Source organism: Butyricicoccus sp. (genome assembly GCF_977037065.1).
In genome coordinates this window covers 1-57,671 of sequence record NZ_CDRQNY010000014.1, presented here as the reverse complement: position 1 = coordinate 57,671, position 57,671 = coordinate 1, and the positions used below count along the sequence as shown (strand labels likewise).

45 protein-coding genes, 1 rRNA gene and 1 pseudogene (1 of these 47 running past the window's edge) are annotated in these 57,671 nt (G+C 55.2%); 23 read left to right on the top strand and 24 right to left on the bottom strand.

Annotated elements, in window-relative coordinates; translation table 11 throughout:
• Window positions 1–747, top strand: part of the annotated coding region (locus ACWVX6_RS06640; RefSeq protein WP_455152696.1) for a heavy metal translocating P-type ATPase (this coding region is incomplete at its 5' end). The annotated region extends 1,958 nt beyond the left edge of the window; 747 of its 2,705 annotated nt are in view.
• Between the two features lie 145 nt (window positions 748–892).
• Here ACWVX6_RS06640 and ACWVX6_RS06635 read toward each other — a convergent pair.
• The 4 genes from ACWVX6_RS06635 to ACWVX6_RS06620 form a co-directional block, all read right to left on the bottom strand.
• On the bottom strand, window positions 893–1,744 hold the full coding sequence (locus ACWVX6_RS06635) for a helix-turn-helix transcriptional regulator (RefSeq protein WP_118284584.1): 852 nt from the start codon (window positions 1,742–1,744) through the stop codon (window positions 893–895).
• A gap of 311 nt (window positions 1,745–2,055) precedes the next feature.
• On the bottom strand, window positions 2,056–3,075 hold the full coding sequence (locus ACWVX6_RS06630; RefSeq protein ID WP_118284582.1) for a Gfo/Idh/MocA family oxidoreductase: 1,020 nt from the start codon (window positions 3,073–3,075) through the stop codon (window positions 2,056–2,058).
• 227 nt (window positions 3,076–3,302) lie between these two features.
• Window positions 3,303–3,491: a ferredoxin gene (locus ACWVX6_RS06625; RefSeq protein WP_118284581.1), complete on the bottom strand. Its 189-nt coding sequence runs from the start codon at window positions 3,489–3,491 to the stop codon at window positions 3,303–3,305.
• A 47-nt stretch (window positions 3,492–3,538) separates the two neighbouring features.
• On the bottom strand, window positions 3,539–3,697 hold the full coding sequence (locus tag ACWVX6_RS06620; protein ID WP_455152695.1) for a hypothetical protein: 159 nt from the start codon (window positions 3,695–3,697) through the stop codon (window positions 3,539–3,541).
• Window positions 3,698–3,868: 171 nt separating this feature from the next.
• Between ACWVX6_RS06620 and ACWVX6_RS06615 the strand changes: the two genes are divergently transcribed.
• Window positions 3,869–5,701: an NAD(P)-binding protein gene (locus ACWVX6_RS06615; RefSeq protein WP_118728740.1), complete on the top strand. Its 1,833-nt coding sequence runs from the start codon at window positions 3,869–3,871 to the stop codon at window positions 5,699–5,701.
• Window positions 5,695–7,458, top strand: coding sequence for a [FeFe] hydrogenase, group A (locus ACWVX6_RS06610; protein WP_455152694.1), 1,764 nt, complete (start codon window positions 5,695–5,697; stop codon window positions 7,456–7,458). The genes ACWVX6_RS06615 and ACWVX6_RS06610 overlap by 7 nt, the downstream gene beginning before the upstream one ends.
• A 137-nt stretch (window positions 7,459–7,595) precedes the next feature.
• Here the strand turns inward: ACWVX6_RS06610 and ACWVX6_RS06605 are convergent, their stop codons facing one another.
• Window positions 7,596–8,642 carry a LacI family DNA-binding transcriptional regulator gene (locus ACWVX6_RS06605; protein WP_118477941.1) on the bottom strand — a complete coding sequence of 349 codons (1,047 nt, stop codon included), beginning with the start codon at window positions 8,640–8,642 and terminating at the stop codon, window positions 7,596–7,598.
• Window positions 8,643–9,166: 524 nt separating this feature from the next.
• On the opposite strand from ACWVX6_RS06605, the gene ACWVX6_RS06600 reads away from it, so the two are divergent.
• The 5 genes from ACWVX6_RS06600 (at window position 9,167) to ACWVX6_RS06580 (ending at window position 14,798) form a co-directional block, all read left to right on the top strand.
• Window positions 9,167–10,177 carry a sugar ABC transporter substrate-binding protein gene (locus ACWVX6_RS06600; protein ID WP_455152693.1) on the top strand — a complete coding sequence of 337 codons (1,011 nt, stop codon included), beginning with the start codon at window positions 9,167–9,169 and terminating at the stop codon, window positions 10,175–10,177.
• A gap of 268 nt (window positions 10,178–10,445) precedes the next feature.
• Window positions 10,446–11,456 (top strand): inositol 2-dehydrogenase, encoded by a 1,011-nt coding sequence (iolG, locus tag ACWVX6_RS06595; protein WP_337534258.1) that lies wholly within the window; start codon window positions 10,446–10,448, stop codon window positions 11,454–11,456.
• 112 nt (window positions 11,457–11,568) lie between these two features.
• Window positions 11,569–13,230, top strand: a complete 1,662-nt coding sequence (locus ACWVX6_RS06590) for a solute:sodium symporter family transporter (protein WP_455152692.1) — start codon at window positions 11,569–11,571, stop codon at window positions 13,228–13,230.
• A 97-nt stretch (window positions 13,231–13,327) separates the two neighbouring features.
• Window positions 13,328–14,116, top strand: coding sequence for a TIM barrel protein (locus ACWVX6_RS06585; RefSeq protein WP_110435502.1), 789 nt, complete (start codon window positions 13,328–13,330; stop codon window positions 14,114–14,116).
• Window positions 14,117–14,381: 265 nt separating this feature from the next.
• Window positions 14,382–14,798: a YjdF family protein gene (locus ACWVX6_RS06580; RefSeq protein WP_455152691.1), complete on the top strand. Its 417-nt coding sequence runs from the start codon at window positions 14,382–14,384 to the stop codon at window positions 14,796–14,798.
• A 22-nt stretch (window positions 14,799–14,820) separates the two neighbouring features.
• Here ACWVX6_RS06580 and ACWVX6_RS06575 read toward each other — a convergent pair whose 3' ends face one another.
• Both ACWVX6_RS06575 and ACWVX6_RS06570 read right to left on the bottom strand, forming a co-directional pair.
• On the bottom strand, window positions 14,821–15,846 hold the full coding sequence (locus tag ACWVX6_RS06575) for a YeiH family protein (protein ID WP_455152690.1): 1,026 nt from the start codon (window positions 15,844–15,846) through the stop codon (window positions 14,821–14,823).
• Between the two features lie 125 nt (window positions 15,847–15,971).
• Window positions 15,972–16,367 (bottom strand): pyridoxamine 5'-phosphate oxidase family protein, encoded by a 396-nt coding sequence (locus ACWVX6_RS06570; protein WP_455152689.1) that lies wholly within the window; start codon window positions 16,365–16,367, stop codon window positions 15,972–15,974.
• Window positions 16,368–16,541: 174 nt separating this feature from the next.
• Between ACWVX6_RS06570 and ACWVX6_RS06565 the strand changes: the two genes are divergently transcribed.
• The gene (locus ACWVX6_RS06565) at window positions 16,542–16,883 is read left to right on the top strand and encodes a winged helix-turn-helix transcriptional regulator (protein WP_110435506.1); all 342 of its coding nucleotides are present in this window, start codon (window positions 16,542–16,544) and stop codon (window positions 16,881–16,883) included.
• 42 nt (window positions 16,884–16,925) lie between these two features.
• Complete coding sequence (locus tag ACWVX6_RS06560) at window positions 16,926–17,834, top strand: asparaginase (protein WP_455152688.1); 909 nt, start codon at window positions 16,926–16,928, stop codon at window positions 17,832–17,834.
• A gap of 94 nt (window positions 17,835–17,928) precedes the next feature.
• Here the strand turns inward: ACWVX6_RS06560 and ACWVX6_RS06555 are convergent, their stop codons facing one another.
• From ACWVX6_RS06555 to ACWVX6_RS06545, 3 genes are read right to left on the bottom strand one after another with little or no spacing between them, the layout of a single operon-like run.
• A complete protein-coding gene (locus ACWVX6_RS06555) occupies window positions 17,929–21,276 on the bottom strand; it encodes an ATP-binding protein (RefSeq protein ID WP_455152687.1) in 3,348 nt (1,115 codons plus the stop codon).
• Entirely contained in the window at window positions 21,245–21,877 is a 633-nt protein-coding gene (locus ACWVX6_RS06550) for a DUF4194 domain-containing protein (protein ID WP_118728731.1), read from the bottom strand. The genes ACWVX6_RS06555 and ACWVX6_RS06550 overlap by 32 nt, the downstream gene beginning before the upstream one ends.
• Window positions 21,874–23,271: a Wadjet anti-phage system protein JetA family protein gene (locus ACWVX6_RS06545; protein WP_455152686.1), complete on the bottom strand. Its 1,398-nt coding sequence runs from the start codon at window positions 23,269–23,271 to the stop codon at window positions 21,874–21,876. The genes ACWVX6_RS06550 and ACWVX6_RS06545 overlap by 4 nt, the downstream gene beginning before the upstream one ends.
• A gap of 186 nt (window positions 23,272–23,457) precedes the next feature.
• Here ACWVX6_RS06545 and ACWVX6_RS06540 point away from each other — a divergent pair, with 186 nt between their 5' ends.
• Window positions 23,458–23,673 carry a hypothetical protein gene (locus tag ACWVX6_RS06540; protein WP_270579524.1) on the top strand — a complete coding sequence of 72 codons (216 nt, stop codon included), beginning with the start codon at window positions 23,458–23,460 and terminating at the stop codon, window positions 23,671–23,673.
• A gap of 299 nt (window positions 23,674–23,972) precedes the next feature.
• On the opposite strand, the gene ACWVX6_RS06535 is transcribed toward ACWVX6_RS06540, so the two are convergent.
• Window positions 23,973–24,923 (bottom strand): calcium/sodium antiporter, encoded by a 951-nt coding sequence (locus ACWVX6_RS06535; RefSeq protein WP_270579523.1) that lies wholly within the window; start codon window positions 24,921–24,923, stop codon window positions 23,973–23,975.
• Window positions 24,924–25,506: 583 nt separating this feature from the next.
• On the opposite strand from ACWVX6_RS06535, the gene prfB reads away from it, so the two are divergent.
• The 4 genes and pseudogenes from prfB to ACWVX6_RS06515 all read left to right on the top strand — a co-directional run.
• Window positions 25,507–26,646, top strand: coding sequence for a peptide chain release factor 2 (gene prfB, locus ACWVX6_RS06530; RefSeq protein ID WP_455152685.1), 1,140 nt, complete (start codon window positions 25,507–25,509; stop codon window positions 26,644–26,646).
• A 1,042-nt stretch (window positions 26,647–27,688) separates the two neighbouring features.
• Complete coding sequence (locus ACWVX6_RS06525; protein ID WP_133241561.1) at window positions 27,689–28,099, top strand: hypothetical protein; 411 nt, start codon at window positions 27,689–27,691, stop codon at window positions 28,097–28,099.
• Between the two features lie 120 nt (window positions 28,100–28,219).
• Window positions 28,220–31,036 carry a preprotein translocase subunit SecA gene (gene secA, locus ACWVX6_RS06520; protein WP_455152684.1) on the top strand — a complete coding sequence of 939 codons (2,817 nt, stop codon included), beginning with the start codon at window positions 28,220–28,222 and terminating at the stop codon, window positions 31,034–31,036.
• A gap of 160 nt (window positions 31,037–31,196) precedes the next feature.
• A pseudogene (locus ACWVX6_RS06515) lies at window positions 31,197–31,445 on the top strand (IS3 family transposase); the annotation flags it as partial.
• 202 nt (window positions 31,446–31,647) lie between these two features.
• Here ACWVX6_RS06515 and ACWVX6_RS06510 read toward each other — a convergent pair.
• The 5 genes from ACWVX6_RS06510 to ACWVX6_RS06490 all read right to left on the bottom strand — a co-directional run bounded on the left by ACWVX6_RS06510 (window position 31,648) and on the right by ACWVX6_RS06490 (window position 38,371).
• On the bottom strand, window positions 31,648–32,682 hold the full coding sequence (locus ACWVX6_RS06510; protein ID WP_455152683.1) for a substrate-binding domain-containing protein: 1,035 nt from the start codon (window positions 32,680–32,682) through the stop codon (window positions 31,648–31,650).
• Window positions 32,683–32,739: 57 nt separating this feature from the next.
• A complete protein-coding gene (locus tag ACWVX6_RS06505) occupies window positions 32,740–33,726 on the bottom strand; it encodes an ABC transporter permease (RefSeq protein ID WP_455152682.1) in 987 nt (328 codons plus the stop codon).
• On the bottom strand, window positions 33,723–35,198 hold the full coding sequence (locus ACWVX6_RS06500; RefSeq protein ID WP_116705233.1) for a sugar ABC transporter ATP-binding protein: 1,476 nt from the start codon (window positions 35,196–35,198) through the stop codon (window positions 33,723–33,725). The genes ACWVX6_RS06505 and ACWVX6_RS06500 overlap by 4 nt, the downstream gene beginning before the upstream one ends.
• A gap of 52 nt (window positions 35,199–35,250) precedes the next feature.
• Window positions 35,251–36,996: a hypothetical protein gene (locus ACWVX6_RS06495; RefSeq protein ID WP_455152681.1), complete on the bottom strand. Its 1,746-nt coding sequence runs from the start codon at window positions 36,994–36,996 to the stop codon at window positions 35,251–35,253.
• 217 nt (window positions 36,997–37,213) lie between these two features.
• On the bottom strand, window positions 37,214–38,371 hold the full coding sequence (locus ACWVX6_RS06490) for an MBL fold metallo-hydrolase (RefSeq protein WP_455152680.1): 1,158 nt from the start codon (window positions 38,369–38,371) through the stop codon (window positions 37,214–37,216).
• A 223-nt stretch (window positions 38,372–38,594) separates the two neighbouring features.
• Here ACWVX6_RS06490 and ACWVX6_RS06485 point away from each other — a divergent pair, with 223 nt between their 5' ends.
• From ACWVX6_RS06485 to ACWVX6_RS06465, 5 genes are all read left to right on the top strand, one after another.
• Window positions 38,595–40,208, top strand: a complete 1,614-nt coding sequence (locus tag ACWVX6_RS06485) for a response regulator (RefSeq protein WP_455152679.1) — start codon at window positions 38,595–38,597, stop codon at window positions 40,206–40,208.
• Window positions 40,209–40,221: 13 nt separating this feature from the next.
• Window positions 40,222–41,226 carry a sensor histidine kinase gene (locus tag ACWVX6_RS06480; RefSeq protein ID WP_455152678.1) on the top strand — a complete coding sequence of 335 codons (1,005 nt, stop codon included), beginning with the start codon at window positions 40,222–40,224 and terminating at the stop codon, window positions 41,224–41,226.
• 3 nt (window positions 41,227–41,229) lie between these two features.
• Window positions 41,230–42,639: an ATP-binding cassette domain-containing protein gene (locus tag ACWVX6_RS06475; protein WP_118760725.1), complete on the top strand. Its 1,410-nt coding sequence runs from the start codon at window positions 41,230–41,232 to the stop codon at window positions 42,637–42,639.
• A 389-nt stretch (window positions 42,640–43,028) separates the two neighbouring features.
• Entirely contained in the window at window positions 43,029–43,370 is a 342-nt protein-coding gene (locus ACWVX6_RS06470; RefSeq protein ID WP_118760724.1) for a DDE-type integrase/transposase/recombinase, read from the top strand.
• Window positions 43,371–43,388: 18 nt separating this feature from the next.
• Entirely contained in the window at window positions 43,389–43,757 is a 369-nt protein-coding gene (locus tag ACWVX6_RS06465) for an IS3 family transposase (RefSeq protein ID WP_118760723.1), read from the top strand.
• 748 nt (window positions 43,758–44,505) lie between these two features.
• Here ACWVX6_RS06465 and recG read toward each other — a convergent pair.
• Entirely contained in the window at window positions 44,506–46,563 is a 2,058-nt protein-coding gene (gene recG, locus ACWVX6_RS06460) for an ATP-dependent DNA helicase RecG (RefSeq protein WP_455152697.1), read from the bottom strand.
• An 818-nt stretch (window positions 46,564–47,381) separates the two neighbouring features.
• Window positions 47,382–47,972: a transcriptional repressor LexA gene (gene lexA / locus ACWVX6_RS06455; protein WP_110435517.1), complete on the bottom strand. Its 591-nt coding sequence runs from the start codon at window positions 47,970–47,972 to the stop codon at window positions 47,382–47,384.
• A gap of 298 nt (window positions 47,973–48,270) precedes the next feature.
• On the opposite strand from lexA, the gene ACWVX6_RS06450 reads away from it, so the two are divergent.
• On the top strand, window positions 48,271–48,621 hold the full coding sequence (locus ACWVX6_RS06450; RefSeq protein WP_118360094.1) for an Asp23/Gls24 family envelope stress response protein: 351 nt from the start codon (window positions 48,271–48,273) through the stop codon (window positions 48,619–48,621).
• A gap of 86 nt (window positions 48,622–48,707) precedes the next feature.
• On the top strand, window positions 48,708–50,357 hold the full coding sequence (locus ACWVX6_RS06445) for a DAK2 domain-containing protein (RefSeq protein ID WP_455152677.1): 1,650 nt from the start codon (window positions 48,708–48,710) through the stop codon (window positions 50,355–50,357).
• Window positions 50,358–50,434: 77 nt separating this feature from the next.
• Here ACWVX6_RS06445 and ACWVX6_RS06440 read toward each other — a convergent pair whose 3' ends face one another.
• Entirely contained in the window at window positions 50,435–51,199 is a 765-nt protein-coding gene (locus ACWVX6_RS06440; protein ID WP_455152676.1) for a hypothetical protein, read from the bottom strand.
• Window positions 51,192–51,749: an RNA polymerase sigma factor gene (locus ACWVX6_RS06435; RefSeq protein WP_455152675.1), complete on the bottom strand. Its 558-nt coding sequence runs from the start codon at window positions 51,747–51,749 to the stop codon at window positions 51,192–51,194. Before ACWVX6_RS06435 ends, ACWVX6_RS06440 begins: the two co-directional genes overlap by 8 nt.
• A gap of 958 nt (window positions 51,750–52,707) precedes the next feature.
• Here ACWVX6_RS06435 and glgB point away from each other — a divergent pair.
• Window positions 52,708–54,462 (top strand): 1,4-alpha-glucan branching protein GlgB, encoded by a 1,755-nt coding sequence (gene glgB, locus ACWVX6_RS06430; protein WP_455152674.1) that lies wholly within the window; start codon window positions 52,708–52,710, stop codon window positions 54,460–54,462.
• A gap of 114 nt (window positions 54,463–54,576) precedes the next feature.
• On the opposite strand, the gene ACWVX6_RS06425 is transcribed toward glgB, so the two are convergent.
• From ACWVX6_RS06425 to rrf, 4 genes are all read right to left on the bottom strand, one after another.
• Window positions 54,577–55,740, bottom strand: a complete 1,164-nt coding sequence (locus ACWVX6_RS06425; protein WP_455152673.1) for a GNAT family N-acetyltransferase — start codon at window positions 55,738–55,740, stop codon at window positions 54,577–54,579.
• Window positions 55,740–56,651: a dihydroorotate dehydrogenase gene (locus tag ACWVX6_RS06420; protein WP_116704764.1), complete on the bottom strand. Its 912-nt coding sequence runs from the start codon at window positions 56,649–56,651 to the stop codon at window positions 55,740–55,742. The genes ACWVX6_RS06425 and ACWVX6_RS06420 overlap by 1 nt, the downstream gene beginning before the upstream one ends.
• Window positions 56,651–57,418 (bottom strand): dihydroorotate dehydrogenase electron transfer subunit, encoded by a 768-nt coding sequence (locus tag ACWVX6_RS06415; RefSeq protein WP_455152672.1) that lies wholly within the window; start codon window positions 57,416–57,418, stop codon window positions 56,651–56,653. Before ACWVX6_RS06415 ends, ACWVX6_RS06420 begins: the two co-directional genes overlap by 1 nt.
• A 165-nt stretch (window positions 57,419–57,583) precedes the next feature.
• Window positions 57,584–57,671: ribosomal RNA gene (rrf, locus tag ACWVX6_RS06410) — 5S ribosomal RNA — on the bottom strand; the annotation flags it as partial.

Here is a 57,671-nt window from a genome sequence, read left to right as displayed (position 1 = left end):
CTTGTTGCCGTTGGTGCAACGGTTGAGAACATCCGCGAGCAGGCCGGCGAAGGCGTTTTCGCCGAGCTGGAAGGCAAAACTATACTCTGCGGCAACGTAAAGCTGATGGAGCGCAATAATATCGACCTTTCCGGCTACCACGGCACCCCGGGTAGCACGGAAGTGCTGCTGGCGATGGACGGTCACTTCCTCGGTCATGTTGACATTGCCGATACCATCAAGGCAGATGCCAAATCCGCAATCAGCCGCATGAAGGCGCAGGGACTCACCACCGCCATGCTGACCGGTGACGGTCAGGCCAGTGCGGACGCGGTTGCGCAGGAAGTCGGCATTGACGAAGTGCGTGCCCGCCTGCTCCCGCAGGATAAGCTGTCGGCGCTGACCGATATCCGCGAGAAGCGCGGTGCGGTTATGTTCGTCGGTGACGGCATCAACGATGCTCCCGTACTCGCCGGTGCAGATGTCGGCGCGGCAATGGGCAGCGGCGCAGACGCGGCAATCGAGGCTGCCGACGTGGTGTTCATGAACGCCGACCTGGCCTCCATCCCGATCTCGATCAAGATCGCCCGCAAGGCGAATATCGTCTCCAAGGAGAACATCGTGTTTGCACTCGCGATCAAGATTCTTATTATGCTCCTCGGCCTGTTCGGCATCGCATCCATGTGGCTGGCCGTATTCGCTGATACCGGCGTGGCTATGCTGTGCGTGCTCAATTCGATCCGCATGCTGTATATGAAGACCGAATAATGCATACTCTTTGCACATTTTATATAGAAAGACTCCCGTCCGATTGGAACGGGAGTCTTTTGTATACCATATCGTCTGTGCTGATACGCAGGGTTTTCGCCTGAGAGGCGAACGGCAAACCACCGTTTACACCCGGCAAGCAAACTCATTTGTGGAAAACATACTCTTTTCTAAAAGTCCTCGGCGCCATACCCACCGCCTTGGAAAACTGCGCATTGAAATGGCTCGGGTTGTCATACCCCACCTGCGATGCAATCCGTGTTACCGGCAAATCAGTTGTGATAAGCAGCGTCTGCGCTTCGCCAATCCTGCGGCGCAGAACATACTGCAGCGGCGAATATCCGGTCACTTCCTTGCAGATATGCGCCAGATAGTACGGACTGACGTGCAGCGCATCCGCCATCTGCTGCAAAGAAAATTCGTCCGCAAAATGCTTGTCAATGTAATCCTTGATCCGCTGTGCAAAGGCATTGCCGCTGTGCGTGCTGCCCTCGGCTGCGGTCGCGCGGAACTGCTGCACAAGCGTCAGGATCGCAAGCAGAAGATGATGTGCACCGTCGTCGTTGCCCTCGGTCAGCTCATTGTAAAGCACGTCGTACAGATGCTCCAGCCGCACGGTCTGCGGCTCGGTCAGGCGGCACACCGGACATGAATCCTCCGCGATCAGCGTATTTTCGCGTAGTCCGGGCACAGCCAGTCCGCCAAGCGCCAGACTTGAGGTTGCTACCGGACGATCCGGTCCGGACGGCTCATCGTGCACGACGCGGCTGTTGAAGATGAACAGATCGCCGCGGCGTGCCTCATACGGCGTGCCGCCGACAAAATAGCGGCTCTCGCCGCCTCGCACGAGTACAATTTCCACTAAATCATCATGCGCGTGCATAACACGCGGATGTGCCGACGCCTTCTCGTCCGTGCGGCTGACCGAAAACAGACGCGGCATCTGCGTCAGGCCGAATGGCGCTTCATATTCTTTTTTCACAAAGCATTGAATCATAAAAACGCTCCTTTTCCCTCAATTCTGCGGCAAAAGCGCCTTTCTGCGGCGGAGATAGTATCCGCGAAAAACCAGCCGGTCGGGATAGCAATCCGGATACCGCCCTCACCGACCGGCCCTGCCAGCGCAAACCAGATCAAACCTTTGGCAATACTGCCCTTTGTCAGATCGCGGTACATATCATCAGATAAACTTATTATAGCGCTCCTGCGATGAAAACTCAATGCAGCGCTTCGCCCGCTACGGTCCGGCAGGGCTGCGGATAACAGAAAGCCTGCCACCTATGGTGACAGGCTTTCTCTATGCTGATTTTATCGAATCGGCAGCATCTTGCCGGTCTCGAAGGACTCCTTGCAGCGGTAAGCAGCCTCGGAAACGGCGGTGCCGTCATAAACGGTGAGGTCAGTCGGCTTGGTGTTGTCGCGGACATGGCCGGTGAAGGCAACCATCTCGGCTACGAAAGCCTCGTGCCAACGGCTCATGAAGTCCGGATAATACTCCTCGCGGGAGCCGTGCTCATCCACGATATTCAGCAGGTTCTTTGCGCCGACGTTTGCAATGCGCAGCGTGCCGTGGGTGCCGATGATCTCGGTCTCGACATTGCAGCCTGCGGCATGGGTGCGGTTGGTGAACATAAAGCCCATTGCGCCGTTCTCCATCTGGATGGTAGCAGCTGCGTTGTCCGCATCGTTCAGCTCCTTGTACAGGTCGAACTCGAATACGCCGCCGATTGCCCATACATTCTTGACATCCGAGCCGGTGAACCAGCGGATGAGGTCGATATCATGCACGCACATATCGAGGTACTGACCACCGGAGTGCGGTGCAAACTTGAGGGTGGACTCGATAGTGGAGCGCGGGTCCTGCGTGTAGGAACGAACCAGAACAACCTTGCCGATATCGCCGTTATCGATCTTGCGCTTTGCCTCGGCGTAGGACTTGTCAAAGCGGCGCATGAATCCAAGCTGGAAGATCAGGTCGGGATGTGCTTCGATGACCTTCTCGGCAGCCTTGCACTGTGCAACATCCGTGCCGAGCGGCTTCTCGCAGAACACATGCTTGCCGTGGTTCATGGCAATTTCAATCTGCTGGCAGTGCAGAAAGGACGGGGAAACGATAACGATCGCGTCCAGCTCCGGATTCTTGCACATTTCCTCAAAATCGGTGTAAGTATTCGGCACGCCGAGCTCTGCCGCAACTTCCTTTACGCGGTTTGCATCTACGTCGCAGATGGCTGCCAGTTCGCAGCCCGGAACCTGCGTTGCAAGGTTCTTCGCGTGCTCATAGCCCAGACGACCCAGACCTACCGAACCAACCTTAACAGTTTTCATGGTATATTCTCTCCTTTTATATGTAACTCTCTCTCTTACGCGGCGGTTTTGCCGCTCTCTATTTGATGATTCTATTGTAGCGTTTCGGGGGCTGAAAAAACAGAGCATTCTTGCGAAAAGAACGCCCCTATTTGCGGGATATGAGCGGGGCTCTCGGGCAAACTTTCAAATTCTTGCGGTCGATACAAAAAGGCAGACCCGATGGTCTGCCTTTACGCTTACGTTGTTCAGTTGACATGAATGACGGCCACCGGACAGCCGCCTGCGGCCTCCTGCGCACCCGCCTGCTCCTCTGCGGTTTCCGGCTGATGATAGACTTCGGCAAGGCCGTCCTCCGCAATGCGGAACACGGAAGGACAGGTTCCTTCACACAGGCCGCAGGAAATACAGCCGTCTCGTTCGATTGTAATGTGCATACCGATACACTCCTTTCGGAGATTCAGTTTGCCCCGTTTCCGATGATTTATGCGTGCCTGCGCGCGAGACAGCGATGGCGGATGCCGCCGAAGCCGCCCGCAGCTACGGCGCAGTCCTTTGCGGTGATGGTCTGTCCCGGCCGGACAAACTGCTCCACCTGATATACCTTATCTATATTCAGCGAACCGAAATTGATGATACGCATAGCTTCGCTCTCCTTCTCTTTTCTGTCAGTATAGCATATCCGTCCTCCAGCTGCCATCGCAAGCAGCTTTTTATTGGTATTTTCTCCAAAATCACTGAGTTGCAATTGACTTATCCGCCCAAAAGTTCTATTATTTTTTATATGTTTTTACAAGAAAGGGAGGGGACTTTTTTGAGTCGTTTATCCATTGAAACGCCGGGCAAGGCTGAGACCGTCATTGCCGGCTTGTACCGCGATATCGAGCGGCGCATCAGCGCCAGTCCTCCGGGTCTGTGCCCGGTGGATATGTCGCTGTCGTTCCTGCGTCTGTGCCATGCACAGACCTGCGGCAAATGTGTTCCGTGCCGCATCGGTCTGGGGCAGCTGACCACTCTGCTCGAGCAGGTGCTGGATTCCACCGCAACACCGGAGACCATTGACCTGATCGAGAAAACCGCCCGTGTTATTCAGGATACGGCGGACTGCGCCATCGGCTATGAGGCTGCCCGCATGGTTCTGCAGGGCGTGCAGGGCTTCCGCGATGACTACCTCTCCCATGTGGAAAGCGGCCGCTGTCTGTTCGGCTGGGATCATCCGGTACCGTGTGTAGCACTGTGCCCTGCCGGTGTGGATATTCCGGGTTATATCGCACTCGTGCGTGCCGGCCGCTACAACGACGCCGTGCGCCTGATCCGCAAGGACAACCCCTTCCCGACCGTATGCGGCTATGTCTGCGAGCACCCGTGCGAGGCACACTGCCGCCGCAGCATGGTGGACGATGCGGTCAACATCTGCGGCATCAAGCGCTTCGCGTGCGACCACGCAGACAACACCACGCCGCCGGATTCCGCACCCTCGACCGGCAAGCGCATCGGCATCATCGGCGGCGGACCGGGTGGTCTGTCGGCGGCGTATTTCCTGTCGCTGATGGGGCACCAGGTCGTAGTCTATGACCAGCGTCCCAAGCTCGGCGGTATGCTGCGCTACGGCATTCCGGATTATCGTCTGCCGCAGGACAAGCTGGATGCGGATATCGACTTCATCCTGTCCACCGGCATTGAGGTGCACACCGGCGTTTCCATCGGCCGCGATATTTCGTTCGCTGAGATTGAGAACCAGTACGACGCGGTTTACATCTCCATCGGTGCGCATAACGACAAGAAGATCGGCATTCCCGGCGAGGACGCAGTCGGCGTGCACTCCGCGGTGCAGCTGCTCCGCGACATCGGCGAGGGCCGCGTGCCGGACTTCAAGGGCAAGCGCGTCTGCGTCATCGGCGGCGGCAACGTGTCGATGGATGCAACCCGAACCGCAATCCGTCTCGGTGCCTCCGCAGTAACGTGCGTCTACCGCCGACGCGTGACCGATATGACCGCGCTCGCTGAGGAGATCGAGGAAGCACAGAGCGAAGGCTGCCAGATTCTCTCGCTGCAGGCACCCGATCACATCGAAACCGATGAAACGGGCCGCGTTACCGCTCTGTGGACACGTCCGCAGGTCATCGGCTCCTACGGCAAGGACGGTCGTCCGCGTCCCTACGACGCTGATCAGCCGCTGCTCCGCACACCGTGCGATGTCGTTATCGTAGCCATCGGCCAGTCCATCGACGCAAAGCCGTTCGAGCAGATCGCTCCGGTCGTGCGCGGCAAGATTCAGGCCGAGTCCGACGCCTTCGTGCCGAACACCCCGCATGTATTCGCGGGCGGCGATGCCGTTACCGGTCCGGCGACCGTTATCCGCGCGGTAGCCGCCGGCAAGGTGGCTGCAGCCAACATTGACGCACACCTCGGCTTCCGTCACGTTATCAAGAGCGATGTTGAGATTCCGGCACCGCATCTGACCAACATGCCGGCCTGCGGCCGCATCGAGCTGCGCAGCAGACCCGCCGAAGAGTGCGTCGGCAACTTTGATCTGGTAAAGTGCGGCATGACCGAGCAGGAGGTTCATCAGGAGACCTCCCGCTGCCTGCGCTGCGACCACTTCGGCTACGGTATTTTCAAGGGAGGGCGTTCTTCTAAATGGTAAATCTGACGATCAATTCTATTCCGGTGACTGTACCGGAAGGCACCACCATTCTGGATGCCGCCGCCTCTGTCGATATCGAAATCCCCAGCCTGTGCTACTTAAAAGAGCTGAACGAAATCTCCGCCTGCCGCGTCTGCTGTGTCGAGGTAGAGGGCGAGGGCAAGCTGGTTCCCTCGTGCAACAACGTTGTGCGTGAAGGCATGGTCATCCGCACCAATTCTCCGCGTGCACTCGAGGCGCGCCGCGTCAATATGGAGCTTATCCTCTCGCAGCACGACAACAAGTGCGCGACCTGTATCCGCTCGGGCACCTGCCAGCTGCAGAAGATCGCAAACGATATGGGCATTCTGGGTGTTTCCTACCCCACCGACCTTGCACGCGGCAAAAAGGCAGACTGGACGACCACGTTCCCGCTCTACCGCGATGTAAATAAGTGCATCAAGTGCATGCGCTGCATTCAGGTATGCGACAAGGTGCAGTCGCTGTCCGTCTGGGATATCAGCGGCTCGGGTGCGCGCACCACCATTGATGTTTCGGAAAACCGCGTGATCAAGCAGGCAGACTGCTCGCTGTGCGGTCAGTGCATTACGCACTGCCCGACCGGCGCTCTGCGCGAGCGCGATGACACGCAGAAGGCATATGCTGCGCTCGGTGATCCGGACCGCGTGACCATTGTGCAGATTGCTCCGGCTGTGCGCGCTGCATGGGGCGAAGCCTTCGGCATGTCGACCGGCAAGGCAACCGTCGGTCAGCTGGTGTCCGTTCTGCGCAAATTAGGTGCGGATTATGTGTTCGACACCACGTTTTCCGCCGATCTGACCATCATGGAGGAGGGCACCGAACTGCTCCAGCGTCTTCAGGCGGGCGATCTGGACAATCAGCCCATGTTTACCTCGTGCTGCCCGGGCTGGGTGCGCTTTTTGAAGTCGCAGTTCCCGGAAATGACCGGCCGCCTGTCCACCGCCAAGTCGCCGCAGCAGATGTTCGGCGCGGTCGGCAAGACCTGGCTGGCGCACAATCTCGGCGTGGACGCGGACAAAATTTACAGCATCTCCATCATGCCGTGCATCGCAAAAAAGGCCGAGCGTGAGCTGCCGAGCATGGATTCAGCCGGTCACGGCAGCGATGTCGATCTGGTCATCACCACCCGAGAGCTGGCGCGCATGGCGCGTGCCGAGCACCTCGATGTGGAAAACATCGCGGAATCCGCGTTTGATTCTCCGCTGGGCGACGGCACCGGCGCAGGCGTTATTTTCGGCGCGACCGGCGGCGTTATGGAGGCTGCGCTGCGTTCGGCGTACTTCCTCACCACCGGCGAAAATCCGTCTCCGGATGCGTTCCGAGAGGTACGTGACGACGGCACGATCTCTCCGCTGCCGTGGCGCGAAGCGACGTTCGAGCTGGCAGGCCGGACTGTGCGCTGCGCGGTAGCGAGCGGACTGGGCAACGCGCGTCAGCTTCTGCGCTCGCTGCAGCGCCGTGAGGTACACTATGAGTTTGTGGAGATCATGGCCTGCCCGGGCGGCTGTGCCGGCGGCGGCGGTCAGCCGGTGGACGGCACCGACCGCGAAAAGGCCGCCGACCGCGGCAAGGTTCTGTTCCGACTCGATCAGAATGCACCGCTGCGTTTTTCGCATGAAAATCCGGCGGTTCAGGCGCTGTACCGCGAGTATCTGGATGAGCCGTGCTCGCACAGAGCGGAGGAGCTGCTGCATTGCGACCATTTCGCCTGGCAGATGCCGCAGAATCCGCGATAAAAGCCGGTTCTGCAATCCCGTAGGGCGGGCTGCCCTCAGCCCGCCTCATTTGGCGGAGTTCTTATCGCATAACGGCAAAAACACCCCGAACAAGCAAAAAAGACGCTGTATCAGCTTGATACAGCGTCTTTTTTGCGTTATTCGATATTCTGTGCGCAGATAATGGAAATTTCCGACCCCTTATTACTGTTTTCCGGCTGAATATTCTTCTGCAGCAGGTCTGCGAGCAGGCGCAGCGGCTGGCTGCCCTGCCGGAACATATCCTGAGTAATGGTCAGATCAAGCGAGCCGTCGAGCAGCATTTGCTTGCGGCGCAACGACATATCATGTGCGATTACACGCACCTGCTGATCCATGCCTGCAGCTTTGAGCGCGTCCACGCAGCCGGTAACGCTGCGGTTTGCCATATAGATGGCCGCCGGCGGATTGTCCGACTGCAGCGCCGCCGTGACGCGGTTATAGGTCAAACGGTAGTCGTTATAGGTCTCCTCAATCTCGATCTGCGAGGAAGAGAAGCCCTTTTTCTTTAGATGCTCGCAGAAGCCGTCTAAACGGGTGCGGTGGCCGTCGTACTCCAGATTCCCCGCCATCGCCAGCACACGCGCGTTTTTCGGCACGCACTTGCTGAGCAGCTCGGCGGCGATACGGCCGCTTTGTGCGTAATTTTGACCCACAAAGCACAAACGGCGGCTGTTCGGCAGATCCGAGTTGAACGTGATGCACGGAATGCCCTGTTCGGCCAATTCTCCGATGCGTGCTTCGATCGAAATATCATTTAATGCACACAGTGCGATGCCCTGCGCGCCCCAGCTTACCAGCTCGTCCAGCAGCTCGATGGTCTCGCGCGGAATATCTGTATCACAAGTGCACACACGCACCTCGACATCGCGCTTTTCCAGCTCAGAACGCGCAGCCTGAATGCCTCTCGGGACGTCCTCGTGGAACGGGCCGCTCCAGTTTGGCAAAAGCACACCCAAACGCACAGGTTTGAGCGGCAGCTTTGCCTCTGCGGCCTGCCGATGCGCCTCCTTCGGAGAAAGATAACCGGTCTCCTGAATGGCATTCAGCACGCGCGCACGCACATCCGCGCGCACATACGAACGATTATTTAATACACGGTCTACCGTGCCGCGGGAGACGCCCGCAAGCTCGGCAACCGTTTGAATGGTTGGTCTTTTGTTCATAATCCTTCACCTTTTCGTAATTGCTCTTTATACTATCCTGCATCTCTCTGCAATGTTTCTTTTCTCTGTGCTTATTATACCATATTTCTGTGCTTTGTGAAGACACAATCTGTGCCTTCCCTCTTTCCGTGCATTTACACACACAGTTTTCGGTATGAATTTCCCGATATATTCGGTGTTTTATGCTCTATTTTTCATTTTTCCAAAACCATGTGCGATATTCTGTGTTTTTCACAGAATGTGTGCTTTGTGCGACATATACAATTGCACACACCAAACCTTGTGACCACCCTCGCTTTCCACATATTTGTTTTGTATTTCTCAGTTTATACGCATTTACACGCATTTTATCCATTTATTTTGACGTTATTTCCATTTTAACGACTTTCACACAGGCAAATTGCCTGTTGACATTCCCGTACCCGCTCGCTATAATAAGCACATAAACAGCACAGAGCACATAAACGCACAGTGCTGAAAGAGAGACAAGAGAAGAAAAACGAGAAAAGAAAGGGAGATCCACTATGAAAAAGAGACTGTTAGCAGCCCTGCTCACCAGCGCCCTCGCACTCAGCCTGACCGCTTGCGGCGGCGGCACCGATTCTTCCGCAGCAGCCGACGGCGGCGATACCGCCTCCACCCACGACGGCCCGTACAAGATCAGCATGGTGCTCAAGACCAACGCTGCCGAGTTCTGGAACATCGTTCAGGCAGGCGCTGAGGCGTATGAGGATGAGCATCCGGATCAGGTCAGCCTGGACATCAAGGGTCCTCCGGCTGAGACCTACTACGAGGAGCAGCTCAACACCATCCAGACCGACCTTGCGGTTGAGTCCTACGACGGTTACCTGATCGCTCCGCTGCAGTCCGAGGCTGTTGCAACCGCTATCGCAAATACCGACAAGCCGGTTGTAGCATACGATACCCGCATTGATTCCGACAAGTGCCTCGCATTCGTCGGCACCGGCAACAAGGAAGCAGCCAAGGAGGGCGGCAAGGCCGCTGTTGAAGCTGCAAAGGCAGCCGGCTGGACCGATATCAAGTGCATCGAGATCGCAGGCGTTCAGGGTGACGCAACCAACACCGCCCGCATGGAAGGCTACCGCGAAGGCGTAAACGAAGCCGGCGGCGAGTTCCTTGATGCAGAGACCCAGTACGCTAACGCAACCGCTGACCTCGCTGTAACCGCGATGGAAGGCATCATGAGCAAGTATCCGGAAGGCGTTGCCATCATCTGCTCCAACAACGACGATATGGCGCTGGCAGCTGCCCGTACCGCAAAGGACAATCCGCACTATGCAAAAACCATCTTCCTCGGCTTTGACGGCCAGAAGTCCGCAGTAGAAGCCGTTCTGAACGGTGAGCTGACCATGACCGCTGCCCAGAACAACTTCGACATCGGCTACAAGGCAGTTGAGACCATCGTGAAGATCCTGAACGGCGAGGAGTACGGCGACGTAGACACCGGCACCGAGATCATCACCAAGGACAACGCACAGGCTCGTCTGGATAACTTCGCAAACTGGCTGAAATAATTCCTTGAAATGCACGCATTTCAAGGAGATGGGAAACACCGCGGCTTTGCCGCGGATGATTCCCGGACGAAAATCAGCGCGTCGCACAGCGGCACACCGATTTTCTTACTTGTAAAAAAACGCAGATACATGCTCCGCGTTTTTTTGTGAAGGCAACGCCTTCACGATTTAATACCGCCTGCGGCGGAAACGATGTATGGAAACGCGCTCCAACGCTTCATACAAACCTCTCTTTTTATTCCAAATGTTCATTTAAGGAGGAACACCCATGAAAGTAGGTATTATCGGTGCGGGTCGTATCGGTAAGGTACATGCGAAGAATATTTCCATGTTCGTACCGGAGATGGAGATCAAGACCATCGCTGACCCGTTTATGAATGAGCAGACCGAGGCTTTTGCCAAGTCCTGCGGCATTCCGAACACCACCAAGGACGCAAACGACATTCTGAACGATCCCGAGATCGATGCAGTTCTGATTTGCTCCTCTACCGACACCCATTCCAAGTACATCATCGAGGCTGCTCACGCAGGCAAGAACATCTTCTGCGAGAAGCCGATCGATTATGATCTGGAGAAGGTTCACGCTGCCATCAACGCAGCCAAGGAAGCCGGCGTTAAGCTGCAGATCGGTTTCTGCCGCCGCTTCGACCACAACCACCGCGCAGTTTACGACATGGTTCGTGACGGCAAGGTCGGCAAGGTAAATATCATCAAGATCTCCTCCCGCGATCCGGAGCCGCCTCCGGTATCCTATGTTAAGGTTTCTGGCGGTATCTTCTACGATATGATGATCCATGACTTCGATATGGCCCGCTTCCTCGCAGGCAGCGAAGTTACCGAGGTAAATGCAGTTGGTTCCGTTCTGGTCGATCCGGGCATCGGTGAGGCCGGCGACGTTGACACTGCGCTCGTTACCCTCAAGTTCGCAAACGGCGCGATCGGCGTGATCGACAACAGTCGCAAGGCAGTTTACGGTTACGACCAGCGCGTTGAGGTATTCGGCTCCGAAGGCTGTGCCGAGGACCAGAACGATACCCCAAACACCGCTGTTCTGTCCACCGCAGACGGCGCTGTACACGGCGTAGCCTACAAGGTAATGTGGGACCGCTACACCGGCGCATTCGTTGCCGAGATGCAGGCGTTCGCAGATGCCGTTATCAATAACAAGGAGACTCCGGTTACCGGCGAGGACGGTCTGTATCCGGTACTGATGGCAGCTGCTGCTACCAAGTCTCTGCATGAGGGCCGTCCAGTCAAGATCTCCGAGATCGAGGCTTAATCACAACTTAATTTTCACACCACGCACACAGTCTAAGCAATGTGCTAAAACCGTTGGTGCGCTATGCACCAACGGTTTTTTTATGCAAATCGAGGGAGTTAGAACAGAGAAAATGATATTCACTTGCGTAACCTTTGTATTTTTCACCATTTTAGTTGCGGTCATCTCCTACGTCAAGACCAAGGGCGATGACCAGACCACCGCCGACGGCTATTTTCTGGCAGGACGCGGTCTGCCGGGCATTGTCATTGCAGGCTCGCTGCTGCTGACCAACCTCTCCGCAGAGCAGCTTGTCGGTACGAACGGACAAACCTGGGCGATCGGCATGAGCCCGATGGCATTCGAGGTCATGGCAGCCACCGCGCTGATCGTGCTGGCGTTGTTTGCTGCGCCGCGCTACCTGAAAAGCGGCATCACCACCATCCCGCAGCTGCTCGGCGAGCGCTACGACCGACCCACCAAGCTGTGGTTCTCCATCGCGTACATTATTCTATACCTGTTCGTGCAGATCCCGGTCATTCTGTACTCCGGTTCGCTGGTATTTGAAAACATTTTCAACCTGTCCGGCACGCTCGGCATTACCAAGTTCCAGTCTATCATTATTCTCTGCATTCTGATCACCATCATCGGTTCGATCTACGCCATCTTCGGCGGTCTGAAAGCGGTTGCGGTATCGGATACCATCAACGGCGTCGGTCTGCTGATCGGCGGACTAATGATCCCGTTCCTCGCGCTCAACGTGCTCGGCCATGCCTCCGGCAGCGACAGCGGCGTTGCCATCATGGACGGCGTGCGCTACCTGATCCACAACCACGCCGATATGCTCAACTCCATCGCACCCGCGCAGAGCGAAGCACCGGCGGTTCCGTGGCCGACCGTATTCCTCGGTCTGGTATTCCTCGGCTTCCAGTCGTGGTGCACGCATCAGTCGTTCATCCAGCGCGTGCTGGCTGCCGAAAACCTCAAGGAAGCACAGAAGGGCGCACTCTACTGCGCATTCCTCAAGATCCTCGGCTTTATGTTCCTTGCGCTGCCGGGCGTTATCGCTTACGCGATCTTCAACATCGAGGGCACGCAGGTATCCATGATGGATGACGCATATCCGGCACTGATCACCCGCGTTGTACCGCAGCCGATCATGGGCTTTTTCGCAGCCGTTATGTTCGGCGCGATCCTATCCTCGTTCAACTCGGTGCTCAACTCGGTAAACACCATGTTCACGATGGACATCTACAAGGAATTCATCAACAAGAACGCCAGCGAGAGCAAGCTGGTTTCGGTCGGCAAGAACATCGGCATCGTGTTCGCCATCTTCTCCGTGATCGTCGGTCCGATGGTTTACTTCTTCCCTGCCGGTCTCAAGACCTTCCTCGACTCGTTCGTTATGCTGGTTGGCCTGCCGGTTCTGTCCGGCGTATTCGGCGGCTTCTTCTTCAACTGCCTGCCGAAGTACAGCGCACGCTTCATCATGGTGTTCCACATTATCTGCTACGGCGGCTTCATGCTGCTGTCCCCGAGCTACTCGCTGTTCGGCGGCAATGAGGGCAGCATCCACTACCTGTACGCCGTATCCGTTCTGTGGCCGCTCGAGATGCTGATCATGTACCTCATGCACCGCCGCAACAAGAGCAAGGGCGCTGAGGTTTGGGTGCAGCAGGATATCGGCGCGGTAGACCTGACCCCGTGGAAGTACAGCAAGCTGGTCAGCGTGATCGTTATCGTGTGCGTGCTGCTGGTTTATCTGGCATTCTCTCCGCTCGGCATCGGAGCATAATTTTTGGAAAGCAGCGTTGCATATCCGCTGCGCTTGATGTATCATCAATTTAAAAGAGTAAGACAACCGAAACAAGAAAATTTGGAGGTAATTTATTATGGCACTGAGAAAATGCGCTTGCATCGATACCCTTTACACCGAGCTGGACTGGCTCGACCGTTTCCAGGCTGCAAAGAACGACGGCTTTGAGGCCGTAGAGTTCTGGGACTGGCGCATCCGCGATCTGGATGCGACCCGCGAGGCTGCTGAAAAGGCCGGCATTGCAATTTCCGGCTTCAACGGCGATGCGGACTACTCGCTCGTAGACCCGACCCACAAGCAGAAGTATCTGGACTACCTGAAGGAGTCCATCGCGGCGGCTAAGAAGGTTGGCGCAGCCAGCGTTACCATCCACTCCAACGCACTGGGTGACGGCGGCATTGTAGTAAACCACTACGATAACCTGTCCCACACCGTAAAGCTGTGCTCGATGTACGACACGCTGCTCGCCTGCGCTGAGCTGGCCGAGAAGGAAGAGATCAACCTCAACCTCGAGGCGCTGAACATCACCACCGACCACGTCGGCAACTTCCTCGCTACCACCCAGATGGGCGCTGAAATCGTTCGTCTGATCGGCTCTCCGCGTCTCAAGCTGCTGTATGATGTATACCACATGCAGATCAATGAGGGCTGCATCTGCGATACCATCTCCAACTACGGCGACACCTTCGGCCACATTCACGTTGCCGATGCTCCGGGCCGCCATGAGCCGGGCACCGGTGAGATCAACTATAAAAAGGTTATCCGTCACCTCGAGGAGTGCGGCTACACCGGCCGCGTCGGCTATGAGCTGTTCCCGCTGACCGATACCGCAACCGCCGTTAAGGCCATCATGGAAAACGCCTAAATCTCTCTTTCTTTCAAGTCCCTGTGCTGTATGGTACAGGGACTTCTGTTATGCTATGAGGCAGGAATATCGAACCTGCAAATCAAAATCTTCAACCGCACCCTGCATTTCCATGCTATAATAAAACTGCAAAGATAAAAACGCAACGTGCACTCCGTGCACCAGAGCCGGTAGGTAGCCCGGCCGTCCTGCTTTTGCAGGGTAAGTAACCTGCCCCTCCGGGTTGTCCATTCTTTGTTCATTTATTTTTCAGGAGGGAAAAACAATGGACAAAGTAATTGGCAGACTGACCGTATTTTTTGAGGACCCGTTCTGGGTCGGTGTATTCGAGCGGATCGAAAACGGCAGGTTATCCGCGGCAAAGGTAACCTTCGGCGCAGAGCCGAAGGAGCCGGAGCTGCTGATTTACCTGCTGCGGCACTACTACCGATTGCAATTCAGTCCGGCTGTTGAGACTGCCGTAAAGCCTGCACACCGCAATCCCAAACGGGCACAGCGGGAAGCCGGACGGCAGACCGCGCAAGTCGGCATCAGCACCAAATCGCAGCAGGCGCTGCAGCTCCAGCAGGAGCAGAACAAGCAGGTGCGCAAGCGCCGGAGCCGTGCGCGCAAACAGGCCGATGCCAAACGGCTTTATGCACTCAAACAGCAGCAAAAACGCGAAAAGCACAAAGGACATTAGTCCTTTGTGCTTTTCTTTTCGCTTAGAGGAACCCGAGCAAGTGCTGCATCGCGATGCTGACGCACGCGATAGCGACCCAGCAGCAGAAACCCATGAAAATCGGCTTGCCGCCGGTCTTGACCAGCTTTACGATATTGGTATTCATGCCGATAGCCGCCATCGCCATAACGATAAAGAACTTGGACAGCGTCTTGAGCGGCGTAAACACGCCTGCCGGTACGCCGACCGTGGTGCACACCGTGGTGATGATGGACGCGAGCATGAAGTACAGGATAAACATCGGGAACGCACGCTTAAGCGAGAAGGCTTCGCCGCCCTGGCTCTGCTCGGTCTTGGCCTTGTGGGTGCGCCACAGCGCCAGTACGAGCGTGATCGGGATGATCGCCAGCGTGCGCGTCAGCTTGACGATGGTGGCGATTTCCAGCGTATTGCTGCCGTGGATGCCGTCCCACGCGGAAGCGGCTGCCGTTACGGACGAGGTATCGTTAACCGCCGTGCCCGCAAACAGGCCGAAGCCGTGGTCAGTCATGCCGAGCATGCCGCCGAGCGTCGGGAATGTCAGCGCCGCGATGACGTTGAACAGAAAAATAACCGAAATCGCCTGCGCGATCTCCTCATCGTCCGCGCCGATGACCGGAGCGGTTGCCGCGATTGCCGAGCCGCCGCAGATGGACGAGCCGACACCGACCAGCGTCGAGATGTTGGACGGTACCTTCATCGCCTTACACAGCACGAACGACACGATGAGCGAGGTGCCGATGGTCGAAACGATGATCGGCAGCGACTGTGCGCCGACCTTTGCAATCTCGGACAGGTTAAGACCGAAGCCGAGCAGGATAACCGCGTACTGCAGCACCTTTTTCGATGTAAAACCGATGCCCGGCTGCACCTTGATCTTGTTCTTCCAGAACAGCGTGAGCACCATGCCGATCAGGATGGAGAATACCGGTCCGCCGACAACCGGCACCGCCTGTCCCAGCAGCCACGCCGGAATCGCAATGCACAGGCACAGCAGCAGTCCGGCGCCGTTTTTCTTGATAAAATCCATTGTTTTACCCCCTTATTAAACCGAATATTAGTATACACTATTCCTGCCAGTCAGTTCAATACTCAGTTCGTGCAGAGGGCAAAAGAAATCAGCCTGCAGGCTCTTTGCAGGCTGATTGGGACTGTTTAGAACTGATACGGCGGATTTCCGGAGAAATCAGCGATACTGCCGTGTGCATCCTCAAGATAGAACACCTCAAAGATCGGGTTGGTCGCCTCGCCGTACTGGCTCTTGACGATCGGGTTCTGCATGCACATCTCCTTGGCGGCCATGTTGTTCTCGAAAACAGCCTTGCCGTGCAGGCGAATCCATGCGTACTCCGGGCTGGAAACCGAGATTTCGATCTCCGGGTTTACCTGCATGTCCTTGTAAACATCCTTCGTGTTGTTCGTGCAGAACCACAGCTTGCCGTCCATCTCGCCCGAGAACATGAACGGACGGCACTTTGCCTTGCCGTCACGGCCTGCGGTTGCCAGATACTGTACCGGATTCGCCTGCAGAAATTCTACGACCTTGCTCATGATAAATACCTCCGTGAAAATTTTATTTTCTTTTTCTATGTTGGGATTGCTTTTCCCTTTCGGTGATTCTATAATAAAGCCGTAGTGACAATCTGTAAAGTAAGCACAATATTGTGGTGTAGTTACCCAAAAGATACTATTGGTGCAAATCGCGTAAACAAGGAGGTTTTTCTCATGGAGCTGACCGAATCGACCGCAAAACAGGAACTGCCCGCCTGCCCTGTCGAGACCACACTGACGCTCATCAGCGATAAATGGAAGGTGCTCATCCTGCGTGACCTGATGAACGGCACCCTGCGTTTCGGCGAACTGAAAAAGTCCATCGGGCATGTCACGCAGAAGGTTCTGACCGCACAGCTGCGCCAGATGGAGGCCAGTGGTCTGCTGACGCGCAAGGTCTATGCCGAGGTGCCGCCGCGTGTGGAATACACGCTGACCGAACTCGGGTACAGCCTGAAACCCGTGATGGACGCCCTGTGGAAATGGGGAGAAAATTATCAGGCACAGTGCCGTTAAAGCGGCATCAAACCCGCAAATCGAACTTTCAGGAGGAAAATCATGCCTCATATTTTAATGATCGCCACCGGCGGCACGATTGCGTGCTGCGAGACCGCACACGGTCTTTCCCCCGCTCTGGACAGCGCCGCGCTGCTCGGCGCACTGCCTGAACTGTCTGCGCTGTGCACAGTCGAAACGCTCGATCTCATGCAGCTCGACTCGACCGACGTGACCGCCGCCGACCGTCAGCGCATGGCCCAGGCGGTCTGGCAAAACCGCGAGAAATTCGACGGCTTTGTGCTCACGCATGGCACGGATACGCTCGCATACACCGCCGCGCTGCTCACCCACCTGCTGCCGCATTTCGATAAGCCGCTCGTGCTGACCGGCTCCATGCTGCCAATGGGCGTGCCGGACTCAGACGCACCGCGCAATCTGTTGGATGCGTTCCGCACTGCGGCAGACGGACGCGCAGGCGTGTACGCCGTGATGAACGGTCAAATTCTGCACGGCAGCCACGTTTTCAAGCAGCATTCGACTGAGATTGACGCATTTCTCTCGGCAAATGCTGCACCGGCCGGTGAAATCTGCGGCGGCGAAGTGCGCTGGAGCAAACCCGCGTCCGCACCTTCCGGCGCGCCGCAGCTTATCGAGCAGATCGATACCCACATTCTGCCCGTGCGCCTGACACCTGATCTTGATCCGTCATTCTTCTCCGTGCTGCTCGGCTACCCCAAGGTCGTACTCGAAGCCTTCGGCGCAGGCGGCGTACCCGCCCGTTTGGAAGCCGCCGTGCGTGATCTGATCCAAAGCGGCACGCGCGTGTATATCACCACGCAGTGCCCGGAAGGCGGCGTACACCTGCACAAATACGAGGTTGGACGCCGTGCCGAAGCACTCGGTGCGATTTCTCTCGGCAGCCGTACCTTCGAGGATGCGCTCGGCGCACTCATGTGCGGTGAATTGTAAAATGTTCCGCCCGCAGCGTACAATTTAGAATACGCCAACCCGTCCGAAATAACACAAAATCCCGCCTTCTCACGCGAGAAAGCGGGATTTTTCTTTACTGTGCATTCTCCTTGCTGAACGGCAGAATGTGCATCCGATACTTATGCTTATCAACCAGCAGCGTTCTATCCGCGATCGGCATGATATCCGAAACCTTATCCGGCGGGGTGCAGATGATCGCCTGCAGACCCATTTTGCGCAGCAGACGCACGCTTTCGATGATGCGTTCGCTGTCCATCTTGTTGAATGCCTCGTCGAACACGACCAGACGCACCGTGTTGCCGAAGCTGGACGTATCGCTCACGCGGTACAGCTGCGCGAACGAGGCCAGAACCGCAATATAGAACGGCGTCTGCGTCTCCCCGCCCGACTTGGTGTTGAGTGTCTGCGACAGCAGCTGCTTGGACCCGTTCTGATCGGTGGTCTCCAGATCAAACTTCAGATAGGTGCGGAAGTCGGTGTACCGCTCGATGTTCTCCTGCAGCTCACTCTGCTTGCGGGCGTTGAGCTGGGTATCGTCTGCCATGGTGATCTGGCTGAACAGCTTATCGATCAGCGGACCGTATTTCTCCTGAAACTGTGCGGAAAACAGCGTAATATCGCCTTCCATCAGCTCCGGCGCCATAATCATGTCGTAATATTCGGCGTAATCCGGATTGCGGTCCACGCGGAACTGGTAGCTGTCTGTGCCGAACTGCGCCTGCCGCAGTGCCCGATTGAGGTTCTTGACCTGATCCTGCACCTGCTCGATGCTGCTTTTCAGCCTGGACAGGAAGTCGTTCTGGAACTGCTCCATCGCACTCTCGCGTGCGGCACGGATTTTGGTACGGTACTGCGGCAGCTCGCTTTCCTCGAGCACACGGCGTTCCGCATCGAACTCCGCATTGTCGTCTGCCTCCACGCGGAACGAGCACGGCCCCAACCGCTCGACATATTCTCGGCGCGCCCGCAGGAGTGCCGCGCGGGCGTTCTCCATCTCGTTGACAACCTGTGCATGGTGATTGCTGAAATTGCGGTACACGATGTCCGGCCGGTGCAGACGCTCCAGCTCCTGCCGGTAGCGCGGCAGACCGATATCATCGCGGTAGGTCTCCGAGAAGCTTTCCGCCAGCCTGCGCTCCATTTCGGTGCGGCTGCGGTACTGCTCGGGCAGGATTTCCTCGTCCAGCTGACGAATACGCTCCTCCAGTCTGGCCTTGTGTGCAATCTGCACCTCACGCTGATGACTCAGCGCCGCAATCTCGTCGCTGATTTCGGCGATCAGCTGCTTCTGCTGCTCCAGCCACAGCAGGTCGAGATGGGAAACCTGCTCGTCGATCGCGTTGATCTCCTCCTCCAGTTCCGCGCGGTACAGAAAATCCGCCTGCCGCTGCGGTACGATATTTCGCACATAATATGGCGTCAGCATGGGCGTTTTCTGCTGAGAAACTGCCTGCCAAATGGGTTTCCTGTGCGAAATATTCTCCTGCAGACCGGCGGCTTCCTCTTCCAGACGAGCGATACGCAGCGTGACCGCATGACGGCCGATGAACGCATCCTCCATACGGTCTCTGCGAAGCGCACGCGCCACATAGCCCTGATACAGCATACCCTCATCCGTGATGGCGGTCCGATACCCACGCAGCTGCTCAACCGTGTCACAGCACATCACGCGCCCGAGCAGATAATCCATGTAGGTTCGCGCAAGCGCGTTCCCGGTCTCCACCTTTTCCGCAAGACTGCCGCTCTGCGGGTCAATATGCTCACGCTCGCGCAGCGTACCGATATCGACCAGACCGTAGGCGTTCAGGCTCTTTTCCCACTTGAGTCTGTTGTAAATACGCAAAGCCTGCTCGTAATATGCCGGTTCAACCAGAAAATAAAACTTCTGGTTGTTGAGATAGCCTTCCACGGCTCCGCGCCAGCGCTCATCCTCAATTTCCAGCACATCCGCAAGAATATCTACCGCAACCGGCGCTCCCGTCTGCTGCTCCAGTTCCTCCGCCAGTTTGGCGCGGAACAGCAGCAGTCCGCGCGGATAATCCTTGATATTCCTGCGCAGATTGGCAAGCGCAGTCTGCTTTTCGGTCAGCTGCTGCTGCAGCTCTGCAACCTTATCGCCAAGCTGATGCGCCGCCTTCGCCAGCGCGTCCGACAGGGTCGCTGCCGCCTGCCGGGCGTCCTCGAATACGGTCTGCTCCTGATCGAAGATCGCGCATTCGCCGCTCGACAGCCGTGCGTAGGTGCGCTGCACCTGCTCTGCCGCCTGCTGCACCGGAACGAGCACATCCTCGGCGTCCCACGCAAGCGCGGTCTCGCACAGGTGCGTCAGCCGCAGCGCCTCCCGCTTGATCTCAAGTGCGTCACGCTCCATCTCCTGCACCAGCTTGCTCTGCTCGGTCAGCAGCGACTGCTTCTGATTTTCCAGCCGCTCGCGCTCCTGATAGGTGTCGCTCTGCGCATAATCGCGGTCCAGCTGACGGCGGCGTTCCTCCTTCGCCTGCACCTGCCCGGCCAAATCCTCAATCGCGGTGTCCGCCGTGGTCAGCTCGGACAGGCAGTTTCGCTTTTCCTGCTCGCGGCTGTCGATCTGCGCCTGCATATCCTCCTTCTGCGCCCACTGCACAAGGAAGGACTGTACGCGCCAGCGGTCCACCGAGCGCGTCATTTCGCGGTACAAAGTGCTGATCTCCTGCAGCGCGGTCAGCTTTTCCTCCTGCTGCTGCGCCAGCTGCTCGTGCCGCTTGTAGTTGCGGATGTTCTGCTGCATGGCTTCGATATCCGGCTTATCCGGAATATCGCAGATATTTTCGGTGATAAACTGCTGAATATCCACGATTGGGCGGAACGACACCGCCTTTTTCATCATGCGGAGCACCTGCTCGTTGTGCACGTTCCACCGCGAGAGCATGTTGCGGCGGTACTCCCACTGGGTATCGTACACCTCGGCGCGGGAGAAATTCTGCTTGAGAAATTTGCGCAGATCGTGAATATCCATCGCCTCGCCGTCCTCGACAAAGCAGTTTTCCGGCAGTTTTCCGACGTAGATAAAGAAATGGTCGTGGCGGCTGCCGTCACTGCGGCAATCGAACATCACGCCGCACACGAAACTATTGTGTTCCACATCGTCCTCAAACTCGCAGACAATATAGGTCGAAAAGTCCTTGCCTCGGCGGGAATACGGGTTATTCTCGTCCATATCGGCACGCAGATAGCCGTCCAGCGTGCGCTGTGAGCGCTCATTTGCCGCCAGATTGAAGTTACGCGCATTGGTCTCACCCAGGAGAACGATCTGCAGCGCGTCAATCACCGTGGACTTGCCTGCGCCGTTTTTGCCGGTCAGAAAGTTCACGTCGCCGACCTCGATGATCTCCTTGCTGAAATACAACCAGTTAATCAGCAGAATCTTCTTCAGTTTCTTCATCGGCGTTCTCCTCCTTTCGCAGCACGGCTGCGACCTCATTCAATCGTTCGCTCGAAACAGCGGTCTGAATGGTCGGCAGGATAGCAAATCTGCAGTCAGCCTGATTAAATTTTCCCTCGATGCGCTGCAGAATCGAGTGGTTTTCAAACACAGTCAGCGCCCGCTTGACCTCCTCCATATTCGGCTTAGCCGGCAGGATGGCGTAGTCGGTCACGATCTTTTCGAGCACCTCGCGCACGCTGCAGAGCGCGTCCTGCTCGAGTCCCAGGCGCTCCTGGCTTTCGTCGTACAGCATGCGCAGGGCGAGCAGAATCGCGGTCTCGCGCTTGGACAGGATGCACCGGTTGGCTTCATCTGTGTTCAGCACATAAAAGTAGCCGTTTATGTCGTCGCGCCGCAAATCCCAGTCGAGCAGGCTGAGATACTCGCGCACGGACTCATAATGAATGGACAAAAAGGTGTAGTCCGGGTTGCTCACCCGTCCCCTGCCCGGACGGTACAGCGTGCGCACCACATAGGTGCGGCTGAGCAGCTGATTGCACACCGCTTTGAACTGCTCCAGCTCCTTTGCGGTAGCGGTATTCAGAAATTCCAAATTCATTCGTTGTTCTCCTTCCGGCTGATCTGCAGTTTCGGAATAGCATAGCCGTTTTCCCGGCGTTCGCCGTCCAGCTCCTGCACCGTGAAATCCGCCGAGCGGTCGCCGCCGGTCAGCACCGCCAGCAGGCTCATCACATAGTCCTTATCATTCTTGAGCGGAATATCCTCCGAGCGGCACACATCGCTTTCACAGAGCCAGCCCTGCACATACGCCGCGATAGCGCCGCGGCCATACTCCGAGCGCAAAAGTGCAGCCGCCTTTGCGGCGGCTGCCGTATCCGCTTCGGTCTCCTGCACGAGCACAGGCGCGGCCTTTGTCCGCTTGCCCGGACGCTTGCGGTACCACAGGCTGCTCTCGGACAGGCAGGTCTGCTCATACAGCCGGAACACCGGCTGAATCGTGTCCACCAGATCGGCGGCACGCCGGTTGCGCGACAGCGCGGTCAGCACCGTGTGCAGGTTGCCGCGGATATTCTGATCTCGGTTGGTCAGGTTTTCGATCTTCTGCGTAGCCGCACGCGTGTAGCGGCGCACCTGTGCATCGATCTCATCCAGATAATCGCGTTCGAGATTGTCGTAGCACTCCTGTATCCAGTAAATTTTGCGAAGAAGATCGGCGCGGCAGTTCTCCGGCGTGTCGCCTCGGCGGTCAGCCAAAGCGGCATTCGCCATGGCGATGAGCAGTTCATCGTTCTCTGCCCAGTTGTTTAATACATTCTGGATGGAAATGCGGTATTTCGGCACGGAATCCTTGATCTTGAGCGGACGGATGTACGCCTCCATCACCTTCTGCCCGAAATCATCAAAGTGCGATGCGAGCACTTCCCCGATATTGTGCATGTCGATCTGCATCTGAAAATAATGCTTGACGTTGTGATATACCATCTGCAGCAGGTTGATGAGCGCGCGCGTGTTGTCATATGCGCCGTAAACAGCAGCCATTTTGTCATACACGCTGTCCGACTCATGCGCGACCTTGAGCGTGGAATAGGTGCCGAACACATATGAATAGCCGCGTGCAGGCGTGTCCTCGCGCAGCGCGTGGAACAGCTCGAGCAGACGACTGCTGCAGCCCGGAACCGTAATGTATTCCCGAAAATCTGTGCCGCGCTCCTTTTCAAACCAGCCCTTGCTGCCCAGCTTGCGGATGAGGAAACGGGCACGGCCGGAAATATCGCGCAGCTCATCCTCGTCGATGTCCTCGCCCTCGAAGGTAGCCTCGGCCAGCTGCTGCTCCAGTCTGCTCCGCAGCATGGAATACAACATATCCTCGGGCAGCTTCAGCTTTTCGCGGTACGCCGTGTACAGCACATCGAGCGCATCCGCGTACAGCGCACGGTTCGGTGACGCCAGCGGCGAAAACAGCTCGTCCGGCACGGCTTCAAAAAATTTCATGTCCTCTATCCTCCTCTGCGGCGCAAAACGATAGATTCGGCACGCAAATTGCTTTTCTATACAAAAATATTATACAATTTTCGAGGAAAAATTACAATGATGAAATCCGTTTCCCGCGTATTGCTCCGCTGCCCGCCGCATGATAAGATAATGCCGCAGCTCTCATGCAAGGAGAATCATCGTTTCATGGCACAGACCAAACACAAGGGCGGTCTGGCGGACAAGCTGATTTTATTCGCGCTGCAGCTTGGTGTGGCCGGTGTGCCGATTGCGACCGTTACCTCCAATGTGCTGAGCGCAGGCATGGTTCTCACTCACCTTGCCCGCCGGAATGACGATTTTGCGTTACAATTAAGGCAACACCCGACAGGAATATCCTATCGGGTGTTTTTCTATGTCTAAGAGAGATTTTATCGCAGGTTCGGTGTTGAACACGCGGATATCCATCCGTTCACCTTTCGGGTCAACGCGCCAAGTCTGAGACGCCCCCTTCTTCTCAACGGCAGCACTGCGAATCGGCTTGTCTACGTTCTTTTCTCCGAAAGTCATGGTAAATTTTCCTCTGCCGTTCCCTATATGGAAGCGGTCGCCGGTTTCTGACCTGCGCCAGACTAAGAAATAAAGGAACCGGGATTCACAAGGGCGGAAACCTTGGTGTCCACCCTTGTGCCCCTGCCGGGCAGGCAAGAGACCGCGATACCTTATCGCATAATAAGATACACCGTATAGACAGCATACATTGCCACCATGGCGATACCCGGCACACGTCCGAGCTTGCCCTTGCGCGCCGGCAGATAAAATACCGCGCTGATGGCAATCAGGAACAGGCAGTCAACGATAGAGGTCGCCTGCACCGGAATCGGCGTGATAACCGACGAAACGCCGAGAATCAGGAAAATATTAAACAGATTCGAGCCGATAACATTGCCCATTGCAATGTCGTTCTGTCCCTTGCGTGCAGCCACGATAGAAGTGACCAGTTCAGGCAGACTGGTGCCCATGGCCACAATGGTCAGACCGATGAGCGTTTCACTCAGGCCGAACATACGAGCAATGCCGGTCGCGCCGTTTACGGCCAGCTGACCGCCGATCACGATGCACGCCAGACCGAGCAGGATATTCACCCAGATCATCGCAGTGGACATGGGTGCTTCCGCTTCCTCGGCCTCAGCTTCTGCAGCTGCGGCAGCAAGCTGCTCGCGGTTCTGCAGTGCGGTGCGGATCTGGTGCGTCAGAATGAATGCGAATATAATCAGCAGTACAACGCCTTCCCAACGGGCGATGGTCAGGTCGGGTGCGATGGCGCCCAACAGCAGCACAGACGCGAGAATGGACAGCGGCCAGTCACGGCGGAGCAGCGTCTTATCCATCACAAGCGGACAGACAGCGGCGGACAGACCGGCCACCACCAGCAGATTAAAAATGTTCGAGCCGACAACATTGCCGACCGCAATCTCGTTTGCACCGCGCAGGGCTGCGGTGACACTGACCGCCAGCTCCGGCATGGATGTGCCGAACGCAACGATGGTCAGACCGATCAGCAGCGGTGATACGCCCAGCTTGCGCGCCAGTGCGGATGCACCCGCAACAAACTTATCCGCACCCCAGATCATAAGTGCAAAGCCAATCACCAGAAATACAAATGACAGCATACAGTTTCCTCCTTCGTTTCCGGAAAATCTCGGGCAGCACCGCTCCATCACGGCAATGCCCTTGTCCCCAACAGTGTACATGCTTACGCGGGAGTTTTCGCTCGATTTCCGGCTGCAGAGCACAAAAAAAGACTTTTACCGCATACTGCGGTAAAAGTCTTGCTGCTTACGGCTCGGTACGGATTGACTTTTCGTCAATCGGGCTTGTCGGCACCGACCACGCGCTCTTGCGTGAGCTACTCCCTTTTACAGTAACTATCATATGGGAAAAAAAGCGATTAGTCAAGCCGAACTTGTGGAACTGTACACAATCTTTACGGGACAACCCCTTATAGCAGTTCAGACAAATACTGCAACAAGTGCGCGCATACAGCACGCAAATAGCATCGTCAATTTCATTCGCCATGCGCCCAGCATGGCTTCATAAAATTTCCTTGCTCTTTGCGCGCTTTATACGCTACTTTTGCCGCATTATTTATCTAAACTGCTATAATTCACGAAAAAATCTTTACAAGTCCCTCGTGAACCTATATACTATAAGGTACTGAAATTTTGAACAATCTGAAAGTGAAGGAGCATTTTCATGCTGGAATTTGAGGAATACAAGGTCAAGCTGAACAACCTCAAGCCCGAGCTTGAGGAGCTGTACACCTCGCTCGGTCTGGAGCAGGCGAAGCGTGAGGTAGAGGAGCTGGAGATCAAGTCCTCTCAGCCGGGTTTCTGGGATAATCCGGAGGAGAGCCAGAAGATCGTCTCCCGCATGGGCTCGCTCAAGGGCAAGGTTGAAGCGTACAATAAGATGACCGAGCTGTGCGATGACCTGCTCACCATCTGCGAAATGGCGATTGAAGAAAACGACGAATCCATGCTTGAGGAGCTGGAAAGCGGCTACAAGGAGCTGGAAGACGGCATTGCCGAGCAGAAGCTGCGCACACTGCTGACCGGCGAGTACGACAGCCACAACGCGCTCGTATCCTTCCACGCCGGTGCCGGCGGCACCGAGGCGCAGGACTGGTGCGCGATGCTGTACCGTATGTACACCCGCTGGGCAGAGCGTCACGGCTTTACCTATAAGATCATGGACTACCAGGACGGCGATACCGCGGGTATCAAGTCTGCCGATATTCTCATCGAGGGTGAAAATGCCTACGGCTTCCTCAAGGGTGAAAACGGCGTACACCGTCTGGTCCGTATCTCTCCGTTTGATGCATCCGGCCGCCGTCAGACCTCGTTCTCGGCGGTAGAGGTCGTTCCGGATATTCCGGATACCTCCACGGACTTTGAGATCAAGCCGGATGATTACGAAATGCAGGTTTACCGTTCGTCCGGTGCAGGCGGCCAGCACATCAATAAGACCTCGTCTGCGGTTCGACTGATTCACAAGGCGACCGGTATTGTTGTAGCCTGCCAGACCGAGCGAAGCCAGCTGCAGAACAAGGAAAACTGTCTGCGCATGCTGCGTTCCAAGCTGGTTGAGATCAAGGAGCGCGAGCATCTTGAGAAAATCTCGGACATCAAGGGCGTTCAGCAGAAGATTGAATGGGGCAGCCAGATTCGCTCCTACGTTTTCATGCCGTATACGCTCGCCAAGGATACGCGTACCGGCTTTGAAAATGCCAATATCAACGCTATAATGGATGGCGATATTGACGGTTTTATCAACGCATACCTGTCTGCACTCGCTACCGGCGTGTGGGAAGGCAGCAAGGGCGGCAGCATGTAATTTACCGCACTTCGCGTTACCGCCGTACCCACGGCGGCGGGCACAAGGATGGACACCAAGGTTTCCACCCTTGTGAATCCCGTTTCCTTTATTTCTTAGTCTGGCGCAGACCAGAGACCGGCGACCGCTTCGAAAAAGAGGAACGACAGAGGATTTTTCCTCTCATAAGGACGGACCTACTTCGGGTCCGTCCTTTTCTTTTACCTATTCGCAGTTCGGTTACCCTACTGCTACACATATCGGCTACTCTGCGCAGGCGCGACACAAGGTGAATTGTCCGAAGGGCAAGAGAGGGTCCCCTGGGGGATGACAGTGTCGCGCAATTCGTTAGCGCGTTATGATAGACAGCACCTGCGAAGATAAATTATACTGAACGTCTAAATTCGCAGGTGCCGTCCGTTACAACGTGCAAAAGGGTTGCGCGGCATGGTCATGCCGCGCCTGCGTAGACTCAACCGTCTGTGTAGCAGTACGCTGTCTGTGAACTGCGAAAAGGCGGAGAAAGACACGCAGCGGTAACCCGACTGCCGTTCCCCTATTTCGGAGCGGTCCCGCCTCTCCGATTTTCGCCGTGCTATCCCCAAGGGAAAGGTAGGAGTTCAAAGAGGAAGGGAAACCGCAGGTGTCCCTTCCTCTTTGCCCCAGCCGCGGGCGCGGCAGTCTCCCGCGCTCCGCAGAGCGCAACTCCCCCGCTTGATATAAGCAAAAAACTCCCCGCCCGTTAGGAACGAACACGCTCACGCAGTTCGTGCTCCCCGCCCAGCCGGTGCTGAAAAAAAGGCTGTAGCCCGGACAGGGCGTATCGCTGACGCAATCCGTATGCCCCGAAAAATCCCGCTTGCTGAAATTACCATTTTGACAAATCCCGCGCATTCCGCGTGATACAATAACACTCCGCGGCACCGGCATGGAGTCATCTAATTGTCCACAAGTCTGTGGATAAATCCGTGCAAAATCACGCCGCAACGGAGGAGTTTTTACGCAGACAGCAGTTTTCACCGCAGCGGCTAAAATAAACGCGCTTCCGCTGCGATTTTACCCGTTGCGCAACAATATCGCGCTGTGCACGCTTGGTGCGGACGAACGGCCGCTGACCGGTCACGACGAAGTCACCTCGGTGGACCGCAGTCTGGTGCTGAGCAGCACCGCCGTCCATCTCGGTGAGCACGGCAGCATCCACGACCTCGCCGAAAGCGAAATCTACCGCTGGGCCAACGTGCGCGGCTACGTTGCACTGCACCGCACCCAGCCCATCTATCTGAGCGAGAACCGCTGCATGATGCACCTGCGGCTGACCGGCGTGCGGCTCGGCATGGAGCAGGTGGTAGTCTACACCCGGCTTTCCGGCGGCATGGCGCGTGTAGACCGCCTGTGGCATCCCCTGTCCGAACGGGAAAACGACCCATCCGCCGCCGTGTTTGCCGCCACAGCCGCCGCTTTAACGGCTTTATAATATCAGCAATTTGCTTATTCACAAAAAATTTATTTATATTCTGTCCACTTTATGCTATAATACTATCGTATATGTAACAAATGGGGCTATTGCGCCCTTTTGAAAGGCTGAAGAAAAGTAATGGCTAATTTTTTGACCAAAATTTTCGGCACGCACTCGTCGCACGAGCTGAAAAAGATCTACCCCATTGCGGATAAAGTGGTCGCACTCGAAGAGCAGTTCAAAAAGCTGACCGACGACGAGCTGCGCGCCAAGACAGACGAATTCAAGCAGCGCTACCAGAACGGCGAAACGCTCGACCAGCTTTTGCCGGAGGCATTTGCCACCTGCCGTGAAGCCGCATGGCGCGTACTCGGTATGCGTCATTACCGTGTACAGGTCATCGGCGGTATCGTCCTGCATCAGGGCCGTATCGCTGAGATGAAGACCGGTGAAGGCAAGACCCTTGTGGCTACCCTTCCCGCTTATCTGAACGCACTGACCGGCAAGGGCGTACACATTGTCACCGTCAACGACTACCTCGCCAAGCGAGACAGTGAGTGGATGGGCAAGGTATACCGCTTCCTCGGCCTCAAGGTTGGCCTTGTCATTCACGAGGTCCCGCCGCAGGCCCGCAAGGCGATGTACGCCGCTGACATTACCTACGGCACGAACAACGAGTTCGGTTTCGACTACCTGCGCGACAACATGGCGATCTACAAAAATGCAATGGTTCAGCGTGACCATGCGTTCGCCATCGTCGATGAGGTTGACTCCATCCTGATTGATGAGGCGCGTACCCCGCTGATCATCTCCGGTCAGGGCGAGAAGTCCTCTCAGCTGTACGAGATCGCGGACCGCTTTGCCGCTCAGCTTTCCTGCCTGCGCGTCAAGGAAGTGGATGCCAAGGAGGAGCAGGACGACATCGATGCCGATTACATCGTCGATGAAAAGGCAAAGACCGCGACGCTGACCCCCCACGGTCAGAAGCGCGCCGAGGCTTACTTTAAGGTAGAAAATCTGTCCGACCCCGCGAATACCACGCTGCAGCACCACATCAACCAGGCCATCAAGGCACGCGGCGTTATGCAGCGCGACGTAGATTACGTTGTCCGTGACGGTCAGGTCATCATTGTTGATGAGTTTACCGGTCGTCTGATGTTCGGCCGCCGCTACAACGAGGGTCTGCATCAGGCGATCGAGGCCAAGGAAGGCGTAAAGGTCGAGCACGAGAGCAAGACGTTGGCAACCATCACCTTCCAGAACTACTTCCGTCTGTACGGCAAGCTGTCCGGCATGACCGGTACCGCGCTGACCGAGGAGGAGGAGTTCCGCCACACCTATCAGTTGGACGTTATCGAAATCCCGACCAACAAGCCGATCGCCCGTAAGGACAATCCGGATGCGGTTTACAAGAACGAACGCGGCAAGATCATGGCGACCATTGCCCGCATTGAGCAGTGCCACGCAAAGGGTCAGCCGATTCTGGTCGGCACGGTTTCCATCGAAAAGTCTGAGGAACTGAGCAAGATCCTGAAGGCCAAGGGCATCAAGCACACCGTCCTGAACGCAAAGTATCACGAGCGCGAGGCAGAGATCGTTGCACAGGCCGGCAAGCCGGGCGCAGTTACCATCGCAACCAACATGGCAGGCCGTGGTACCGATATCATGCTCGGCGGCAACGCCGAGACCATGGCGCTGGATGAAATTAAGAAGTATCTCCGTCACGAGGTCGAGGACCGTGTGCAGAAGGGCGAGATGGACGAGCGCGTTGCACATGACTACATCGACCATATGATCTACGAGGCAAACGGTCATGCCGATACTGACGACCAGGAGGTTCTGGCTATCCGTGCCAAGTTTGAGGAACTGTACAGCAAGTTCAAGACCGAGACCGACGCGGCAGCCGAAAAGGTTCGTGCGGCAGGCGGTCTGTATATCCTCGGCACCGAGCGCCATGAATCCCGTCGAATCGACAACCAGCTGCGCGGTCGTGCCGGCCGTCAGGGCGACCCCGGCGAATCCAGCTTCTACATTTCACTGGAGGATGACCTCATGCGTCTGTTCGGCTCCGAGCGTATCCAGAACATGATGGACACCCTCGGCATTGCCGATGATGAGCCGATCGACCAGAAGATTCTGTCCGGCGCGATTGAAAATGCCCAGAAGAAGATCGAATCCCGCAACTTCGGCGTTCGTAAGCACGTCCTCGAGTACGATGATGTGCTGAACACCCAGCGTCAGACCATCTACGCACAGCGTCTGCAGGTGCTCGAGGGCAAGGACGTTAAGGACAACATTGTCAAAATGATCGACGATACCATCGCCCATGCGGTGCATGCTGCCATCGGCGAACACAGCCTGATTTCGACCGAAATGGTTGAACAGGCGCGCCGTCCGTTCATCGGCGTATTCCTCCGTCCGGAGGACTGCACCTTCACGCCCGAGGAGTGCGATGACCTGACCGCTGACCAGCTGACCAACATTCTGTCCGATCAGGCGCACAAGGTCTACGAGGCCAAGGAGCAGGCCCTCGGCTCGCCTATCATGCGTGAGCTGGAGCGCGTTGTACTGCTCAAGAACGTAGACAGCAAGTGGATGGACCACATCGACGCAATGACCGAACTGCGAAACGGCATCGGTCTGCGTGCATACGGTCAGTACGATCCGGTTGTCGAGTACAAGCGCGAGGGCTTTGATATGTTCGACGCGATGATCGATTCCATCCGTGAGGATACCGTCCGCATGATTTTCCTTGCACAGGTTCGCACCCGTGAGGAACCCAAGCGTGAGCAGGTAGCCAAGGAGACCGGCGCAGCAGGCGCAACCGACGGCTCTGTCAAGGCAGAGCCCAAGCGTGCCGGCAAGAAGCCGGGCCCGAATGATCCGTGCCCGTGCGGCAGCGGCAAGAAGTATAAGAAATGCTGCTACCTCAAGCCGGACGACCCGTATAAATAAAACAAAAAGGACGCAATTTTGAACAGCACCCCATTTGTTAGACAGTGTGATATACTATCTAATAGATGGGGTGATTTTAATGTCAAAAGGAGTACCGAACAAACGATACACACCAGAATTCAAGAAACTGGTGGTCGAAACGATGCTCAATGAGAAACGGATGCTCCGAGAGAAAAGCATCCGGCAGAGCATGAGCCGAAAGGGCAACTGTTTAGACAACGCTGTGATTGAGAATTTTTTCGGGCTGCTCAAGAGCAAACTGCTGTATTTGCAAAAATTTCAGTCCATGGAGCACTTCAAGCAGGAACTCATTGACTATCCGGACTACTACAACAACCGCAGAATCAAGGCAAAATCGAAGGGCTTGCTGCCTGCGGTTCACAGACAACAAGCCCTTTCGGCAGCTTGAATAATTTTTACTTTGAAAGATTGTCTAACTTTTTTGGGGCAGTTCATTTTCGTCTCTTGCTTTTTCATTTTTCTATTCTGAATACGTTAGAAACCCGGTTGCAGCTTAATGTGCAACCGGGTTTCTCGACAAACTAAGACGCGGCACAATATGCGCCGCGTCTTTTAGTAGGGAGTATTTTAAAAGTGCGAAGAAGAGGGGGTTATTTTGCTGCCAGTGCAGACGAAGTGTATTCATCCATATTGTCAGCGTTCAGAGTGGTCATAGGAACGTTTACGAAATTCTTAGTCGGTGCATTATCCATGAATTCCAGCTCGTCGGTGGTGCCGTCTACCATGTGACGCATCATATCGAGTGCAGTGGTTGCTTCCAGATCCGGATCCTGATACAGGTCGCAATACTCGGTGCCTTCCTTGATCCAGTCGCTGCTGGAAGCAGAGATACCGCCGAGAATGAAGTTAGTGTTGTTCAGACCGAGGGCCTTCATGCTCTCTACGATGCCCTGCGTCTGCATGGAGCTCTGAGTTGCTACGCCGTCAAAGCCGCCGACACCATACTTCTGGATCCAATCCTCGAAAATACTCTGTGCGAGAGTAGCCTCGTTGCGCTCTACATAGTTGACCTCGAGAATTTCAATGTCCGGGCGGTTTGCTGCGAACCAGTCCTGCAGGCCCTTCAGGCGGCCTGCGGCGTTGTCCTGACCATACGGCAGGCAGATAACACAGATTTTTGCGCCATCCTTCAAGCCGGGGGACATAGCTTCCGCCAGCTGAGCACCGATTGCTTCCTCCGAGCTGCCCGCGTAGCAGAAATCAAGATCCTTACTGGAATCCGAAATCTGCGGTACGATGTTGACAAAGCCAACCTTAACATCCTTCTGCTGGAACTGCATCAGCATATCCGGCACGGAGAACAGCGGCTGACAGAGAATAGCGTCAATGTTCTTCTGGGCCAGTGCTTCAGTGGCTTCAATATAGCCGGTAACGTCCGCCATGCCGTTCGGGCTGGCGTTCAGTGCCTCAACCTCAAAGCCATATTCCGGACCGTGTTCAACGATGGCATCGTTCAGACGCTTGCAGTAATCATCGCTCCATGCAGCGGAGATATAGCCGAGCTTGTTCAGCGCCTGCTCACCGTCTGCGGAGTCACCGCCGGAGGAGCTGCCACCTCGTCCGCATGCTGCCAGGGAGAGTGCTACGCTTGCTGCTAATAATGTCGCTAGTAATCTCTTTTTCATTCTTTTTCCTCCGTTCTCTTTCTCATGGTTCTATCATAAAATCCGTATACAAGCGGTTTAACGCTTTTTCGTGGATTTCATAATCGCATTGCGAGTGAAGATATCGAGCAGTACCGCGATCAGAATAACGATACCCTTTACAACCTGCTGCCAGAATGCGTTGACACTGCACAGGTTCATAACATTGTTGATAATACCTACAACATAAATACCGACGATGGACATAGCCACATTGCCGATGCCGCCTGCCATGCTGGTGCCGCCGAGTACGCTGCCGATGATGGCCTCAAACTCGAAGTTTACGCCGCCTGCCGGCAGACCACTGTTGGTACGGCCTGCATACAGGATGCCGGCAAAGGCACACATCAGACCCATGATAATGTAGTTAACAAACACTTGACGCTTTACGTTGATACCGGATGCGCTTGCCGCTTCCGGGTTACCGCCGATGGCGTACAGATAGCGGCCGTGCGAAGTGCGGATCATAACGAACAGCATGATTGCGGTTGCAACCAGTACAACGATCAGCAGCATTGGGAATCCGCCGACATTGCCCTGACCGAGGAAGACAATCGAACTGCTGACACCATAAACAGGAGCACCGCCTGCTATCAGATAGGCAAGACCGCGAACCGTCATCTGGGTGGCCAGTGTAACGATGAAGGGCATCAGGCCGATATAACTTGCAAAGTAACCGTTGATCGCGCCGATGATCATACCGCAGAGGATAGCAGCAATAACGGCCATCAGCGTGCTGCCGGTCTGTGCGTAGATAACCGCAACAATAACGCTGCAGAATGCTACGTTGGAGCCAGCGGAAAGGTCAACACCGCCGCCAATCAGCAGTCGGGTCATGCCGAGTGCAATGATTGCGTAAACGCCGACATTTCGCGCTACGCTCATCAGGTTGGAGCCGGTAAGGAATTCCGGCGAAAGGATGGTGCCGATGATCAGGCAGAGGATCAGAATCAGTACAACACCGAATTTACTGTATAGTTCCGCAACAGATGCGCCTTTGAACAATCCTTCTTTTTTCTTATTCATTTTTGAACCTCCGATGCCAGAGTCATGATCTTTTCCTGCGTAATACCGTCTTCTTTATGCAGACAGCCGTTGATCTGTCCCTCACACATGACCATCACGCGGTCGGACAGGTTGATGACTTCCTCCATTTCGGACGAAACAAGAATTACGCCTACCCCTTGCTTTGCCAGATCAATAATGATGTTGTAAATCTCCCATTTTGCACCGATATCGATACCTCGGGTCGGTTCATCGAGGATGAGCACTTTGGGATCCATCAGCAGCCACTTGCACAGGATCAGCTTCTGCTGATTGCCGCCGGACAGGAAGTTAGCCATCGTGGACAGTGAACTGGTCTTAACCGACAGACGCTTGGAAGCAGAATCTGCGATTTCGTGCTCTTTCTTTACATCCAGGATACCGCCCTTGGAACGACGGTACAGCGACGGCAGCATGATGTTCTCCTCTACCGAGCGGCAGAGCACCAGACCGTCGTCCTTACGGCTTTCGGTCGCCATTACAATATCGTGCTTAATGGCATCGCGTACACAGCGGATTTTGATTTGCTGACCTTCTAAGTATATCTCGCCGGACTCACATGGATCAAGTCCGAAAATCGAACGCATGGTCTCGGTACGGCCGGCGCCAACGATACCAGCGAAGCCGAGGATTTCGCCCTTGTGCAGCTGGAAGGAGATGTCCTTTACCTTGGCACCGTTATTGAGGTTTTTGACCTCCAGCAGAACATCGCCGTAGCCGATGTCCTTGGGCGGGAACAGGTTGGTCATTTCGCGGCCTACCATCATCTTGATCAGCTCGGGACGGCTGAGTTCACCAATCGGCTTGGCGCCGATATACTGACCATCACGGAGGACGGTAACTTCATCTGCGATGGTGTATACCTCATCCAGCTTGTGCGTGATGATAATAATGGTGATGTTTTCACGCTTGAGAGCACGGATGAAGTCGTACAGCATCTCGATCTCGTTCTGAGAGATGGAGGAAGTCGGTTCGTCCATGATAACAAGCTGTGCGTTAAACGAGATAGCCTTGATGATTTCGATCATCTGAATATCTGCAGTTTTGAGCATCTTGATCTTGGTGCGAGGATTGTAATTGAGTCCCCAGCGGTCAAAGATCTTCTGGCAAGAATCGTACATGGTTTTCCAGTCGATCGCACCCGCTCTGGTTTTCGGATAGCGGCCGACGAATACGTTTTCCGCAATGGAAAGTTCCTTGATCGGGCTGAGTTCCTGATAGATCATCGAGATGCCCGCGTTTACCGCTTCCTTTACTGATTTGAAGTGGACTTCCTGTCCGTTAAACAGGATCGTACCGCTGTCAGGAGGCTGTTGACCGAACAGGATTTTCATCAGTGTAGATTTGCCTGCGCCGTTTTCTCCCATTAGTGCGTGGACAGTACCCTTTTCCACTTTCAGGTTCACGCCGTCGAGGGCTTTCACACCCGGGAACGATTTCGTGATGTCCCGCATTTCCAGTATCGTGCTAATAGGAATCCCTCCAATCTTTTTTCTCTAAAAGCGCTTAGTCTGTATAAATGATCGTTCCGTCGGATTTTCGGCGGAAGTGGCAGAAAAACGTATCCCAATAAAGCTGGGCAAATTCCGGAGTATAGGTATGCGGCGTGTCTGTGATGCCGGTGAACTTTACCAGCGGAACACGTTCTGCGTTCACAAAGGTGCGGGTATGATACTTGCCGTTTTCACGGTCAATGCCACCTGTGCGATCGAGATCGTTCAGTTCACACATCATATCGAGAAAACGGTCGTTGATCGAGCCGCAGTCCAACTTGTCCTGATCGCCGATATCCTCGGCACCCATCATCAGCCATACCGGACGGATGATGCCATCCTTGCGGATAGTACGATCAGCAGCAGTACCGTCCAATCCCATATGATAAGGTGCGCCCTGTGGTCCGAAGGCTGCAAATGCAAGCGGTCGTTCCTCCATCAGTCGCTGCGTCAGCAGAGAGCCATTGGAGTGACCGGAAACGTAAACACGTTCAGAGTCAACCGGATAGGAGTTTTTAACACTGCTCAATACATAGTCAATGTATTTCACATCATCGGTTTGCGCATGGATATTCAGCGCATTCCACGAAGGAAGAGGCACGGTGTGTCCGCCGCTGATGCCGTTATCGGGAAAAGCGGAAACATAAACCAGAAGAAAACCACGCCGTTCGGCTAACTCGTGCCAACTGCTGTTTTCTGCAAACAATTCGCCGGTGCAGCTGTATCCATGAATGGCCAGTACCAACGGCAGCAGCTTTCCGGTACGGAGTGCCGTAGGTTCGTATACGAACCATTCGCGCTGTCTGTTGTCTATCTCGGCGGTGAAGCGGTGAAGTCTCATGTCCTGCCATGTTCGAGCGGGTCGGAAATCGCCGTTGCCGATGCTCAACCACCGTTTGAAGCGGAGCACAAATTCTGCCATGCGGCGGTATTTTTCATCTGCTTCGGGATTCCATCGACCGGGTTCGGTGTGCCAGATTTCCACCATCGGCAGACCGTTCGGCTGGTCAAAATACTGCTTGAGATTTTGACGATAGATATATGCCGCATCGTTGTAAAGCTGTTCGTCGCTGGCATCGGCTGCACGTTTCAGGCTGTCCAACAGAGGAGTAGCTTTGCCAATCAGCCAGGCCGGCATCGCCACATCCAGTTTGGACTTGTTTGCTTCTCGGTCAGAGCGGATGCTGCGGAGCTGTGCCATTAAATCCGGATGCAGGTCGTAGTCTCCATCCAGAGCGACAGCTGCAATCAATGCCGAGTTGAGCATGGCGTATGCTGCTGCAACGTAAGCGCCGTTTCCGAAACCCATGCAGTAGTAGGTGGCTTCGTTCATGCTGAAATACACGCGGGCAATGGATTTTTTGAAAACCGCTTCGCTATAACTGATTTCGCTTTGAACATCTTTTTTATCCCAGCCACCGGAACGGGATTCAAGTACGATCAATGCGGCATTGGTCTGCTCGGCAACCGGCTTCCAGCCGCTGTTTTCCAGATAGTCTTCGGCAGATACGTTGTCATCCGGATACAGGAAGATGCCTGCGCCCGAAATTGGATAATGCTGAGGAATATACAGAAGGAACGAACGTGCTATGCCATCTATCTCGACTTCTTGCCGGATGCTTCCGGTAAAGAAGGGCTTAGTCGGATTCTGTGAGTCAACTGCCGGATAGGAAATTGGCTCCTTATTGTCAAGAAACATATTCAGATCACCAAGGGTATATACGTTGCCGTCGATATCCAGACAATATTCACGTTTCATCGTCTTCCCTCCCGTATTTCTTTTTGATGATATAAGCATACCGGTTTCTTACCAATTTTCCAATGCGGGTATTTTTTGATTTATGGGGGTGTTTTTTCGGAGTTGGCGGAGAGACGTAAAAATCACCCCATATTTGTTCGCACAAAGAAGAACCGCCGACCGGAGGACCGATCGGCGGCAGAGAAGAGAGATGAGTCGAAAGATGCGGAGAATGATTTCAAAGTATGGTTTTGATCTTTGGATCAAAACCGGGTGCATAACGCGGCGGATCCTGTTGTGTGTCGATATCGTACAGGAATTGCAGATTAGCTGCGGCCCAAATCGGGTCATGCCGCCAGTCACCCTCTACGGCAATAGAGCCGGAGCCGAATGACTCGGCTGCGCTGCGCAGAGAGGGAGAAAGACAGGCTGCACCGTTATCCACAGCGTTGTGCATAGCTTTGCGCAAGGTGGACAAATATTGTTGGGCGTCCATCATTTCTGCGTTGTGGCCAGTGAAAATGCGTTTGCATTTATTGCCTGCGGCATTAAGAAAAGCCTCCAGAGAGCGCAGACAGCTTTCCAGTGAATATCCGCTCAGTTGGAGCCATGCACTGTCCGGAATTTCACGGCGGTTGCTGCCAAACGAATCGGATGCAAACAGATCACCTGTGTTTTCATCTAAAACAACAACGCTGCCGGGGGTATGTCCGGGCGTAGCATAGATTTGCAGTACGGTGCCGCCGAGATCAAAGCGCATGCCGCCTTTCAAATCCTCAATATGGGTAAAGTCCAATCCGCAGTCCAGTTGCTTCATAGATTTGTCAGCATAGGGAGCATAGACCTTACATCCGTATTCAATAAATTTTTCAGCTTGTGCAATATGGTCGGGATGACCATGTGCGATGAGCAGATCGACAGGAAGACCGCCGGTAAGTGCGTGACATAGCGCCGGAAGATCACCGTCATAGTCCCAGCCGGCGTCAATCAGTGCAGCGCGTTTTTGACCTATGATGAGATACATGCGGTCGAGATCGAAATCCTCAATACGGATGAGACCGGCAACCGTATCCGACGGTTCGCGCAGCAGAGAATGGCGGAATACGCCTTTGGGGCGGCAGGCAAAACGGTAGGTAAACGCAACAGTATCGCTCGGCTGCAGACCATCTGCCTGCGCAAAAGCGCGGATGGTGACGGATTCCACTCCGTCGGTATGTTTGACCGGAATCAGACCTGCTTCTCGGTGATAGACCGGACTGTTCGATGTCGGCTCGGTGCCGTCTGTTGTGTAGCGAATCACGGCATGCGGTGCCGCGCAGGAAAGATTAACATGAAGTGTGGACAGTTCGTAAGTACCTTCCGCCGGAAAAACGGACGGGATAGCAGTTTTTCCCATAACGCAAAACTCCTTTGCCGTGTTGTAGGAGAGAAAATATCGGTGCCGGTTCTCTCACTGTAACCAGTATAGCAGACTGGCAGGCAGACAGAACAGGTCGTTTTTTAGATTCACAGGGGGTATCTTTTGAACCTGCCGTAAAAATTTGAATCATGAGAAGTTTTATGGTACTTTATTATTAGAAGAAGAGAACACCCGAGCAAAGAGAGGATGGGGAATAGCCGTGTTGAGAATTATCATTGCGGATGATGAATTTGATATTGTTGAGTTATGCCGTGCGCTGATCACCTATCCCGGTGCAAAGATAGTCGGTGAAGCGTGCAATGGCATAGACCTGTTGAAAAAGATAAGAGAACTCAATCCGAATGTTGTCATTACGGATATTTGTATGCCGGGCATGACCGGACTGGAACTGATCGAACGCGCCAAACAGGAATTCCCGGCCGTAAACTTTATTGTGATGAGCGGCTACACTGAGTTCCAGTACGCGCAGACAGCACTGCGTTTCGGCGTATGGGATTACCTGCTCAAGCCACTCAAAAAAGCCGAACTGAACCGAGCGCTCGAAAAGCTGGATCATGAACTGGGCGATCGGGCCGAGCAGCGGCAGGAGGCAGCCCGTGTACAGAATGAACTGCAGGAGAGTATGGACATCCTGCGGGAGCAATACGTGCGTACTGTATGGGAGACCGGACATACGCCGACACGTTTCCAACGGCATGGCGGTGAGTTGTTTGTGCTGGATAACGCAAAACTGCAGTGTGTGACCTTCTGCATTGACAGCAATTTTACTGCATCGTCCGATGAGGCCGGTTCACTGGTCAATCAGGTGAGCGATACGCTCGAGCACATTCGAGCGCTTGCACAGGAGCACAGCACTCTGCTATCGGCGTTTTCTGATCATCTTGATGCCGTATGCCTGCTGTCCTATTCCGCAGAGCAGGCTGAATCCGAAAGCGAGACGCTGCTCCGTGCTATTAGACAGGAGATTCGCAGCCTGAACAGCGTCAATCATCTGATCCATTTGACCGGTGCAGCAAGTAAGCTGTTGGACGGCGATACTGAAAATATTCCGACTGCGGTAGAGCAGGCGAAAACAGCGCTCAAGTGGCGTCTAGAAAAGCGGCAAAGCTCGGTACTGGTGTTCAATGAACAGACCGATGCTGCATTGCGGGAAATCGTCATGTTTTATACCGGCGAGTGGGAAAACTTGCTGAGTGATGCGGTGGAGCACATGAATACGGACAGCGCCGCTGCCCTCATTCGTCGGGTATGGAGCAAGTGGGAAAGCGAGAATATCGTACCAGGCAGCCGCTATTTTCTGCTGGAGCAGATGCTGTCCTGCCTCAATAATGCGGCAGAACAGCTGCCTCGTGATGAGCAGGCCCGGGCACCTCGGCTGCTGGAGCCGTTTGACGTACTGTGCAGCGGTTATTCCTGCGAAGAACTTGCAACACGTTTTGTAGAGCTGACAGCGCAGATGCTTGAGAACTGCCGTCAGTTTGTGCAAAATCGGGAGAATAATGTGATTCGACAGGCAAAAAACTTTGTGACACAGCATTATGCAGAGAGCATCTCTCTGGCGCAGGTAGCAAAGCATGTATGCCTGAGCACATCGTATTTCAGCACGCTGTTCAAGACCGAGACCGGTGTTGGATTTGTCGAGTATTTGCAGCATATCCGCATTGAACAGGCGAAGAAGCTACTGAAGACCTCAAAGATGCGCATTGCAGATATTGCTGAGAAAGTAGGCTACCGCGATATCAAGTTTTTCAACAAGATTTTTGTAAAGGAAACTACGGTTACTCCGTCTGAGTACCGTAAATTCTATTCGTGAGGCTGGAAGCACCATGAAACATTGGAAAGAGATTCGCAATCAACGAAGTGTATGGCTATTTGCGGGCGGCTTTGTGCTGTTGCTGGGTGTCATGACAGGAATGCTGTGCACGCTCGGCAGACGTGGCATTATACCAATATGCGGTATCACGACAGCTCTGCTGGCGATGACCATCAGCTATACAGCGGAACTGCGGTGTAATATTGGCAGACGACGTGCGTTGGAAAATATGCTGACAGACGGCGATCCGGATTATTTTGAACCGGAGGAAAAAGACCGTCTGCTACACATGGATGATCAGGAAATGCTTGAGCAGGTGTTTGACAAACTGCATGAGGTATCTATTTCACGAGCGCTGAAGACCGAAGCCGAGTTGCACGCGCTGCAAAACCAAATCAATCCGCATTTCCTGTATAACACACTGGAAATCATCCGCAGCCGCGCTATGCGGCGAGGCAGCGAGGATGTAGCGGAGATGGCCGAAGCACTTGGCATGCTGTTCCGCTACTGCATTAACAACCCGGGCGAACTGGCTACGCTGGCACAGGAATTGGACAATGTACATCACTATTTGCTCATTCAGCGGTATCGCTATGGCGATCGCTTCACCTATGAGGAGCATATCGAGAATGAAGACGTAATGGACAGCAGTCTGCCCGTTATGACACTGCAGCCGCTGGTGGAAAATGCGCTGTCACATGGTATTAACCGCCGGGTAGATGGCGGTAAGATCACCATGCGTGTGGAAAGTGTAGGAAGTCGTCTGCAAATTTCAGTAGAGGATAACGGTGCCGGTATTGCGGAAGATGAGCTACGTCGTGTGCGCAAAAGTTTGCGGGAACGCAGCGGCCCGATTGAACGCAGAGCAGACAGTTCTCGGTCAACAGGTATTGCGCTGCGAAATGTCAACCGCCGTATCCAGTTTTATTTTGGCATGCAGTACGGTGTGGATGTGGCCAGCACGCAGGATATCGGTACAACAGTTATCGTAACACTGCCGCAGATGAGGGGAAATTAAACCATGAAACAGGAGATTCTTTATCTGGAGCAGATTGTTACCGCACAGCCGTCTGGACAGAATCTGGAGTATGTTTCCCTGTCCCTTCGAGCGGGTGAAATACTGGGTGTTACGGGTATCAGCGAAAGCGGCGCCTCTGTGCTGGCGGATGTACTGTGCGGCAAGTTATGCCCGGCTTCGGGCACAATCTATCTGGATGGCGTTCCGGTCAGCTACCGTTCGGAGAACGAAGCCCGCAAGCTGGGAATTTACGAGATTACCCATCAAGCTTCCGTAGTGAATGGTATGACAGCGGCGGAAAATCTGGTAGTATTGCGCGGATTTTCGTGGAAAAATCTATTTTTGCACCGAAAGAATATAGATGAACTGTCCAAACAAGTGTTTGAACACTATGGCATCGGCTGTGAGCCGCACGCCCGCGGCAGCAGTCTGACAAACGAGCAGCGGCTGGAAATCTCGATCTGCCGTGCACTGTTGTGCGGCGCAAAGGTGTTGATCTGCCGAGAGGCCGGTGAGGGTCTTGACAGGGACGAACTGATACGTTTTGCCGCCTTCCTACATCAGCTGAGGGATGAAGGCGTATCGGTCATTGTATTTAATTCCAGTGTATCTAAGGTGCTGCAATATGCGAATCGTATCGCGGTGATGCGCGGCGGCATGATATGTTGGGAACGTCTGCGGAAGGATATGACGGCTTATGGTATTCATCAGCGCCTGCGTATTTCATCAACGGGGGTGTCTCCGAAGGAAAGGACCGTGCCGCGGCTGTATCTCTCGCTGCAGGAAATCTGTCTGATAGATAATGATATAGCGCCGTTTTCTGTGGATTTATACACCGGACGAGCCGCAGGAGTGCTGTGTGGCGGTTTAAATGGCAGGGGTATCATATACCGTATGTTTTCCGGGCAGGGGCAGACGGAAGGTATTGCAATGCAGGACGGCCGGATGTACCATTTAGCTGATTGGCGGCAGCGGCATGCAAATGAGATTTGCTGTATAGGACCGCGCTTTTGGGAGAAGGGCGTATTTGAGAATCTGACAGCGGCAGAGAATATCGTATTCCGGTCGATGAATCGTTTTCGTGAACGCGGTGATGTGATCAATCGTCGAATGCTGCGGTTGGCGCTACGTGATTTTGCAGCGGAGATGGGCTTTGATCCGGAAGGGTTGGACGTATATCCGCGTCACCTGTCCAGTCGTATGCGGGATCAGCTTGTGCTGCTGCGTGTCATGTTTGCACCGGTTGGTCTGCTGGTATTGGACTATCCCTTTTATACCATTGATGAGCAGATTAAAGCGGAATTGCTGCACTGTATTGCGGTACTTCGCGCACGAGGAACCGCCGTGCTGTGGAGCTCCAATGACCGCTCAGTGCTGCAGGATAACTGTGAAAGTGTTACGGTTTGTGAATAAAGCATGCTTGATAAAAAAACTGACCGTTTTTCAGCAATGTAACTAAGTTAATGTGAAAATGCCAGCACATTGAAAGAATTCAGTGTGCTGGCATCTTTGGGGTAAATATTTGAAGAAAACGCTTTACAAATAAGCTCGGGGCAGCTCTCCGGAACCAGGAGAAGAAAAATAAATATTCGCTGCCGGAACTTCTATCCGCATTAAACTGCCCGTGCAGCAGCTATTATTACAAGCAAAAGCGCGCAAAGAAGCAGGATAAATACTGCCATGTCAAAGAGAAAATCAAGGATATTTTTGAAGCAAATCATTGCTGTTATGGATACCGGTGCATTCATGCTGCGCTGAAAAAAGAGGACTGACGGCTATCCGAAAAGGTAATTCGCCGCCTTATGAAGCAAGTAGGGGTGCAGGGAGCGAACAGAAAGAAGACACGCTACAGTTCCTATCGGGGAGAAATTACGCCAGCTGTCCCCAATCTTCTAAAGCGGGATTTTCACGTAAATCGTCCCAATGAAAAGTGGCTGACTGATATTACTGAATTTGCAATCCCTGCCGGTAAGGTTTATCTTTCTCCAATCATCGATTGCCTTGATGGTATGTCTGTTTGCTGGCGCATTGGCACCAGTCCGAGCGCAGAGTTGACAAATGGAATGCTAGACAAAGCGATTTATCTTCTAAAGGTCGGAGAGCATCCGATTGTCCATACGGATCGTGGATGTCACTATCGCTGACCGGGCTGGAGCAGCCGTATGGATGCAGCGTATTTGCATCGATCCATGTTCAAGAAAGGGGGCTCGCCTGATAATTCAGCCTGTGAAGGTTTCTTTGGGCGAATGAAGAACGAGATGTTTTATGGGATTTCATGGCTAAACATTTCAATAGAGGAGTTTATTCATATAGTCGAAGAATATATGGTTTGGTATCAAAAAAACAAATCAAGATTTCTCCGGGCGGGCTTAGCCCTCTGGAGTATAGACAAAAACTCGGCCTATCGGCATAGTCCAAGATTTTGTCCGCAGCCCTCAGAAAGATTACACCAGAAACCGAAAGCTATCACTCAAAAAGACCATTTCGGCTGTCTTGACATTTCGAAGCGGAACGCTGACACACGATATTAAGGATTTTTCGAACTGAGTCCGTCTGTTCCAACGTCTCCTGCATCCATTCAGCAGCGAGCTAAAATTATCCCAGAAGCGTTCGAATATCTCTTTCACAGATTTACAGCAAGCACTGACAAACATACAACCTGTCGAGGACTTCGACCTCTGGCGGTCGATAGATCTGATTTGCGATGCGCAACGAATCCTGATGACCCAGATTCTTTCCCGGAGCAAGTGGGAAACTTCTTTCCGCAAATTAAAGTACATGCTGTCCTTACTTTACTTACACGCAAAAAAAGATGGACTTCATCTTTCAATAAATCTTTGCAAAACTGATGATATACAATTTTTGTCAACCAATTACCCGTTCTACCGTCATTGAATCGGCAAAAAAGAAATACACCTATAAGGTCAATTTCTCTGATGCTGCACATATTTGTCTGCAATTTTCCCTCAGCAGAGTCCGTCCACCAGAGCTTGAATCCTTGCTTATGAGATTCACTTCGCCTATTCGCCTGGGTCGAAAAGATACTCGTAAGACACGACAGAAATCTGCTGTCAACCTCATCTACAGAGCAGCATAATTCTTTTCTTTTGAATAGACTTTTAAGCGGATTTTTTATACGCTTTGTTCTCATACTTTCGTGCTCGTAAAGTAGCGCACAGTTCGCTTTCGCTTTGCCGTGCGCTGTTCTCGCTTATTCGATTGTTTGCATCTTTAGGGCTTATCTAAGTGACATTGAACCAAGGTTCTCCTGTTTTTTATTTAATTGAACGCTTCATCATTTTGCTCGGCGAACATACGCTGCACACGGTCGAGCAGGATGGGATAGCCGGCGAGTGTTGGGTCGGCGGCCAGCAGCGCTTCCGCTTCCTCGCGGGCGTTCTGCATGAGCGCAAGGTCAGCCGCCAAATCCGCAACGTGCAGTGCGGGCAGGCCGTGCTGCCGCTGACCGAAAAAGTCACCTGGACCGCGCTGCGCGAGGTCTGCGCGTGCGACCTCGAAGCCGTCACCGGTCCTGCACAGGATGCGCAGGCGCTCCCGCGCGACCTGTCCCTTATCCGCGCCGAAGAACACGCAGTACGACTGCCGTGTACCGCGGCCGACACGTCCGCGCAGCTGATGCAGCTGCGACAGACCGAACCGGTCTGCGTCCTCGACCACCATCAGATTGGCGTTCGGCACGTCCACACCGACCTCGATAACCGTCGTTGCAACCAGAATATCGTATTTCTGCGCTGCAAAATCGCGCATGATCTGATCTTTTTCCGCGTTTTTCATGCGTCCGTGCAGCACAGCCACACGCCGGTGCGGAAGCAGCCTCTGCAGGTCTTTTGCGTGCTGTTCCGCACTTTTCAGCTTGGTTTCTGCATTTTCGCTGTCCTCGATGAGCGGACACACGACGTAAGCCTGCCCACCGAGACCGACCTGCTTATCAATGAAGGCAGTAATACGCTTGCGCATGTTTTCGCCCACGGCGTAGGTCTCAACCGGACTTCTTCCGGGCGGGATCTCGTCCAGCACGGACACATCCAGATCGCCGTACATGATGAGTGCGAGCGTGCGCGGAATCGGCGTAGCCGACATGACGAGCACATGCGGCGAACCGCCTTTCGCGGACAGCGCGGCACGCTGCGCCACACCGAACCGGTGCTGCTCATCCGCGATAACGGCACCCAGCCGATGAAACTGCACACCCTGTTGAATGAGCGCGTGTGTGCCCACGACCACCTGCGCCGCGCCGGTCTCGATGGCGGCCAGTGCCGCACGTTTCTGCGCGGCAGTCATCGAGCCGGTAAGCAGCGTGCACGAGATGCCCAGCTTATCCAGCATGGGTGCAAGCGTTTCCGCGTGCTGCGCGGCGAGGATTTCGGTCGGCGCCATGAAAGCCGCCTGCCAGCCGTTCTGCGCGGCCAGCGCACACAATCCGGCCGCCACGACCGTCTTGCCCGAGCCGACATCACCCTGCACCAGCCGGTTCATAGGCCGTCCGGAGGCGCAGTCTGCCGCGATCTCCATAATCGCACGCCGCTGTGCGCCGGTCGGTGTAAACGGCAGGGCTTCAAAGAACGAATCCAATCCATTCGAGGTAAAAACAATGCCGGAATCCGCCTTTCGACGCTCCTTCAGCTGCTGCAGGCCGCAGCAAAGCAAAAACAGCTCCTCGAATACCATACGTCGGCGTGCCTGCGCCACATCGTCCTTGGTTTTCGGCCGGTGAATTGCAGAAAGTGCGTCTACTGCGTCCGGCAGGCGGTATTTCGCCCGCAAAAGTTCAGGCAGCGGATCGGGCCATTCACCGGTCAGCGTGTCGAGCGCGGCAGCGGTTACACGCTCAAGATCGCGCTGGGTCAGTCCCGCCGTCAGCGGATAGACCGGCACGATGCGTCCCGGGTGGTCAGCGTCCGATGCTACCTTCTCCGACTGCGGGGAAACCATTGTGCGGCCGCGTCCATAGCCCTGCACCTTGCCGTAGAACACATACTCCTGTCCGACGCGGAGCTGCGCCGCAGCATACGGATTGTTGAAGTAGGTGACGTTCAGCGTGCCGGTTTCATCGTAAATCGTACACTTGACCAACGTCAGGCCCTTGCGGATACGGTTGACCTTAGGTTCGGTGCCGACCACCGCGCGCACAGCATACTTGTCCTCCATGTCGATTTCCGCAATCGGCGTGATGTGGGTGCGGTCCTCATAGTCGCGCGGGTAGGTCTCGAGCGCGTCACGCAGCGTGCGTATATGCAGTTTTTCGAGCAGCTTCGCCTTTTTCGGGCCGATGCCCTTGACGAACTGGATGCTGTCATCAACCGATGGCATGGGGATTCTCCTTTGGGAATTTTGATTTGCAAGGCGCCCGCTTTACGAGGTGCACGAACCGCGCAGGCGGTTCGCCCATTCTGGGCGGCACCCTTTTTCTGCACCGATTGACCGGGGCGCACGAACCGCGCAGGCGGTTCGCCCATTCTGGGCGGCGCCCTTTTTTCTGCACCAATTGACCGGGGCGCACGAACCGCGCAGACGGTTCGCCCTAACGGGCGGAGCGTTTTTCGCTGAAGTTCAGCGGGAGTTCGCCTACGCGGCGGGCGCATAAGAGGGATGGACACCAAAGGTTTCCACCCCTCTTATGAATCTCCCCGTTTCCTCTTAGCACGGCGAAATTTGCAGAACTGAGACTATAAAGGAATGGCAGAGGATTTTTTCTTCCGCAGGACGACTGATAGCCGTCCATGTATCCGCGTATTCGCAGTGTCAGATACCTTTCTGCTACACATACGGGCAACTCTACGCAGGGTGCGGCATAACAGTGCCGCACCCTGTGTAGCAGTTCGCTATCTATGAACTGCGAACAGGTTGCGAAAGACACGCTGTGGTAACCCGACTGCCGTTCCCCTTTTCGAAGCGGTCGCCGCTCTCTGGTCTGCGCCAGACTAACAAACAAAGGGAAAGGGGTGATTCACAAGAGGGTGGAAACCGCAGGTGTCTACCCTCTTGTGCGCCCGCGCGGCGTCAGCGCACGTCCCCGCCGCAGGGCGCGGCAAATCCCCCGCTTGATACAAGCGAAAAACCTCCCGCCCGTTAGGGGCGAACACGCCTGCGGCAGTTCACGTACCCCGCTCAGCCGGTGCCGGAAAAGGCTGCTCTCAATACTCGCGGTAAACCGCCTTGACCACGCCCAAAATCTGGCACCCGGTGCCGTTGATCGGCGGATACGCCGGATTCTCCGGCATGAGCCATACGCCGTCCGGCGTGATGTTGAGCGTCTTACAGGTAGCCTCATCCTCGAGCAGCGCAATCACGATGTCGCCGTTGCGCGCCTGTATATCCTGCCGGATAATGACCAGATCATCATCCATAATGCCCACACCGATCATCGAATCGCCGCGAATACGCAGCGCGTAATACTCGCCGCCGCCCGCTGCCGGCTCGAACGGCACATAGCCGATATGCTCCTCTACCGCGAGGATCGGCATACCGGCGGTGACGCGGCCCAGAATCGGCACGCGCGGCACCATGGAAGGGCCGCTGACCGGCGTCAGCGCACGCGATTTATGCTCATTCGGCTCCAGATAACCGGCCTCCTGCAGCTTTTTCAGGTGCGCATGCACGGTGGACGGCGACCGCAGTCCCATCTCTGCACCAATCTCGCGCACCGAAGGCGGATAGCCGTGTTCGAGGGAATAACTGCTTATATAATCCAGTATCTGCTGTTGTTTGGCGGAAATCTTCTTCATTTTCGGCACTCCTCGCTGTTTCCGTCGGAACATACGTTCGTAATTTTATCCTTATTATACCGCAATCCGCTGCAATAAGCAAACATTTGTTTGCATTAACCTGCACGAATTTTCCGCGTTAATCGACACTATCCTTCAATTTATCCATTTTTCTGCCGCCGTGTTGAAAAATAACGCAGTTTCATCACCTCATTGCTTGTATTTTACATGATTTTGTTATATCATATAAACAGCAAAAATATTGATTATTGCAAGGGGATCCGCATTCTGCGCCCCTAACTCGCAGGGAGGTTTTTATATGACCATCAAGACCGATCTCGGATATATCGACATTACCAACGAGGTGCTGGCCGGCATTGCCGGTTACGCGGCATCCTCCTGCTTCGGTGTCAAAGGCATGACCATCCGCTCCATGTCGGACGGACTGGCGCACCTGCTCGGACTGGAAAACCAGTCGCGCGGCGTAAAGGTCACCGAGGCTGTGGACGGCGGTGTCAACATCGACCTGCACATTGCAGTCGAGCACGGCGTAAATATTGCCACCGTCTGCCGCTCCATCATCGGCGAGGTGCGCTACAACGTCGAGCGCCTGACCGGTGTGGACGTGAAGAACGTCGATATCTATGTAGAGAGCATTAAGGCGGACTAACTTCCGCCATACCGAAAGGGCAGCTGTGCCCTTTTCCGCCGCGTTGGCTTGCGGCAACACCTTTTACTTTTAGGAGAGTTAGATAAATGGCAGATCATAAAATCAACGGTGCGCTGTACCGGTCCATGGTGATCGAGGGCGCACTCGCCATTGCCGAAAAGAAGGAACAGGCAAACGAACTGAACGTATTCCCGGTGCCGGACGGCGATACCGGCACGAATATGTCCATGACGATGGGTTCCGCGATGGCTGAGATGGAAAAGCTCGCTGAGCCGACCCTCGCCAAAGCGGCAGATGCGACCGCTTCCGCGCTGCTGCGCGGCGCGCGCGGCAACTCGGGCGTTATCCTGTCGCTGCTGTTCCGCGGCATGGCGAAAAAGCTGCGCGAGACCGAGGAGGCTGATGGCCGCACACTCGCGCTTGCGCTGCGCGAAGGCGTAGACACCGCCTACAAGGCGGTTATGAAGCCCGCTGAGGGCACCATCCTGACCGTATCGCGCGTTGCGGCACAGCACGCGGTCGAGCTGTGTCAGGCCGAGCCGACGCTCACCGCAGAGCAGGTTCTGGCAGCGATCCTCGAGCAGGGCCACACCGCACTCGAGGAGACCGTTCACCAGAATCCGGTACTCGAAAAGGCAGGCGTGGTTGACGCCGGCGGCTTCGGCTTTATCACCATCTTCGAGGGCATGCTGGACGCGCTGCGTGGCATCCACAAGGAACGTGCTGTTACGGCAGAGCCGACCAAGTCCACCGCAGACTTCGCTGCGATTAACGACGAGGACATCACCTTCACCTACTGCACCGAGTTCATCGCATCCCGCAAGGACAAGGCACGCAATGTTGCTCGTCTGCGCTCCATCCTGAACGAAATCGGCGATTCTCTGGTCGTTGTCGAGGATGATGATATCGTCAAGGTACACGTTCACACCGACCAGCCGAACAAGGCGCTCGAGGAGGGCCTGAAATTCGGCCCGCTGCTGACCGTCAAGATCGAGAATATGCGTGAGCAGCACACCGCCAAGGTCATCGAGGGCACGGCAGACGCGCCTAAGGAACGCGTGATCGTCCCCGCAGAGAAAAAGTTCGGCTTTGTGGCCGTTGCCGCCGGCGAGGGTCTCAAGAGCCTGTTCACCGACCTCGGCGCGGACGTTGTCGTACAGGGCGGCCAGACCATGAACCCGTCCACCGACGATATTCTGCACGCTGTCGATGCCGTTCCGGCAGAGATCGTTTTCGTGCTGCCGAACAACAAGAACATCATCATGGCTGCCGAGCAGGCGGTTCATCTCTCCGAGGAGAAAAAGGTGATCGTCGTGCCCACCAAGACCATCCCGCAGGGCATTTCCGCCATGCTGGCAGTCGATCCGGAGGCCGGACAGGACAGCGAGCTGGCGCTTGCTATGCTGGACGCGGCAAAGCATGTCCGCAGTGGTCAGGTGACTTACGCCGCCCGCGACAGCGAGTTTGACGGCAAGAAGATCAAGCAGGGCGAGTATCTGTCGCTGTGCGAAGGCAAGCTGTGCGCCAACGGCAAGGAAACCTCGGTCATCAAGAAGCTGGCGCGCGAAATGGTATCCGACGACAGCGCCTTTGCAACCGTTATCTTCGGCGAAGGCGTTACCGAGGAGCAGGCCGCTGAGGTCGAGAACCTGCTGCACAAGGAAAACAAGGAGATGGAGATCAACGTCATCGACGGTGGTCAGCCGGTTTACTATTACATCATTTCGGTGGAGTAAACCATCCCCTAAGCATAAAAAAGCATCGGAAACTGCGTTTCCGATGCTTTTTTTCGTGAAATTTCGTCTGCTGTGATTTACTTTACAAGCTCAGCTGCCATATCGAACATCGCCTGTGCATCCAGACCGGTATCAAAGCCGCTGATGAGGTACGTTGCGCCGTCCTGCTCCCAGAGTACGGACTGGAACATTTTATCCTCCACCTCGTCCGAGCCGTAGCTGATAACGAGTTCGCCGTTCTTCTCCTGCTGCTTTTCCTCGTCGGACTTCTCGTAGTCGGGCGGTACGAAGCGGTAATGCGTATCGCGGTAGGTCAGCGTGACGCCGTTTACCTCGGCGGTCGTTGCCGGAACCGGATTGTCCATTTCGTCCTCGGTGAACACGCTGTAACTCTTGTAGGCAGAGAAGTTGAGTTCTACACCGTCCTTCTCGTAGGTTGCGTCCACCTCGGCGACCTTTTCGTTCTCGCCCATGTCGTTCTGCGCGGTCGTGTCCACGTCAAAGCCGTAGCTGAACGTGTACTCGCCGATCTTGTCAGGCAGGGTCAGTGCCACGCCTGCGTCCGCCAGATGCGCCTGCGTGCTCGACAGATCCAGCCGCTGGTCAGACCAGCTCTGACTGAAAATGCCGCCCATGCCGCCTGCCGCAAATGCGCCGGTCACCGCGATAGCCGCCACAGCGGCAACCGCCACAAAGCGTTTGCTCCACAGATGACGCTTGCGTGCCGGTGCATTGTTCAATGCGAATTTGACGCGCGTCTGCATCGAATCCGGTGCATGCAGCTCATCTGCACACTGATGCAGCATTTCCTTGATTTCACGTTCCATTTTGATTTCATCCATGATTTGCAGCCTCCTTCGGCTTCCGTTCTTCGGTCAGCGCCTGCCGCAGATGACGGCGAGCGGAAAAAAGGCGGGATTTCACCGTTCCCTCGGTCACGCCGGTCGCCTGCGCGATCTCGCGCACCGAGCGATCATCGAAGTAATACAGCACCACGGTCACGCGGCGTTTTTCGTCCAGCGTGTCGAGAGCGGCGTACAGACGGCGCTGCTCATCCGTCCGCAGTACGGCGGACAGTGCGCTCTCCGCGCTCCCGCCCGTGTCGAAAAACTCGGATACCGGTGTTTCCCGTTTGGCCTTGCGGCAATACTTCCACGCCGCGCGGGACAGCGTTTTGAGTAGCCACGGGCGGAATTTACTGCCGTCCCGCAGTGATTTGATGGACTGCGCACAGGTGACAAAGGCCTCCTGCGCCAGATCCTCGCCGTCCGTCCTGCTGCCGGTGATCAGGCACGCAAGGCGGTATGCATCGTCCTTGTAGCGCTCGTACAGCTCATCGAACGCCTGCATATCGCCGTGCTGCATGCGGCTGACAAGCTCTTTATCGTTCATAACTTTCTATCCTTTCCCTGGGTGCGTCTGTATATAAGAGCATCCACTCTGGATTCGGTTCATTTTATTTTCAGTGAAATCCGCGTCCTTCGACGCACCCGAGTATAAGAGCCGCGAAGCGGCGGGCCGGTTCATTTTTATTTAACGGACACTTTGTACAGTTTTGACGGTTGCGTTTAACGTGGATGTATTCTATACTTAATTTATAAAATCTGGATTGTGCCGCTGTATCGTGTGGTCGCTTGCGAAGCGAACCTAACTCGCCTGCCCGGCGAGGGCACAAGAAGGAGACAACCTGCGGTTTTCTCCTTCTTGTGAATCTTCCGCTTTCCCTTAGAGGGCACGGCGAAAATCGGAGAGACGAGACCGCTCCGAAAAGGGGAACGGCAGAGGATTTTTTCTTCCGTAGGGGAGCACAGTGTGCTCCCATGCCCCTGCCTATACGCAGTGCCAGATACTCTGCTGCTACACATGCGGTTCCGTCTCCGCAGGCGCGACATACCCGTGTCGCGCAACCCTTTGGCACGTTGTAACGGAAGGCACCTGCGAATTTAGGTATTCGCTACAATTTATCTTCGTAGACCCTGTCTATCATAACACGCTAACGAATTGTGCGGCACTGTTATCCCCCAGGGGACCTTCTCTTGCCCTTCGGGCAATTCACCTTGTGCCGCACCCAGCGTAGATTTAACCGCATGTGTAGCAGTAATCTATCCGACACTGCGAATATGCGGATACATGGACGTGCAAAGCGCGTCCTGCGGTAGAAAAAATCCTCTGCCGTTCCTCTATAGTCTCAGTTCTGAACAACCACCGTGCCCTCTCAGGAAAGGGGTGATTCACAAGAGGGTGGAAACCTTGGTGTCTACCCTCTTGTGCGCCTGCCGCGTAGGCAAGATTCCGCTCGCTTCACAAGCGACCATCCCCCCGTTAAGGGAAAAAGAAAGGAAGTGCTTCCATGAATCAGCACCAATTCTTCACAGGAGAAATTTTCGACGCCTACCGCTGGTTTGGCGCTCACATAGAGCAAAACGCTGTCGTTTTCCGTACCTTTGCACCCAATGCCAGCCGCATTACGCTGACCGGCGCGTGCAACGGTTGGACCGAAACCGATCTGGTACAGGACGGCCGCAGCGGCTTCTGGTCGGTCTCTGTGCCGGACGCCCGCGCAGGCCAGTTTTACAAATACCGCATCTACGGCCCGGACGGCTCTGTCACCGAGCACTGCGATCCCTACGGCTTTGCCATGGAGCTGCGGCCTGCCTGCTGCTCGATTATCACCGACCTTGACGAGTACCGCTTCACAGACGAGGCGTGGATGGCTGACCGCACGGCTTCGCCGGACGCACCGCTGAGCATCTACGAGATGCACCTCGGCTCGTGGATGCGCAATCCGGATGACGCAAACGGCTGGTACACCTACGATGAAATCGCCCGCCGACTGATTCCCTATCTGCAGGAAAACGGCTACACGCATGTGGAGTTTCTGCCGCTGTCCGAGCACCCGTTTGACGGCTCCTGGGGCTACCAGAACACCGGATTTTTTGCTCCGACCTCGCGCTACGGCACGCCGGCACAGCTGAAACTGCTGATTGACAAGCTGCATCATGCCGGTATCGGTGCGATCATGGATTTTGTACCGGTACACTTTGCCGTAGACTCCTACGGTCTGGCAAAATACGACGGCACGCACCTGTACGAGTACCCGCATAGCGCGGTCGGCGAAAGTGAATGGGGCAGCTACAATTTCATTCATTCCAGACGGGAAGTACGCTGTTTTCTGCAGTCTGCAGCCGATTACTGGCTCACTGAGTTTCATTTTGACGGTCTGCGCATGGATGCGGTCTCGCGCCTGATCTACTGGCAGGGCGATCCCGCGCGCGGCGTCAACGGCGACACGCTCGAATTCCTCAAAAATATGAACCGCGGTCTGAAAGCCCGCCATCCCTCGGCTCTGCTCATCGCTGAGGACTCGACTGCCTATCCCGGTGTCACCCGTCCGGTGGACGAGGGCGGCTTGGGCTTCGACTACAAGTGGGATCTCGGCTGGATGCACGATACGCTCGAGTTCTGCCAAACCCAGCCGGATCTGCGTCCGCGCGACCATGGCAAGCTGCTCTGGTCGATGCACTATTTTTCCAACGAGCACTACCTGCTGCCGCTCTCGCACGACGAGGTTGTGCACGGCAAGGCGGCAATCGTGCAGAAAATGTGGGGCGCGGACGAATGCGACAAGTATGCGCAGGCGCGTGTGATGTATCTGTATATGTTCACGCATCCGGGTAAAAAGCTGAATTTCATGGGCAACGAGCTGGGTCAGCTGTACGAATGGAGCGAAGCCGGTACACTGGACTGGGCACTGGCAGAACGTCCGTTCCACCGATTTTTCCACAGCCTGTGCAAAACTTATGTGGAGAATCCCGCGCTGCACGCAGATTATGCGCCGGATAATTTCCGGTGGGCGGAAAATCATGCGGATGCGCCCTGCGTATTCGGCATGGAGCGCCGTGCAAACGGAGAAACGCTGCTCGCCCTGTGCAATTTTGCGGACAGCGAACAGAACTTCACCGCTTCCCTGCCGAAGTTTACGATTCTGCTTGACAGCAATGCCGCGGAGTTCGGCGGCACCGGAGAGACGCTTGCCGTCTCCCACAAGGATAGTCTGTGTACGGTTGCGCTGCCGCGATACAGTGCGGTTCTGCTCAAGCTGTAAAATCGAAAAGCAGCCGAAAAGGATTTCTTTTCCGCTGCCGTATACAATTACCAACTGCTGATTTCTCATTGCGAATCAAAAAGCGCTCTGCCAAAAACAGAGCGCTTTTCCTATTTATTCGACCGAAATCGGCTTTACCATCTGATAATGCAGTCCGTTCTCATCGCGGTACTCGCCGCGCTGCAGAAAACCGAATTTATGATAAAAACCCTGTGCACGCATGTTTTTCTCGGCAACACGAGCACACAGCTCGCGCTTGCCGAGCGCACGGTACACGCTGATGGCCTGACCGAGAATCTGTCCGCTCAGACCGCAGCCGCGGTAGTCACCGGCAATGCAGAAGCCGCCGACCAGACCAATCTCCGGCTGCTCCTCCCACCAGGTTTTCAGGTAAACGAGCGCGACCTCCTTCCCGCTTTCCAAACAGCCGAAGGTGCATGCCCGCGGCGAAACCTTCTGTGCCCGCTCTACATCGCGGATGAGCGCATCCGGATCGAGGTTTGCATCCGTGCCGTAGGCATTCCTGTGCAGCTCGCGCATGAATCCCACAATTTTATCCACATCCTGTGGATTCTTTGGGTCAGCGCGGCGGAACCAGATCTGCGGCGACGCCGGAATACCCTTGGTATTCGTCCAGCCAATGGACGCAAACGTGGAGTATTCCTGCGGCAAATGCGAGGCATCATTCTCGTAAACCACGTCGATATTGCCGTTTTCGTCAAATTCCAGCTTGGCAACACAGGTGTTGTCACCCCAGCCGATTTCGCCCATCTGTTCGGGTGCAAAGCCGTGTGCAATCGTCAGCATGCCGCGAATCGCACTGCCGTGCGTCACTACTGCGACCTCTTTGCCCTCATTTTCGCGCACAATTGCGCGCACGCCGTCCAGCATGCGCTGACCGGCCTGCATGACCGTCTCGCCGTGCGGCGGCGCTGCTTCCCACGGACGGGCACACCACAGCGCGTACTGCTCAGGCCATGTGTGCGGCAGCTCGGCCCACGGAATGTCCTCCCAGTCTCCCATATCAATCTCGCGCAGCACCGGTCGGGTCTCCACCGAGAGATGATGCGGCTCTGCCACAGCCTGTGCCGTTACGCGTGCGCGGAACAGGTCGGACGAGTAAACCGCCGCAAGCGGCACATTCTCAAACCGCTTTGCCAGATACGGCAGCTGCTTGTATGCCCGCGTGGTCAGCAGCGCGTTGTACTGACCATGACACCGGCGGTATACATTGCCCTCTGCCTCAGCGTGACGGATGATGTAGACCGTGGTTCTCATCAGCCTACCTCAACTGCACCGGACAGCTCGGTGACGGACTTCACACCGTGTGCGTCCAGCCACTCGTTCAGCTCGGCAAGCGCCTTGACCGGAGCGGTCGGGTCGTTGAACATCACCGTACCCATGGCAACCGCGTCTGCGCCCGCAAGCATCATTTCGACAATATCACGTCCGGTTCGGATGCCGCCCATGCCGAGAATCGGCACGGAAACCGCCTTGCGCACCTGATATACCATGCGAACCGCAACCGGGAACACCGCCGGACCGGACAGACCGCCCATTACGTTGGACAGGATGGGCTTGCGCTTTTCGATGTCAATACGCATACCGAGCAGTGTATTGATGAGCGAAAGCGCGTCCGCACCTGCGGACTCCGCCGCGCGTGCAATCTCCGCAATATCGGTGACATTCGGGGACAGCTTGACGATCAGCGGCTTCTTCGCCTTGGCCTTGGCTGCCGAAACAACCTCCTCGACCATCTTCGGCTGGGTGCCGAATGCCATGCCGCCGCATTTTACGTTCGGGCAGGAGATGTTCATCTCGATGAGGTCAACATCCGCGTCCGAAATCTTCTCGACCATGCCCTCGTACTCCTCGACCGTGTTGCCGGAGACGTTGGCGATAATTTTGGTGTCGTACTGGCGCAGGAACGGAATCTGTTCCTCGATGAAACGGTCAATGCCCGGGTTCTGCAGACCGACACAGTTCAGAATACCCTGCGGGGTCTCCGCGATACGCGGCGCCGGATTGCCGAGCCGCTCGGTCGGGGTCAGACCCTTCACGCCGATGCCGCCAAGCTGGGACAGGTCAAAAAATTCGCCGTACTCATGGCCGAAGCCGAAGGTGCCGGATGCGGTCGTGATCGGGTTTTTCAGCTCAACGCCGCAAAAGTTCACTCTTAAATCTGCCATTACCACTCGACCTCCTCAGCATTGAACACCGGACCGTCCTTGCAGACATGACCGTAACGGGTTTCGCCGTTTTCCGACTTGAGCGCACACGCGCACACCAGACAGGCACCGATGCCGCAGCCCATACGCTCCTCCATCGAAACCTGACAGGGCACGCCGGCCTCCTTTGCAATCGCCGCAATCGCCTTCAGCATGGGCTTCGGACCGCAGGCCGCCACGCCGGTCGCACCTGCCACCTGCTCCTTCAGCACATCGGTGACAAAGCCGTGACGCGCGTAGGTGCCGTCGTCAGTGGTGACAAAGGTCTCGCATTCGTCGTGGAAGTCGCCCTCCAGGATTACCGCACCCTTGTTGCGGAAACCGAGGATTGCGGCAGGCTGTGCACCCTTTTCTACTGCCGTGCGTACACAGCCAAGCATCGGCGGAACACCAATGCCGCCGCCGATAAAGATTGGGCGGTCACCCAGTGCCTGTACGTCAAAGCCGTGTCCGAGCGGTCCAAGCACGTCGAGCACATCGCCGACCTTGCGTTCGCTCAGCCACTTCGTGCCGTCGCCCTTCACCTGAAAAACAATGCGCAGATGGCTGCCCTGCCAGGTGCAGATCGAGATCGGGCGGCGCAGCAGATGACCCTCACCGCATGCAATGTGGACGAACTGACCGCACTGCGTCAGTTTAACGATTTCCGGCGCGTCCAGCACCATCAGATACAGACCCTCGCCCAGCCGTGTATTTTCTACAACACGGCAGTTTTCCTGAATCGACATAACATTTCTCCCTCCGTTGATCGGTCTGCCGACGAAACAGTGGATTTTTCGACAGCAGGCGAAAAATTTTTCGATAGTTCTATTGTACAGGAAAATCGGGAAAAAGAAAAGATTCTCCTGCATTTTATGCAAAAGAAAAAGCAGCAACTTTCGTTGCTGCTTAGATGTAGGCGTTGAGTTATCTTCCCGGGCCGTCGCCAGCCAAGTATTGTCACCGTAAACGAGCTTAACTACTGTGTTCGGAATGGGAACA

Bases quoted from the DNA above. Each gene is read 5' to 3' on its own strand.
- ACWVX6_RS06480 (WP_455152678.1), top strand. From the start codon at position 40,222: ATGAAACATTGGAAAGAGATTCGCAATCAACGAAGTGTATGGCTATTT.
- ACWVX6_RS06600 (WP_455152693.1), top strand. From the start codon at position 9,167: ATGAAAAAGAGACTGTTAGCAGCCCTGCTCACCAGCGCCCTCGCACTC.
- glgB (WP_455152674.1), top strand. From the start codon at position 52,708: ATGAATCAGCACCAATTCTTCACAGGAGAAATTTTCGACGCCTACCGC.
- ACWVX6_RS06575 (WP_455152690.1), bottom strand. From the start codon at position 15,846: ATGGATTTTATCAAGAAAAACGGCGCCGGACTGCTGCTGTGCCTGTGC.
- ACWVX6_RS06555 (WP_455152687.1), bottom strand. From the start codon at position 21,276: ATGAAGAAACTGAAGAAGATTCTGCTGATTAACTGGTTGTATTTCAGC.
- prfB (WP_455152685.1), top strand. From the start codon at position 25,507: ATGCTGGAATTTGAGGAATACAAGGTCAAGCTGAACAACCTCAAGCCC.
- ACWVX6_RS06535 (WP_270579523.1), bottom strand. From the start codon at position 24,923: ATGCTGTCATTTGTATTTCTGGTGATTGGCTTTGCACTTATGATCTGG.
- ACWVX6_RS06560 (WP_455152688.1), top strand. From the start codon at position 16,926: ATGCCTCATATTTTAATGATCGCCACCGGCGGCACGATTGCGTGCTGC.
- ACWVX6_RS06490 (WP_455152680.1), bottom strand. From the start codon at position 38,371: ATGGGAAAAACTGCTATCCCGTCCGTTTTTCCGGCGGAAGGTACTTAC.
- lexA (WP_110435517.1), bottom strand. From the start codon at position 47,972: ATGAAGAAGATTTCCGCCAAACAACAGCAGATACTGGATTATATAAGC.
- ACWVX6_RS06510 (WP_455152683.1), bottom strand. From the start codon at position 32,682: ATGAAAAAGAGATTACTAGCGACATTATTAGCAGCAAGCGTAGCACTC.
- ACWVX6_RS06475 (WP_118760725.1), top strand. From the start codon at position 41,230: ATGAAACAGGAGATTCTTTATCTGGAGCAGATTGTTACCGCACAGCCG.
- ACWVX6_RS06635 (WP_118284584.1), bottom strand. From the start codon at position 1,744: ATGATTCAATGCTTTGTGAAAAAAGAATATGAAGCGCCATTCGGCCTG.
- secA (WP_455152684.1), top strand. From the start codon at position 28,220: ATGGCTAATTTTTTGACCAAAATTTTCGGCACGCACTCGTCGCACGAG.
- ACWVX6_RS06540 (WP_270579524.1), top strand. From the start codon at position 23,458: ATGGCACAGACCAAACACAAGGGCGGTCTGGCGGACAAGCTGATTTTA.
- ACWVX6_RS06585 (WP_110435502.1), top strand. From the start codon at position 13,328: ATGGCACTGAGAAAATGCGCTTGCATCGATACCCTTTACACCGAGCTG.
- ACWVX6_RS06435 (WP_455152675.1), bottom strand. From the start codon at position 51,749: ATGAACGATAAAGAGCTTGTCAGCCGCATGCAGCACGGCGATATGCAG.
- ACWVX6_RS06610 (WP_455152694.1), top strand. From the start codon at position 5,695: ATGGTAAATCTGACGATCAATTCTATTCCGGTGACTGTACCGGAAGGC.
- ACWVX6_RS06465 (WP_118760723.1), top strand. From the start codon at position 43,389: ATGGATGCAGCGTATTTGCATCGATCCATGTTCAAGAAAGGGGGCTCG.
- ACWVX6_RS06545 (WP_455152686.1), bottom strand. From the start codon at position 23,271: ATGAAATTTTTTGAAGCCGTGCCGGACGAGCTGTTTTCGCCGCTGGCG.
- ACWVX6_RS06440 (WP_455152676.1), bottom strand. From the start codon at position 51,199: ATGGATGAAATCAAAATGGAACGTGAAATCAAGGAAATGCTGCATCAG.
- ACWVX6_RS06590 (WP_455152692.1), top strand. From the start codon at position 11,569: ATGATATTCACTTGCGTAACCTTTGTATTTTTCACCATTTTAGTTGCG.
- ACWVX6_RS06550 (WP_118728731.1), bottom strand. From the start codon at position 21,877: ATGAATTTGGAATTTCTGAATACCGCTACCGCAAAGGAGCTGGAGCAG.
- iolG (WP_337534258.1), top strand. From the start codon at position 10,446: ATGAAAGTAGGTATTATCGGTGCGGGTCGTATCGGTAAGGTACATGCG.
- ACWVX6_RS06450 (WP_118360094.1), top strand. From the start codon at position 48,271: ATGACCATCAAGACCGATCTCGGATATATCGACATTACCAACGAGGTG.
- ACWVX6_RS06565 (WP_110435506.1), top strand. From the start codon at position 16,542: ATGGAGCTGACCGAATCGACCGCAAAACAGGAACTGCCCGCCTGCCCT.
- ACWVX6_RS06500 (WP_116705233.1), bottom strand. From the start codon at position 35,198: ATGCGGGACATCACGAAATCGTTCCCGGGTGTGAAAGCCCTCGACGGC.
- ACWVX6_RS06625 (WP_118284581.1), bottom strand. From the start codon at position 3,491: ATGCACATTACAATCGAACGAGACGGCTGTATTTCCTGCGGCCTGTGT.
- ACWVX6_RS06580 (WP_455152691.1), top strand. From the start codon at position 14,382: ATGGACAAAGTAATTGGCAGACTGACCGTATTTTTTGAGGACCCGTTC.
- ACWVX6_RS06620 (WP_455152695.1), bottom strand. From the start codon at position 3,697: ATGCGTATCATCAATTTCGGTTCGCTGAATATAGATAAGGTATATCAG.
- ACWVX6_RS06570 (WP_455152689.1), bottom strand. From the start codon at position 16,367: ATGAGCAAGGTCGTAGAATTTCTGCAGGCGAATCCGGTACAGTATCTG.
- ACWVX6_RS06605 (WP_118477941.1), bottom strand. From the start codon at position 8,642: ATGAACAAAAGACCAACCATTCAAACGGTTGCCGAGCTTGCGGGCGTC.
- ACWVX6_RS06425 (WP_455152673.1), bottom strand. From the start codon at position 55,740: ATGAGAACCACGGTCTACATCATCCGTCACGCTGAGGCAGAGGGCAAT.
- ACWVX6_RS06630 (WP_118284582.1), bottom strand. From the start codon at position 3,075: ATGAAAACTGTTAAGGTTGGTTCGGTAGGTCTGGGTCGTCTGGGCTAT.
- ACWVX6_RS06415 (WP_455152672.1), bottom strand. From the start codon at position 57,418: ATGTCGATTCAGGAAAACTGCCGTGTTGTAGAAAATACACGGCTGGGC.
- ACWVX6_RS06445 (WP_455152677.1), top strand. From the start codon at position 48,708: ATGGCAGATCATAAAATCAACGGTGCGCTGTACCGGTCCATGGTGATC.
- ACWVX6_RS06505 (WP_455152682.1), bottom strand. From the start codon at position 33,726: ATGAATAAGAAAAAAGAAGGATTGTTCAAAGGCGCATCTGTTGCGGAA.
- ACWVX6_RS06470 (WP_118760724.1), top strand. From the start codon at position 43,029: ATGAAGCAAGTAGGGGTGCAGGGAGCGAACAGAAAGAAGACACGCTAC.
- ACWVX6_RS06420 (WP_116704764.1), bottom strand. From the start codon at position 56,651: ATGGCAGATTTAAGAGTGAACTTTTGCGGCGTTGAGCTGAAAAACCCG.
- ACWVX6_RS06495 (WP_455152681.1), bottom strand. From the start codon at position 36,996: ATGAAACGTGAATATTGTCTGGATATCGACGGCAACGTATATACCCTT.